This window comes from Bradyrhizobium sp. BR2003 (assembly GCF_009720285.1).
Classification (GTDB): domain Bacteria; phylum Pseudomonadota; class Alphaproteobacteria; order Rhizobiales; family Xanthobacteraceae; genus Bradyrhizobium; species Bradyrhizobium elkanii.
On record NZ_SMYJ01000029.1, the window covers coordinates 1 to 57,671 of the forward strand.

Sequence of the window (57,671 nt, forward strand, 5' to 3'; positions counted from 1 at the left end):
AAGGGAGTGTTCGAAAGAATGGAGCCTACTGGTTGGGCTCTTACTTACCCGGCTTACCGGTGTCGGAAACGACTGAGACCTCGAAAGAGGAACGGGACCAGAGCATGCCGGGAAACGTCTCGAAATCGGGCGCCGCGGCCCGGTGGAGAGCACAGAGTAAGGTGTGCATGGTGAAAGCTGTATTGCCTGAATCCCAGTTTCCAGTCGCCAAAGGGCTGGCAGTAGCGAACGCGGCTGACACGCTACGCCACGCGGGGCGGATCGCACCGGCCAGTGCGAACTGCCACCAGTCCGCGTGGGACGACCACTATCCGTGGGTCAAGGAGACGAATGGGACACCTAAACACACCGCACCTCCCCACACACGCAACTACGGGATCGCCTGCAGCAGGTTCGTTCGTGAACCTGTATGGCGACGGAGCCGTCGTAGTACCCAAATGCCCGACGTAATGGCCGGGACAGCCGCAGCGAGGCGGACGATCATGCGTATAAGGCCGGGTGACCGGACCGAAAGCGCCTCCGATCGGGGGAAGGACGATGCCGCTAACAACGGCATTTGCAGTATGCGTAGAAGAGATTCTTCGACGGAAAGGTTCTGCTGATGCAGGCCGTTACCATCCAGAGAAGAATTGAATCACTGCCGACTTTGTCGCGGTCGGGTAAGCGCGTAAATGGCCTTCACCGCCTGATGAGATCCCCGCATCTCTTCGAGTGGGCCTACGAAAAGGTCTCCCGCAACAAGGGAGCCCTGACGCCCGGTGTAGATGGCAAGACCTTCGACGGCATGTCGCTGGAGAAGCTCGCCGACATCGCCAGGCGCGTGGCAGATGGCACTTATCGCTTCCGGCCGGTCCGGCGGGTTTATATCCCGAAGGACAACGGCAAGACACGACCGCTGGGTATCCCCACGGTGGAAGACCGGCTCGTTCAGGAGGCGGTCAGGATTCTGCTCGAAGCGATCTATGAACCTGTGTTCCTCAATGAATCACATGGGTTCCGCCCGGGGCGATCCTGTCATACCGCACTCAAGCTCATCAAGAAGAGTTGGACGGGCTGCAAGTGGCTGGTCGAAGTGGATGTGCGTGGGTTCTTCGACAACATCGACCATGACATCCTGCTTGGGCTTCTAAGGAAGCGGATCGATGACGATAAGTTCATTGGTCTGATCGAAGGAATGCTCAAAGCAGGCTACATGGAAGATTGGGTCTACGGACGCACTTACAGTGGCACGCCACAGGGCGGCGTTGTCTCGCCCTTGCTCGCCAACATCTATCTGCACGAGCTGGACCAGCACATGCAGATGATGAAGGCCGACTTCGACAAAGGCCGTGAGCGACGTCCATTCCCGCGCTACGTGGCGTTGGAACGGCGCGTCCTCAGTCTCCGCCGGAAGATTGAACGGCTCCGTGCCGATGGCGCGGATCGGGCCGAGATCGATGCTGCATTTGCGGAGATCAAAGCCACCAATAAGGAGAGACGGAAAGTGCCTTCCGTCGATCCGATGGACCCCAACTTCAAAAGGCTCCGCTACTGCCGCTATGCCGACGACTTCCTCATCGGCGTGATCGGGAGCAAGCGGGAAGCGTGTGAGATCATGGCCTGCGTCGAACGATTCCTGACGGAGACCTTGAAGCTCACCGTGTCGCCCGAGAAAAGTGGGGTCTACGCCGCTTCTAAGGGAGTGACCTTCTTGAGCTATCGCGTCTCGACATACACATCCTACGGGGCTGGACGAAAATCCAGCCACAAGGGTCCGGCTGGACGGACATGGCGCGTGATGCGTCGGCCGACCACCGGCAATGTCAGCCTGCGGGTGCCGCGCAAGGAAGTCACCAAGTTCTGCAAGCAACACGGCTATGGCGATCTCGCCAAGAAGACCGGCAGTCCGCGCGAGCAGTTCCTGGTAACCAGCGACGTTGCAACCGTCCTCGCCTATAACTCAGAGTTCCGTGGGTTTGCGAACTACCATTCGTTTGCCGACGACATCAAGAGCGCCTTGGGATTGCTGGAGCTTGTCGTGTTCCGCAGTCTCGTGAAGACGCTGGCGATGCGACATCGGACGACGAGAGCAAGAACCATGGCGCGTCTGTGGAAAGGCACGGACTACGAGGTTAGCTCCGTGGTCCGTGGTAAGCTTCGCAGCATCAAGCTGTGGAGACTGAAGCATCTGAACCGAGCCTACTGGACAAGTCCGACTATCGACAACGTCACGGCAGGTGCGTGGTGGGTCAAAAGCCCAAATGATCTGATCGATCGACTTAACGCTCGCAAGTGCGAAGCGTGCAGCGATACGACGGGACCATTCGAGATGCATCATCTCCGCCGCCTAGGAGACTTGCAAAGCGGATCGCTGACGGTCTGGAAACGGTCCGGTTGGCGGCGCAAGACCATTGTCCTGTGCCCGTCATGCCGTGCAGCCGTCTCCGGTCGAGAGCATGCGCGTACGGAAAGCCGTGTGCATTGAAAGGTGCCCGCACGGTTTGGGGGGAGGCGTAGGGATATCCTCTTCGAGGTGTCCCGCGCCTACCCTACCGAGACGCTCCGCGGCTCGGTTCATATGTGGACGGCCCCCGACTTGCAAGGATCGGCTCGGGCAGCATGCTCGGATCGCTTGCGCTCATATGTCCGGCCTATTTTCGGGTCTTGCGACCACTGGCCAAGATGGGCTTCGCGGACAGTGAGTTCCAAACACGAGAGCGGCATTTGCTGCCGGTAAACCGAGCGGAGTGTCTCACATGACCGGCTCGCGCCGAACGTACCACCTCTTCCTTTCCTGCAAGTTCCGCCCTCGACATCAGATCTGCTCGTCTGACGCCAAGCTCTACTTGTCGCTCAAGTCTATGTCGGCGTAGGCATCGGTACGGCGCTCGCAGGCCGGTACCGTTCGCCGCTAACCATCAGTTTCCAAGCAATCCGCGCCAGCTTGTTTGCTAACGCTATCGCCACCAGTTTCGGCGGCTTGTGCGCGATCATGTCTTTCAGCCAGGACCAAGGGCGGCTCCCGCGTCGTCGCATATCCGCGATCACTGCCGTCGCGCCTGCCACCAAAACAGTTCGCAACATGCCGTCGCCAGCGCGGGTAATGACCCCGAGCCGATTCTTGCCGGCCGTCGAGTGATTCTTTGGCGTCAGGCCAAGCCACGCAGCAAAGTTTCTTGCCGATTTGAATCCGCGCGCATCCACGACCTTGATTGACAGCAGCGTCGCGCCGATCGGACCAATTCCTGGAATGGTCGCCAGTCTTCGGCTCATCTCGTTGCTCCTATGGAGTTGCATGAGCTTCTTGTCGAGCGTAACGATCTGATCATCGACGCGCGCAAGTTCTGCAGCCAACGCCTCTATCAGCTCCATCGCCAAGTCGGGGACTGTCGCATCGGCCCTAATATCGATTAGCAATTGCGGGAGCCGCGAAAGCCCCTTTGGCGCGGTAAAGCCGAACTCTGCGGCGTAGCCGCGGATCGAATTGGCGAGCTGGGTGCGCCTGCCGATGAACTGGTTGCGCACACGAGTCAGCATCTGTGCGCCTTGCTGCTCGGGACTCTTGATCGGCACAAGGTTCTTCCGCAGTTTCGGTCGGCTCGCCGCTTCGCAAATCGCCTCGGCGTCCGCCGCATCGGATTTTCCGCGCTGCACGTACGGTTTGACATATTGCGGTGGAATCATCGCCACCTCATGCCCCAGCGATTGCAGCTCCCGCGCCCAATAGTGCGATGCTCCGCAAGCCTCCATCGCGATGAGCGTAGGCGGCAAACGGCCGAAGAACGCCAGAACCTGGCCGCGCCTTAACTTGCGTCGCAAGACCGGTTGCTCCATCCCGTCAACGCCATGCAACTGAAATACGCTCTTTGACGTGTCCAAACCGATACGAACAATCGCTTCCACGGGCGGCTCCTTCGTTTGAGGTCATCGACGACCCCATCCTGCCACGCAGACTGGTGGAAGGGGGCCGTCCACCCCAACACGAGAGCGCGGTGGGCGACAGCCGCACGCGCAAAACGGATAAGACGTCTGAAGTATCGGAAAACGGTTTCTTCAGTTCGTTCTCGCCTAACCCACCACCTGGCCGCCTGTAAAATTCGGCCTTTGAAGGACCACGAGATCCCACGATCCGGAATCCCAGTCGTGTGTTAGGGATGGGGAACGTCTGCGGGACTAAACGATTCGTCTCAGCGTGGGAGAACCTTTCAATGCTGATGACCAAGCAGAGACGGCCGGCGATCCGCACCCTGCGCGGTTGGGCGATCAACGTGCTGAACGAAGCCGGCGCCATCCGCGAGTGCGAGGAGCACGGTTGGATGCAGGACTTCGCCGATCCGCATGCACGACAGCGGGCCTTCGATATCGCCCGTGGAGACCCGCCGGCAGGCGTCTCCCCTGATGCAGCGGTCGCCGAGGTTCGCGACGTGCTGAACTCGATCGGTGATACCTGCCCAGAATGCCCCCCCTAACGAGGACCGGCGCTAGGCCCCGACGCCGACCCGTCTTCGACTCAGCGGCCCAGCCGTTTCTCTACGCGCTTGCGCGCGTTGCCGACCTTCTTGACTGCCTTTTTCACCGCAGGTGCCGACTTTCCCGTCTTCTTTGCCTCGTACTGAACTTCGTAGTCCTGCCCGCCGGCCACCCGCGCCCGGTCCTGTTTTCGTCCGCGCGCCGTCTTGCTCTTCTTCGCTACCGCCATCGGCGTCTCCTGTTGTGACATCGAAGCAAACGCGACAAGGATTCGCAGGTTCCGGAACGATTCGAACTGTGCCAATTTGAATCGGCTGTAACGTGAATTTCTTCAGTGGCGTTTCAGCGTAAAAGGCCGGCGGCTATCGGTATCAAGGCGGTTTTCCCCAGCTTCATCGAACCGGCCCCGGCCACCTCGAGCGATAAGGTGCCGTCGATGCATTACGCAACACGCTCCGAAGGAATGGCCCTCGAATGAGCCGGACGTCGACCCTGCCCAAGCGCTTACAGCCAATGCTCGCTACGCTCACCGACGCGCCGTTCGACGACCCCGACTGGGTTTTCGAGGATAAATACGATGGCTTCCGGATGATCGCGGAAATCCGCCGGGGCAAGGTCTCGCTCTACAGCCGCAACGGCAAGATCATCAGCCGCAGCTATATCGAGCTCGCCAAAGCGCTGGAGGGCGTGAAGGGCGATGCCGTGATCGACGGCGAGCTCGTCGCGATCGGAAAGGACGGCGTCTCGCATTTCCAGCTGCTTCAGAACGCGCTGCGCCATGAAGCGAAGCTCCTGTATTGCGCCTTCGATCTCATGTTTCAGAACGCAGTTGACTTGCGCAAACAGCCTCTGCTCGAGCGCAAGGAGCGGCTGAAAGCGATCCTGCCGAGCCACCGCCTGATCGCCTTCAGTCGCCACCGTAAAGCGAACGGCACGAAATTTTTCGCCGAGGCCGAGCGGAAGGGTCTGGAAGGCGTCATGGCGAAGCGCGCCGACAGCGCGTATGCGTCCGGAAGTCGGACGGCGGATTGGCTGAAGATCAAGACGGCAAAGCGGCAGGAAGTGGTGATCGCGGGCTTCACAGCGCCCAAGCGCACGAGGCCATACTTCGGCGCCCTGGTCCTCGCCGTGCGGGAAGACGACGCATGGCGCTACATCGGACATGTCGGCACTGGCTTCAGCCACAAGGTCCTGGAAGACCTCCATGCCAAGCTCATGAAGCTGATAACCCCTAAATCACCCTTCCCTGCCAAAGTGAAGGACGAGGTCGCCACGACCTGGGTCAAGCCCTCGTTGGTTGCCGAGGTCAAATTTGCGGAATGGACGAGCAAGGGCGAACTGCGCCAGCCCGTCTACCTTGGGCTCAGGTCCGACAAGCAGGCGAAGGACGTCTTGCGCGAGCGAGAACGTCCGCGCAAGTAGGGCTTCCGTTCGGCGAAAGCCGGCAAAAAGGATTGACGCACGCGCCTCCTCCGCTGTGAATTCCCTCGGCGGTGGCACTCAGTCGCTTCCAAGGTCGTGGATCGCCGGTCGCATGCCGTTAGGCGTGAGTTCGAGCGTCGCAAACGTGATCGGCAGCTTGAAACGCCGGGGTCCCGCGCTGCCGGGATTCAGATAGAGAACGCCACCGACCGTGTCGATCTTCGGCACGTGGGAATGCCCGGAGAGGATGACGTCGATGCCGGCGCCGCGGCCGGCCTTCAGCGTTTTCAAGTCGTGCAGAACGTAGATCGACTTTCCCGCCAGGCGCACAAGATTCGTGTCGGGGTAGTCGCGAGCCCACTCGCCACTGTCCACGTTTCCCCTGATGGCCGTGACGGGCGCGATCCGGCGAAGCGAATCGACGATCTCGGGGCGCCCGATGTCGCCGGCATGGATGATATGATCGACGCCCGTCAGGCCTCGTTCCGCCTCGGGCCTCAACAAACCGTGCGTGTCCGAAATGATTCCAATCCTAAACATCATTTCCCGGCGCTCTCAACTACGATTGCCAAAAGACGATCGAGGAACTCTACCTGAGCGGATAGCATCTTGGTCCGCGCGAGCTCGATATCAAACCATCCCGCCCGGTCAACTTCAGGAAAGCTCTGCCTTCGACCGCTTCGAGGCGGCCATTCAATATCGAAGGTATTGCTGGTCAGCGCTGCCGGATCAAAATGGCCCTCGCCGGCGAAGGCCATGACGCGCTTCCCTCCTCGCTGTCGGACTTCCCCCAGCGCCTGCAGTGGACCAATCGAAGCGCTTGGGCCGAGTTCTTCGGCAAACTCGCGTCGAGCGACGTTCTCCGGAGCATCATTGGCATCGATTTCACCCTTTGGAATTGACCAGGCGCCATCATCCTTCTTACGCCAGAACGGACCGCCGGGATGAACGAGGAGTACGTCGAGCCCACGCGCGCCCTTGCGGTATGCGAGAATGCCCGCGCTCAAGGTCGATCTCCTCGAAGTCTTTTTCACCGCAGACATATCGCTCCTACTTTGCAGAGCAATGGAGAGCCGGCGAGCCGTCGTCCCGCCATACCGGACCGCGCTCGCCGAGCGTCTGCTTAGCCTCGTCCACGGTCCTATGCACCGTTACCTCGGCCTCGCGGTCGGCCGTTCCTGGCGCGCGCACCGCCCCGCTGGGCCGCCATTAGACGGCTGACGAGATGATCTCGCGTGACCTCGTCGAGATGGGATTTGGCATTCGCCAGAGCCTGCCGCGGACGACGAAGTAGTGGCCGTCCGGCGTCACCGGATGCTTCACGACACCTAAGCCGACTTCCGCTGCGGCTTGGCCGCGGGCTTCTTCGCCGCGGCCTCTTTCGCCGGCTTCTTGCCTGCGATCGGCATCAGCATTTCCTTCTGCCCGGCCGCCGCCTTGCGCGGCTTTTTGCCTGATTTCTTGGGTGCCTCTGTCGCGGCCTCCTCTCTTCCGATGCTCTTGCGCAGAGCATCCATCAGATCCACGACGTTCTCACCTCGAGGACGGGCTTTCGCGGTAATGGGCTTGCCGGCGCGCTTCTGGTTGATGAGATCGATGAGGGCGGTTTCGTACTGGTCTTCGAACTTATCCGGCTCGAAATGGCCCGCCTTCTGATTGACGATGTGCTTGGCGAGATCAAGCATGTCCTTGGTAACTTTGACGTCCTGGATGTCGTCGAAATACTCGTCCGCGGAACGCACTTCGTAGGGGTAGCGCAGCAGCGTTCCCATCAACCCCTTGTCCAGCGGCTCCAGCGCGATGATGTGCTCGCGATTGGTCAGCACCACGCGGCCGATTGCGACCTTGTTCATCTCGCGGATGGTTTCCCGAATGACGGCGAAGGCATCGTGTCCGACTTTGCCGTCGGGACGCAGGTAGTAGGGTCGAATGAGATATCGCGGATCGATCTCGCTGCGGTCGACGAATTCGTCGATCTCGATGGTTCGCGTCGATTCCAGCGCGACGTTCTCAAGCTCCTCCTTGGTCACCTCGATGAACGTATCGGTATCAACCTTGTAGCCCTTGACGATGTCCTCGTTGTCGACCTCCTCGCCGGTATCGGCGTCGACCTTGGCATACTTGATGCGGTGGCCGGTCTTCCGGTTGAGCTGGTTGAAGGAGACCTTTTCGGATTCCGAGGTGGCCGGATAGAGCGCGACTGGGCAGGTGACGAGGGAAAGACGCAGGAAGCCTTTCCAGTTAGCGCGGGGGGCCATGCCGGAGGAACTCCGATACTGATACCGGATTCAAGACGAACGACCCGGCTTGGTTCCGACATCGCGACCCCTCCCACAGCAGGATTTTTCTCAGCGGTGCCCGGTCGGACTCGACATTTGTTCTTGTTATGTTCTATTCGGGCATGACCGACCGACCCGCGAGCTGGCGCATGCCGACCCCAAAGCAGATGGAAAAACTGGCCGCTGAAGCCGACCGGAGACGAGCGCCGTCCGCTGTGAGTCCAGATGCCCCCCTTCCGGCCGAATATTGGGAATCGGTCCTCAAAGATCCTCGCGCCGGCGCGACCGCGGCCCAGGCCCGACAGCGGCGCCTTTCGGAAATTAAGGCCCACGTACTGCGCGTCTCCTGCCGCCGCTGCGCGCGGACCTTGGAAATCCAGACCACCGATGCTGTCCGATTGTATGGCGCTAACGCGGTCTGGAAGGACGTCGCGCAGCGGCTGCTCGACAACACCTGCCAGCAGCGCACCGGCAGGCATGAAGAAGATGGGTGCTGGCCAGCATTCGAGACGCCGTAGTTGCTCTGGATTTGCCGATCCGATCTCTTTGCGCCTGGATGTCCGGCTGGCCCCGAAGTATCACCCTACGCCCCTATCGGGCGGCGATCGCAAGGCTCTGGCAAAAGAGCTCGGCAAGGCACGCGCGATGGCTAACATCCTGGCTATCCAATCGGCGGAGATGCGGGCCAAGGGCGAGGCGATGATCCAGCAAGCCGATAGACTGCTTTGCGAAAGCTGGAACGAGCGGATGTGGAGTGATGGCGAGCCAATCGATCCGTCGCCGACCATCGACCAAGCCGTGAACGGAGGCTTCCCTGGCTGGAGATCAGGTGCGCGCGCTGCAAGACCCCGAGCGACGTGGACCTCGCGGCGATGAAGCACCCGCCGACGACCTTCGTGCACGATCTCGCCAGCCGGCTGCGCTGCCGCAAATGCGCCAAGGCTGGCCGGCGTCCATCCGCGACTCTGCTACGGTTGACGTGGCAGCCGCGCCACCCTCGAACCGAATCCTGACCGATGTGCAATCTCTATTCGATCACGACCAACCAAGCGGCCATCAGCGCGCTGTTCCGCGTCGTAAACCGATACGTCGGCAATCTGGCGCCGATGCCCGGAGTTTTTCCGGACTACCAGGCACCGATCGTGCGCAACGGGGCCGAGGGCCGCGAACTCGCTACGGCGCGGTGGGGAATGCCGTCGTCGTCAAAGGCGCTGATGGACGCCACGAAGAAGCGAGCCGAGAAGCTGCAGGCCAAGGGCAAGGCCGTCGATTTCAAGGAGCTGCTGCGGATGGAGCCGGACGGCGGCACTACGAACATCCGCAACGTGAAGAGCAAGCACTGGACGAGATGGCTGGGAGCCGAAAGCCGCTGCGTGGTACCGTTCAACTCCTTCAGCGAATTCAACAAGGCCGAGGGCGGTGATATTTGGTTCGCGCTCGATGAGACTCGTCCCCTCGCCTGCTTCGCCGGCATCTGGACCAACTGGACGTCCGTCCGGAAGGTCAAGGAAGGCGAGACGACCAACGACATCTACGCGTTCCTCACGACGGAGCCGAACGCCGAGGTCAGTGCCATCCACCCCAAGGCGATGCCGGTAATCCTGACGACGCCAGACGAAGTCGAGACCTGGATGACGACCCCTCTGGGCGAGGCGCTGAAGCTGCAGCGGCCGCTTGCCGACGGCACGCTCCAGATCGTCGCCCGCGGCGTCAAGGAAGATACGGCCAGGCTAGAGACGTGACCATCGAGGACGAGGACGCCCATGCGGCTTCCCCGAGTAGCCAGCGCAAGATTCATCCACATCGACATGGACGCCTTCCATGCACCCGTCGAGCATCGGGATAATCCAAATCTGCACGGCAAACCAGCCGCCGTCGGAGGCCTGCGCGACGACGCGTTGCAGCTACAACAAGCATATGTCGAGGGACACAGCTGAAAGGTATTTTATCGTGGCAACTGCTTACCGTGGGAAGTATCGCGCAAAAGCTTACGCCGTCCAACGCTGGCACAATCACTCGTCGACATCGTCGAAAATGCTTCGTGCTGTCAGCGGCTGCTCAGTCATAACGTCGACATCATCAAAGGTGCGGCCGGGTCGCTCCCTCGGATCGTCATCAAGCCGCTCAGCGATCCAATCGCGTCCCATTGCGATCTCACGATCAATTAGAACTACCACTTCGGCGTCGTCAGCAAATTTCCTTTTCAAGGCGGAGAATGAGTCTAGAAGTGGTTGGAGAAACTCGTCCGCGCGTTGATCCGAGCTACAATTCAACTCCCAAGTCCTCCGGACGTCCCCGAGATTGGGTAGAAGCTCATTTCTGACTCGACCCTCGAAATCGTCGCGTTCCTGCGCCGTGAACATGCTTTGGACCCGTTTGCTATCGATGGCATAGAGATCTTCGCCTTCGAGTGCATAGGCAATCACCTTTTCTACGAAGGCCTTGCGGTACTGTTCAGGCAACAACCCAAGTTCGTGCAATCGAATTGCGAGGCTGACTTCCGAAACGCTCTCTAGAAAGAGGCCAGGATCCGACACCCGCGCGAGAGCCTCAGGATGCCTGGCCATGTACTGGGCTAGGAATTCCCTGGAGCAACGCAGCGCAAGAAAATCGTCAACGCGGCTCCGGCTGTACCAATCAGCCAGCGCTGGAGTCTTATAGCGTCCAGCATCGGAAGTCTGATCCAATCGCTTCAGCACCAGCCCAAAGAGCGCCTTGGGAACTATAACGGCCCGCTCCAGCTCTACGTCTCCGCATGTAATCTGACCCAATAATTTCTCAAGTGAGCTGCCACGCAAAAAGACCCCAAGCAATTCTGGATTTTTGAGCAGGAGCCCTGCGTAAGCGTCACCAACCGTTGGATGTTTGAACCGCCAAAACGCACTGCCCTCTTCAATCACGTGCTGCACAAGGCTCCCTTTCAGGGATTCAAGTGCTACGACACATCCACCTCGGCTACTTCCTAACCGTTCGATTGCTTCCAGTTCCGATTGCTCCAACGCGACCGGGCTTTCGAGAGCATTGTCCCGCATGTAGATCAGGCCCAACGCTGCTTTGCTGTCCTCATCGAGACCTTGCAGCACTTCTTGCAGAAAGTGTTCCTGCTTCTCCACGAAGGAGTTAAGTGCATATCGATCTAACCGCAATCCGTACGTAAAGAGCGGATCTGCGAGTCGCCTTGCCATTTCCGGCACGAACCGCGAGTGCCCGGCAATTATCGGCAAATAAGGCTTTATCGACGTGCGAAATGACTGCTCCTGTCTTCCGAGCTTCATGTGGTTGTAGAGGATCTGCTCCTTCTCTTCCAATGTAAGATCGCGAACGTCAATGACGACCTGACTTTCACGCAGAAGCGGAAACGCTCCCTCCTTAAGATCGTTTCGCGCCCGGTTATAAATATAGTCGCGGGACGTCATCACTATCTTGGCCCCTTTTCCAAGCATCGTTCGGACCATAGGAAGCGCGTGGTTCCAACCGCGAACCAAGAATGCTTCGTATTGCATGACGCCAAAAGCGTCATCGATCCAGAAAAACTGAGACGGGTCCAACGGATTCCAATGCTCTACCACTTTTTCTGGGGTGTCGAGCTTCAGAGTCGACGCTGCCCACTGATCTAGTGCCCCCATCGAAAGCATCGAGGCTATCGTCGTCTTGCCCGCCGCCGGCTCGCCGACGAGCAACACGAAGCCGTGCCGGTTAAGAGCCTCGGCAGCCCTGCGGTACGCGCTCGTTAAGACAACCTTCGCTAAATCATCCTTGAGCGACGCGAGGAGAGCTTTTGCCTGATCGTACACCCGTTCATCGATAATTTGGCTGAGATCACCCAGGCCATATATTCGAGGAACCAGCATCCGCAGTCGTTTATGCTCCTTGATTTGCGCGCAGATCCAAGTCGAGCCGAAACATAGGAAGGTTTTGACGCCTACTTCGCTGAAGAGCGTCTCGATCTCCTCCTTGCTTGCTCCCGAAACGCCTGCATTCGTCATGAGTACATAGCTGTCGCATCGACCAGCCTGCACGAGTTTACGCGCCTTCTCGACATCTTCGGCGACGTCAGATGGCGTGAGTGTCTTATCCCTCTTGCCGCTAAACTTGCATTGGATAACGAAACGCCCGCTCAACACCTCGCCCTTGCCGGGGTGCCATCTGCCGGCAAACGCACCGTCTTTCCCGGCGTCCGAGGAATCGAGGAACGACTCAACCGTCTGGCCGAAGATCTCTCGCGTGATGGTCAAACATAATTGCTGGAAGCCGTGCCATCCCAGACTGCAAAGGTCATAGGTCATTGTATCAACCAATTGAACGCCCTTTGAAGATGATCCGCTACTCTATCGCGACAGGTACCTCGCGTGTCCGCTTGTCGCACAGTTGAAATTATTTGCCGCCGATAGACCTGGCCCGTTCACACTTTCCGCTTAAACGGCGACAACACGGCCGTCGGCATCTTCTTGCCTAACCGATTTGAAACAAACCGAAGCTGACTGTCATCCATTCCATAGACGTACTTAACTGCCTGCAGTACAACGCCGGCGTTTACTTTCTGCACTAGTTCATCCGTGTCCATAGCTTTAATTCGCTGAAGCATGCGCTCGCCCCTTACGGCGAAGAAGATGGCAGTCGGCGATATGGGCATAGCAAGATGCCCATTGGGACCGCCAAGTCCCTTGGTCATGATGACAGGGCGGTCCGATGTCAACAACGAGTGGTTGGCCTCACCTACATGATACGTGAACCACAGCATATTGTCGGTAATCGCTCTGATAGCGACCTCCGAATTGATGAGGCCCGGCAACGTAAACTGCGCAGGCACGGCGAGTTTCCGAACCCGTATCTTCGATTTCGCCTGGCTCGCCCGTCGGACCTCCTCCTCCGTCGCGGCCGCTACCGAGAAAGAACCCGTATCGAGACTGCGTTGTACGATGCCGATCTGCTCGGGATTTCTCAGACTTAACGAGTAGATGAACCTAGCCCAGTAGATAATCCGCATCCAATCTGGCTCGCCGCCGCCCGCCGGCTCGGTCGGCGTCAACATCGCGATCAACGCCTCTGCGGCTCCGCTATCCACCGTCTGCATGAACTGCTTTTCGACGAATTGGACCTGCTCGCTTGGAAGGCCCGAGATTGCGTAGAGGTTGTCTACATATGCCGTTGCGGCGGGATGCTTCCGTTTGACCTTTGTCTCTTTGTATGGACGACTGTACTCACAGAGCCGACCGTCAAGGCGCGCCCATTGCTTCAAATAGAAGACCGGGATGTAATGATGTCGCGCGGGTTCAGACAAGGCCGCCGCCTCCGGGCTGGCATTGGTGGATTCTTGGGAGACGCATGTAGCAGTCTGGGTGGTGCAAGTGAGATTGACAAGCGGACGAGCCGGCTAGTTTGCATCGTCCAAATAATTCCTGCCTTATCACAGCTGGTCGGAATTTCTCCCCACGCTACCACCGATGCACGCTTTGTACGAAAATTTTTCGGTACTCCCGTCCAGACGATTGACCCAGAAGCACTTTGTGCCGAAGTCCGCGCTTCTGACGCTGAAGTGAGCAACACCTACTCCTACCTTTGCGGACGAGGCCGGGTGAAGCGCGAGCGCAGCGCGCAGCACTTCTGTGTCTTGCGCATTAACTTTGTCTCCGACGTCATACTTATGGAGTATCGCCTTCAGAAACGCAGCCGCATCGCCCTTCTTTTCGAAGTGATGGGAGCCGATTGTAATCGGCTTTTTGGCCATAAACGCCTCCTAATTCCGCTAGCGCGTTGACGTGGCGACACCTGCGCTACTCTCGGGCAACAACTTAGTGCGAATTTCCCGAAGGATGATCGCCGGAATATCCATGCCTTCAAATTGAGTGTCGCGTTCTCTCACCCATGCGATGCAATCCTCCTTACTGAGGTCATCTCGCGCAATTTTTTCGTAGAGCGCGACTGCGCTTACACGCGACAGTCCTAGCTCGATCAGCGAGAGCAAGGTCCTCGAAGAGACGCCGAACTCAAGTTGGGTGCCAATATCGACATCACTATCGATTAGGTCTTCCCGTCCGATCGCAACGAGATGCAAGTTGAGAACGTCCACATAAGCGGACAAGTACTTCGGCGCTCGAAACCGGGCGATCTGTTCAACCAGCTCCATCGTGCTGCGGATCAGGACGGGCAGCTTGAACGACCGACCGGTCCTTCGATGGTAGTCGATATTCCGCCCGATCATCCGAGACAGAGAAAAGCCCTTTAGCCATTGCACGACGATCTGAGCGTGAAGCGGAATGATCCCTTCTGGCATGAACGCCGGAAACAGATACTGGTTGATGCGGCGCATTATCGTAACGAAGCGATCATAGCTGTCCTGGCTATCGACAGCGGCCGGCAACAGGTTTTCGACATCACCCTTATATTCGCGGAATGCGTCGAGCAAACGCTGCATGCCAAGGGCGCTAACGCCGGGATGGCGGCCCGCGATATCAGCGCCGATCACGATCTGGGAGGCTATGTTGGCAAGGCTCGCTTCCAACCGCTCAATGGTCGAAGGATTGTGACGTTTGGCAAGGTTAGATTCTGCGATTGATCCCAGCCGGAGATATGTGGCGAGCATATATGACGCCACCTGCTCGAATTGGTTGGGATCCTCGAAGTCGGCCAAATCGGTGGTGGCCCGGCGGTCTAGGTAATCGGCAAGGCCGTCTCCCTGCTCGATCACGGCGTCGGTTTCGCGCTTGATGGGAAAGCGCGCCCGTTCGGGAACGCCATCAGGCCATGCTTGTGCGTTCTGAGGATCGATACAGATGATGTTCCCCTGGAATTCATCGCCCCATCGGCCGGCACGACCAGCGAGATTCCAGAAATCGTGTGCCTCCATCGGATGACCGATGCCCTTCCTTGGGCCGCGCAGCACAATGGTTCGGCACGATAGATTTACGCCTTCGATCAGGGTTGAGGTGCAGACGAGAAAGCGTATCTTGCCGGATCGGAACAGTCGTTCAACCTCGGAGCGGATCAGCGACGGCATGTTGCCGTAGTGGAAAGCGACACCCTTCTCGACGAGCGGCGCGAGCCTGTAGCGGGGGTGAACGCCTTTGCGCGCCAGATCTGCAAGCTCGAGCAATTCCGGGTCAGATGGCGCCTGCGGGATCAATTGGCTGATGAGATCGGCGATATCTTCGGAGTCGGAGGCGCGGTTTGCGTAGACAAGCGTCCCGCCGCGCTCGCCGGCTGCAGCAGCGATGAACGCCAACTTTTTCTTGAGCGAGCCCGGGCTGCTTCCGAGCTTGACCACACCGAGCGGCAGCTTAGATGCGTGTTGACGGGCCGATAGTTTCCATAGCTTGGGCTTACGCGGCATCTGCTCAGCCACGATGACGTTCTGCAGCACAGTTGGCACGTCACTCTCAAACGACGCTGTGAGCGCTCCCTCCGGAGCATCCGTGAGAAGCTCTTGCGGATTTTGCGTGGCGGGACTGATGAATACGAGCTTGAGCTCGTGATTGGAACGACTAGCGCGCTCGATGGCATCCTGTAGAATGACGCCGCGTTGATTGTCGCCGATCTTGTGCGCTTCATCGACAACGAGCAGATCGACCTTGAAGGCGCCGCCAATGGCGTTGGCCAGCAGGTGCATGCGCTCCTGCGTCATCACTAGGATGGCACGTGGACCGCCTTCTTGCGCTTTATCGTGCTTTTCCCGGATCGGAAGTGAAGACACTTCTATGCCGCTGCCAGCTCCAAGCAATGAGACCAGATTTGCTTCGATTTCAGCAACAAGCGCCCTCGTCGGCGCTAAATAGACAGCGACCCGCATCTCGCTCGATCGAATTTGATCGGTCAGCCACTGCAAGACCAAGAACGTTTTGCCAGACGCTGTCGGAGCGGAGGCCGAAAGCCATTGGTACTCGTTGGCCTGGCTCCAGAAGCGCTGTTGGAAGCCGTTGACCTGAATCCATTGCCCACTGGACTGGACGAGGATCGACTGATCCATCTGACGGCGCTGCGACTCGATTCGCAACGCCATGCCGAGCCTTCCCTCGACATCGACGGTGAGCAACCCCCTCTCAGTCGCGAGTGAAACCGCCCGAAAGTTCGACAGCTTACCCAAGAGAACCGCGCCTGAATCCCTAATGGCTTCACTATCCGATATCGTGATTGCCGCGGTTGCGATACGAAGCGCCGCTTCTTGATAGGCTCGCTGATCCGACCGTGCGAGGATGCTGCCCGCCAACAAAAGCCGCGGCCAGTCGAACACGATTGCCTCGTCTTCGGCACGCGGTATAAGATTGTCGAGTTCAGCCACGACAGTTCGTCGGGTCAATTGATCGAGGTCCTCGCGCAAGCCTTCAGCAACAAGCCAGCCTTGCAGATCGTTAAGGCTCATGCAGTCTGTCCCATCGCCTTGAGGAACGCGGCCCGGAAACCTTCAGCCGACGGCAGAGGAAGACAGAACAGCTCAACTTCAACTTGCTCGAGTTTCTCTTTCTTCAGCCGCGCTCCGATCGTTGCAGACCACTTCCTGAGTTCGACACGGGCGGCTTCAGCGAGCTTGTCCGCAACGGCATGGACCTCATCGCCGGGGTAGAAAGCGGCATCAAAGCCAACGAGCGCGACAGCGCAATACTTAACGCGTTTGGACATTGGCGATGTCTTGTCGAAATAGCGTTTGAGCGCGTCGGTCAGCGCTGGATCGCTTAAATCAGCTTTGTCGCTCAAGAGAATTAGGTCGCGCTCCCGCCCGGCCTCTTCGTGCTCAGGTTCAATCAGGAAAGGCGCAACCGAGGTTAGACAGTCTTTGATGGCGATGGCGGCATCTTTGTAAATTTTGGATTCGCCCCAATAAAGCTTCAGCATCCCGTCGGGTGTAACGCCGGCATAGACGCCATCGGCACCGTGATAGTGCATTCGTGAGTCAGTTTTCAGATCCATCTTGCATAGGACCTGCGGCAGTTTGAGAAACCGCTCCGCGAGTAGGAACAGCAGCATCTCACCGCCTTCGCCAGTCTTCGCGACGTCCGTGAAAGAGCGACGCGCTTGTTCGACGAGCGCTGTGACGGCCTCGGTGCTATTGAATTTTGTGTCGCGTGCCTTTGCCTTGACGAGCTGGGAACGCGGGATAGCGTAATCGGCAACGGCATTGCGCATGAATTCTGCAAGACGACGCGGCTGCACCCTCCCGTTCCCGTCAACGGTGAGGCAGTGACAGTGGATCTTGACCTGGCATCCCATAATGACAACGTCGCGCTCGACGAGCGACAGATGAACATCTAGAGCCTCTGGATCCCCGGTGAGCGCAGCTGCCAAATCTGCTGCGGTGATGCTCGACAGAAGTAGCTCCCTTCCCGTTTCGTAGTTTTTCTTGCCGCTGCTTTGAAGTTCAAGCGAGGCCTAGCGGGCACTTCAGTGTGGTACCGGTAGGCTCCGCCCAATGACCCTCCATCCCGATATCGCATTGGTTGGTTTTGCCGGGAAGAGGCAATTTATACGAGTGCACAAAAAAACGACGGAATTGGAACGGCTTAGCTCGACGCTACCGCACCGGAGCCTCGACGTAATTTTCGAGCAGCCCGTCGTGCGATGCATTTCGAGTCGCGAAGTCTCGGCCGGACCAAAGCGGACCTTCCCGCCGAGTGACTCAGCATCCTATTGATAAATATCAATTTTAATTCGCGCCCTTCTGGCGACCGGGTCGGGGTAATCGTGCAAAAATACCGTTTTGAAGGCTTTTCCGTCCACAGCGCTGGTACGGAATTTCCTTTCTCGGTCTGGTTCGGGGATCAGCGTTGTTCTATCATTGTTCCCCATGGCCGCAGCCATCGCAAGCGAAGACGGAGAAGATCAAGACGCGCCCGCGCGGGTGTCGCCCTCCGAGTTCATGCGCGAACTTCGTCCTGAATATTACTCGGACACCGTTCAGCGTCCCACCCACGTTCTGAGTGCAGACCGTCTCGAATATCACCTCGACTCGTTAACGTCTCGAAACCAGACGCACGAGTTCGAGATATTTTGCCGCAAACTTTGCGAGCGAACGATCTGTCCCAACCTACGGCCTCAAACAGGTCCTGATGGTGGCGGCGACAGCAAGGCCGACACGGAAACCTATCCGGTGTCGGATGAAGTCTCCGGCCTCACTTATATCGGCGACGCGAACAGCGGTCGTGAAAGATGGGCCTTCGCCTTCAGCGCCAAAAAGGAGTGGAGCGTCAAAGTACGCGCGGACGTCAAGGGCATTGCAGAAACGGGCAGGGGCTACGACAAGATAATCTTTGTGACGAGCCGTTTTGCGAAAGCTAAGGATCGCGCTCGCATCGAAGATGAGTTGTCAAAGCAATACAGCATCCGCGTGACCATTCTTGATCGCTCTTGGATCGTGACCGAGATCATCGAAAAAGAACGCACCGACCTTGCATTCAATTACCTGAAGGTCGGAGACGACGTCAGCGCTCGGCGGCTTGGCCCAAAGGATTACTCTCGCGCCCAGCAGCTCGCTGACATTGAACGGGCGATAGAAGATCCAGCGGCTTTTCAGGGCATGGAGCGGCAGCTTGTTACGGAGGCCCTCGTCGCGGCAAAACTCTCGCGCGGTTTAGAGAGGCCGCGCACTGAAATAGATGGCCGATTTGCGCGAGCCATCCGCCTTGCGGAGGCCCATGGCTCTTATCGGCAAAAACTGGAAGCTCGGTACGAGCAAATATGGACCGCATTCTGGTGGTATAACGACTTTAATCTCCTGAACGCGTCGTACGATGATTTCGAAGCGCGTGCGCTGGAATCGACTCACGCAAAAAATCTGGAGTTCCTGGGGAATCTAAACCAGCTCCTCGTCAATTCCATCGTTCACGACCATATGACACGCGAGCAGTGCCGGTACGACGAACGCACTGCCAGATTAAAACGGGCACTGGACGTGCAGGCACGGGATGCGAGCCGACCGAACAATAGCCTGGAAGCGGAAACCGATCTCCAGAGAATAGCGGTCAATCGGGCGATACTGGCGCAGGATGAAACAGCACTTTCGTCTGTTTTCAATAGCTACTGCTCAATACTCGACAAGGCCAAGGGACTTGGAGAATTCGATGCGGATGGAGTCATCCGCTTTATAGAGGTTATTGGCGGGGTCGCGGGCAATGATCCGGCGTACAATGAACTCGTCGAAAAGCTCGCCGATTTCGTTGGTACGAGAAAGAGCGAAGCCGAAGGCGCGCTGGTTCTGCTCAAACGAGCACAAAAGCTGGACTTGTCGGCGGACAAGTTCGACATGATCCGGTGGCTGGGTAAAGCGGCAGTAGGCCTGACAAAGCGTGAGTGCACCGCGGAGTTGATCGATGCGACACAGCTGCTGACGCTGGCTTACAGAAGCGCCGGCTTGCACTGGGCCGCCCGCGCGAGCTGTTGTCTTGCTGCGGCATCCATCATCGTCGAAGGCGAGAAGGATGGAGACCTGCCTGCTAGCATTATTCCCACAATGAAGATATGGGCCTGGAACGCGTTGGAGCTTTGTCACCTGCCTGATGTTCTGTTCGCAATCCAGCTTTTGAACGGATGCTTGGCAGGCCTTCCGCTGACCGAGGAGTCGAAGGCCAAGGTCCGCGAGGATCTCATAGAATTGGACATGGCTTTGGGCTGTCTATTCCTGAACCTGAAGGAAAATGACCTGCGCAGGCTGGAAGAAACGCCGGATATTTTGGCAAGCCTCAGTTTGTTTATGTCGCGCACGGCGCTGCTGTACTCACTCGGCCACCCGGAAGTCCTTCGCGAGGATGGCAGTCTGCCGAAGGAAGAGACCGACGAGGCGGTAAACCGCCTCCTCTCCACGCTTAAGAGCCAGCCCTTGGCGGAAAGCTTGCGCGGACCGTTGCTCCTGAACCAGGAGGGGCGTCAGGTACTCGTGACCACGATCATGGGCATGAAGGTCGAGGTTGAAGTGCTAGAAAGCCGGCATATTCCCTTAGCCGAATGCGTATTGGGTTCAATTGAGGCCTTCTTTGCTACCGTAATCGAGAAACGTGTCGCGCCACATACCGAGCTATTCCGCATTAGTATAATCGCAAGCGAGCAAGCGCAGGACCCGGCCATCGAAACCAGTGAGCTGGATATGAAATCCACCGTCACCTGGCCGGCCAGTCTTCCGCTTGTGAGCATTGATCGTCAGGGCGACATAAATCAGTTTTACTGCGAAGTCGCGGCCCACATCCTGGGAGCCGCCTGTTCGGTTAAAGATGGGACCGCATTGCTGGATGAGCTTTTTGCGGACGCTGCAGTTCAGCAGCGCATCGCGATGATTTCCTCCGCTCCTAACAGTTACTCCCGGACGGCATCGCAAACTTTCTCATCCTTGGCCGATTGGAAGAAACTTGTAAGCCGCTCCTATCCGCTCCGCGAACAACGGGCAGAGGTTCCTCGGATCAAGCTGGCTCAGCCGGACGATGAGATTCCTGATTTTGGAGAAGACGACGGATCACTGGGGGTTAAAAACCACAAAGGCATTAGCATCCGCTCTGTGATTGATGTCCATGCATGGGACAGGGCGCGGTGGCAAGGTTGCGGTTACATCCAGATAGGTCATTCGCTGCCCTGCATGGCATTTCTCTTTGAGGACAAAGAGGGCGCGCGAAAGATTTTTGAACGGTGGCGCGAACGTTTCGGCGCGGAAGACGCTGGCGAACAGATCGGCGTTTCGATCATAAGGAATTTGCCCGACATGAACCCCCATCACTATTGTGTTCAGATCGCCTCCGCCGACCCATTGTCGCGCGGCGCTGTCACGAAAGCGCCCGTTATGGTGGCAACTCGCTCAATGACCATGGAGCCAAACGACAGCCGGAATCTGGATACGTTCTTAGCTGGATACCAGCATCACGGAGCATTTTATCTGTTGCCCGCTATAGGGCGGGTCAATCCCGAGCCCTTCTACGATCTGGCCATCGTGAAACGCGATCTCACCGTGAAGTCGGCTGCCGACGTTCTTGATCACGAGATCGAAGCTTTGGCACTCCGCATGCGCGGACTGAAGACCCCTGCATAATTCGATGCGACCGCAAAAATAGAGCGATCCTCTTTGTGCCGCTGCTGATTGAAACTGTTCAACCTCAACTCGTGGGCGGCGTCAATTCGCTGCTGGCTCGACTGACTGCCGAAGGGCAGGCGCGAGGGTTATCCAAGGACCAGAGTGACGGCGTGATCGCAATTCTTCCTCCCAATCTTGCCGCCTGCGGATGCTTCCTGGATCGGCTCACTAATATATGGCGCTACGAATTTGGATTGCCGCATCGAGTTGGCAATGATCTCATCTGGGGCGTCCACATGTGGCCCCGCGTGCCCTTGCTATTCGATGTGCTCGAATGCGCCCAAAGGCGGCTGTCGCCTGACAAGCTGTGCGCCTATTTAACCCTGATCGACGACATTGGGCGGCATCTCATACATCTCACCGAGATGTTCCCTATGCTGCGGGTGTCTCCTGTCGTTCCTGCGGACCATGAGGTGGGCGGTCTCGGAGCCGGCAACCGAACCGTCGATTGGGTGGTCGATCCTGCTGGCGAGCGGCGCGTTCTTGTCGATGTTAAGCGGAGATTTGCCGATTTCTTCAGTCAGATGGAGGGCGTGGCAGTCGATGGAGGGGCCGCACCTCAACATGATATTGGTCTCTTGTTTCGCAGCGTTGAGGGCAAGTTTCTGCCAAGGAATTCAGCCGATCAGCTGCAAGGCGCATGGATCGTAACTGACATCAAGCAAGAAGAAACCGAACTCCAAACAGCATTTGATGCGCTAGATCCGGCAAAGGTTCATTTTGCGATACTCGGAGATGAGCGGGCCGATGTTTGTCTATTGACACGCGGAGCTGAACACCGTCGCTTTCTGCTTGAGCTATTTGGTGTCCAGGAAAAGAACGAGCGCTTCTTATTCAGACGTGGCCAAGTGCGCACATAGGTGCGAAGGCTACGAGCTTGCCACAGCGCTTTCGGCGTCCGTCTCGCACCAAGCGTAACCGAGGGACAGTGGCATCCCATCCGCTTCGCGCGTCACGTTGGGTATCAACTGAGGCAGAGAGCTAGGTGATCGGATCACAGAATTAGTGTGGCGGAGTTCGCCACCGTACGTCGGCGCTTATTTAACGGATATTCGACGACTTTTCGATGCAAGTTCTAAGTCGTTGAAATTTCTGGCGCTCCCTAGGGGAATCGAACCCCTGTTTCAGCCTTGAGAGGGCCGCGTCCTAACCGCTAGACGAAGGGAGCGTTGAGAGGCAAGGCAATAGCCTCGAAATCCGGCGGCCGCAAGATGCCTTGTGCGTTGCGGCGGGGATTTTGTCGGCCATGCTTTACATGCCGAACGGCCGTTCCGGCGCGGCAGCGGCCCCGAGGCGCCCTCCCCGGAGCAGCCAAGCGCGTCTCACCTGCACGTCAGAGCAATGCGGCACCGCCACCGCCGATTGCATGATGGCCACCTTGAGATGTCATCTCTTCGTCGTGCGCGCGGCCCTGCTTTCGCCAAATGGCAATGCAAAACACCTGGCTGTGAAGTCACCCGGCGTCCGTCTCTGCTAACATCGCAGCTCTTCACCATGCTGCGCCCCGCACGGCGCCGGACAAGCGAGAGGAGTGCTTGGAACAAAGCGCAAGCGCTTGACGGCCTTGGCGCACGGCAAATTTGGCTCACGAATATCTTGGCACAACAAACATCAGCGCGGCCGCAGGCCATGGAAGACGTTCCGCACCTCGCGCCGCACAGGTCAATAGCTTAGGCAGAGCGAGGACAGACCATGATCAAACTAAAAATCAACGGCCAGGAACAGAATTGGGACGGCGACCCGGATCTTTCGCTGCTCTGGTATCTCCGTGACGAAGCAGGCCTTACGGGCACCAAGTTCGGCTGCGGCCAGGCGCTGTGCGGCGCCTGCACCGTGATCGTCGACAAGGAGGCGGTCCGCGCCTGCATCACCTCGGTGTCCGACGTCGTCGGCCGCGAGGTCACCACCATCGAGGGGCTGCATCCAACCGGCGACCATCCGGTGCAGAAGGCCTGGCGCCAGGTCAACGTGCCGCAGTGCGGCTACTGCCAGGCCGGCCAGATCATGCAGGCCGCGGCGCTGCTGGACCAGAACCCGAAGCCCAGCCACGACCAGATCCGCGAAGCCATGGCGGGCAATATCTGCCGCTGCGGATGCTACCAGCGGATCGAGAATGCCGTCCATCTCGCATCGACGGGGGTGTGACATGAATATACTCACGAACCCCAGCAAGCTTCGCGGCTTCGAGAAGCACGTGAAGGTCGAGAACGTTTCGCGCCGCAGCATCCTCAAGGGGCTCGGCATCGCCGGCTCTTTCGTGCTCGCCGCACCCGTGATGACGCGCCAGGCGTTCGCCTATGAGACCGGCGCCGGCAAGATGCCGCACGGCGTCGTGGTCGATCCGCGCGTGTTCGTCGCGATCGCGCCCGACGGCATCGTCACCATCCTGGCGCACCGCTCCGAGATGGGCACCGGCGTGCGCACCAGCCTGCCCTTGATCGTCGCCGAGGAAATGGAGGCCGACTGGTCGCGCGTCCATGTCCAGCAAGCGCATGGCGACGAGGTCAAGTTCGGCAACCAGGACACCGACGGCTCGCGCAGCACGCGGCACTACCTGATCCCGATGCGCCAGATCGGCGCCTCGGCGCGCTCGATGCTGGAAGCCGCCGCCGCCAAGAAATGGGGCGTGCCGGTCGCCGAAGTGAAGGCGCAGAACCACGAGGTGGTGCACAGCGCGAGCGGCCGCAAGGCTGGCTTCGGCGAACTTGCGGCCGACGCCGCGAAAGAGCCGGTGCCGAGCATCGAGGGCCTCAAGCTGAAGGACCCGAAGGACTTCCGCTATCTCGGCAAGGGCCAGGTCTCGATCGTCGACCTGCACGACATCACCACCGGCAAGGCGCAATACGGCGCCGATGTCCGGCTGCCCGGCCTGAAATACGCCGTGATCGCGCGTCCGCCGGTCACCGGCGGCAAGCTGAAATCGTTCGACGACAGCGCGGCGAAGAAGGTGCCGGGCGTCGAGAAGGTGATGGAGGTCAAGGGCTGGCCCTGGCCGTCCAAGTTCCAGCCGCTCGGCGGCGTGGCCGTGATCGCGCGCAACACCGGGGCCGCGATCAAGGGCCGCGACGCGCTGAAGATCGTCTGGGACGACGGCGCCAACGCCAAATACGACTCCGTCACCTATCGTGCCTCGCTCGAGGAAGCCGCGCGAAAGCCCGGCCTCGTGGTGCGCAAGGAAGGCGACGTAGATGCGGCGTTGAAGAGCGCCGACAAGGTCATAACCGGCGAATACTACCTGCCGCATCTCGCCCATGTCAGCATGGAGCCGCCGGTCGCGGTCGCCGACGTCAAGGGCGACAAGGCCACGATCTGGGCGCCGGTGCAGAGCCCCGGCGGCACCCGCGAGGATGTCGCCAAGACGCTCGGCATCCCCGAGGACAATGTCACCGTCAACGTGACGCTGCTCGGCGGCGGCTTCGGCCGCAAGTCGAAATGCGACTTCGCGCTCGAGGCGGCCTTGCTGTCGAAGGAGCTCGGCGCGCCGGTCAAGGTGCAATGGACGCGTGAGGACGACGTGCATCACGACTTCCTGCACACGGTCTCGGTGGAACGGATCGAGGCCGGTCTCGACAAGAGCGGCAAGGTGATTGCGTGGCGGCACCGCAGCGTGGCGCCGACTATCGCCTCGACCTTCGCGGCCGGCGCCAATCACGAGGCGCCGTTCGAGCTCGGCATGGGCCTGATCGACAACCCGTTCGAGATCGCCAACCTGCAATGCGAGAATCCGGAAGCGGCCGCGTTCACGCGGATCGGCTGGTTCCGCTCCGTCTCCAACATCCCGCGCGCCTTCGCGGTGCAATCCATGGTCGGGGAAATCGCGCATGCGACGGGCCGCGACCAGAAGGAGATGCTGCTGGAGCTGATCGGAAGCCCGCGGATCGTCAACCTGTCCTCGGTGAAGGATCCCTGGAACTACGGCGAGCCCTATGACAGCTACCCGATCGACACCGCGCGCTTACGCAAGGTGGTCGAGTTGGTCGCCGACAAGGGCGAGTGGGGCCGCAAGGTGCCGAAGGGCCACGGCCTCGGCATCGCGGTGCACCGCTCCTTCGTCAGCTACATCGCGACCATCGTCGAGGTGGCGGTCGACGACAAGGGCAAGTTCTCGGTGCCGCGGGTCGACACCGCGATCGATTGCGGCACCTTTGTCAATCCGGAACGGATCCACTCGCAGATCGAGGGCGCTGCGATCATGGGGCTGAGTCTGGCCAAATATGGCGAGATCAGCTTCAAGGACGGCAAGGTGCAGCAGGGCAATTTCGACGACTTCCCGGTGATCCGGATGGACGAGTCGCCTGTAATCACCAACGTCTACATCGTGCCGCCCGGCGCCGACACCCCGCCGAGCGGCGTCGGCGAGCCCGGCGTGCCGCCGTTCGCGCCGGCTCTGATCAACGCGATCTTTGCCGCGACCGGAAAGCGCATCCGCGCCCTGCCGATCGGCAAGCAGCTGGAGACGTGAAGCTGGAACGTCAGGCGAGATAGGTCGTTCTCATCGGTCCACTGGAGCAGATCGATGAGAACCTCACCTCAAACATTCGGGACGCTCGCGGCAGCCCTGTCTGCGGGCGTCTTTCTCTTTGCGACGCAGGCTGCGCTCGCACAGTCGGACTCGCCGCCGAAAGCGACCGCAACGCGCCCGGCCAAGGTCCTGCCCGACCAGACGTCGGTTCCGAGCAGCGGCCCGCCGTCGACCACAGGCCAGACCACCGGGGAAGCGAGCCACGATCCCACGATCAAGCAGATGAACGACGACGAGAAGCGGAAGGTCGACACCAAGGGCAAGTAACGCAAGCGCAGACCGGGAAGCGGCGGTCTCCCCATCCGCCGCTTCCCGATCGCATCGCCCCCTGTCGCTGAGTCCAACAAAGGCTTGGGAGCATGATCCGATTCAATCGGATCGCGCTCCAGATCGCGCGCTTACTTCTTGTCGAGCGCGAACACCCAGATCACGCCGCCTTGCGGGACGTTGTTCTCGAAGCCCTTGACCTTGCCGGCCAGAGCGTCCTGGATGCGCTGCGCGTCGACGCCCCAGCCCGACTGGACCGCGATGTATTGCGTTCCGTCGACCTCATAGGACATCGGCATCGCCATGATGCCGGAGTTGGTCTTCTGCTCCCACAACAGCTCGCCGGTCTTGGCGTTGAAGATGCGGAACATCCGGTCATTGGTGCCGCCGGCGAGAACCAGGTCGCCCGCGGTCGCCGTCACCGATCCGAACAGCTGCGAGGTCTTGAAGTCGTGCTGCCAGACCTTCTTGCCGGTGGCCGGATCCCACGCCTGCAACTCGCCGAAATGATCGGCGTTCGGTGCCGGCGTCAGCCCGATGTCCTCCGGCTTGGTGCCGAGCCAGAGCTGGCCGGGCACCAGCGGCTGCTTCTCGCCCGTGAAGCCGCCGCAGAAGTTCTCGTTGGCGGGAACGTAGACGAGCTTGGTGCTCTGGCTGTACGCCGCCGACGGCCAATCCTTGCCGCCCCATAGCGACGGGCAGAACTCGACCCGCTTGCCGAGCACCGGCTTGTGCTCGGGATCGACGATCGGCCGGCCGGTCTCGGCCTCGATGCCCTTCCAGACATTGGTCTTCACGAACGGCCAGCCGGACACGTAGTTGATCTTGTCGGGCTTGTTCTCGAGTATCCAGAAGATCGCGTCGCGTCCCGGGTGGATCAGGCTCTTGAACGACCGTCCGTCACGCTGCAGGTCGACCAGCATCGGCGCGTCGACCTCGTCCCAGTCCCAGGAATCGTTCTGGTGATACTGGAAGTGCTTCTTGATCTTGCCCGTCTCGGGATCGAGACCGATCACCGAGCTGGTGTAGAGGTTGTCGCCGGCGTGTGCCGAGCCCGGCCAGGGCGCAGCGTTGCCGACGCCCCAGAGGATCGTCTTGTTGTCCTTGTCGTAGGTGCCGGTCATCCAGGCCGATCCACCGCCCGACTTCCAGTCGTCGCCGCTCCAGGTCTCGTGCCCGGGCTCGCCTTCGCCGGGGATGGTGAAGGTGCGCCAGAGCTCCTTGCCGCTCTCGGCATCGTAGGCGACGACATAGCCGCGCACGCCGAACTCGCCGCCGGAGCCGCCGACGATCACCTTGCCGTCGATCACCAGCGGCATCAGCGTCAGGTACTGACCCTTCTTGTAGTCCTGGACCTTGGTGTCCCAGACCACCTTGCCGGTCTTGGCGTCGAGCGCGACGACATGGTCGTCGGTGGTGGCGAAGTAGACCTTGTCCTGCCACAGGCCGACGCCGCGGCTGGTCGGATGCAGCTGGAACAGATCGTCGGGAAGCTGCCGCTTGTAGCGCCAATATTCCTCGCCGGTCTTGGCGTTGAGCGCGATCACCTGTCCCATCGGGGTCGCGGCGAACATCACGCCGTTGTTGACGATCGGCGGCGCCTCATGGCCCTCGATGACGCCGGTCGAGAAGGTCCAGACCGGCTTGAGGTCCTTGACGTTGGAGGTGTTGATCTGGTTGAGCGGACTATACCCCTGTCCGTCATAGGTCCGGCGATACAGCATCCAGTTGCCGGGTTCGGGATTTTCGAGACGCGCCGAGGTCACCGAACTGTAGTTTTCGATCGGCCCCGCGACGGCATAGGTCGAAATGAGGCACGTGAATGCGACACAACTCGACAGTAACCACTGCTTGCTTGTCATGAGATGCTACCTCCCTGCTCTGTTTTGATTTTTTCAGTTTAGGTCATGCAGAAATCCCGATGTGGCCTCATCCTCCCTGCTGAGCACCCACCTTTCCGACGAATGGCGCTGCGACCGTGATCGCGCCGTCGGCAACCGTCAGCGGCAATGCCGCGAGGCGACGTGGCGCCGGCCCGAACACGACCTGCGCATTCTGCCGCGGATCGTATTCGGAGTTGTGACAGAGGCATTTCAGGACGTTCTTGTCGCCCTGCTCTTCCTTCAACCAGGCGGTGATCGGACATCCGGCATGCGTGCAGACGACCGAGTAGCAGACGATGCCGTCAGGGGCGCGGGCGCGCGTGGCATCGTCGAGTTCGTTTGGATCGAGCTTGACCAGCACGACCTCGTTCAGCCGCGAGCCCTTGCGGACCACCGAGGTGTTCGGGTCCTGCGGCCAGGCGCGAATCGGCGGGCCGCCCAAGGTCAGATCTTCCGACTTGATGACCTGGCCCGCCTTGTCGCCCTCGGCGCGCACGAGCCGATCGGCTTTTTGCGGCCGCTCATTGGCGCCGGGCTGTTCGTCGTCATCGGCGGCCGCGGGCTCGATCGCGGCGAGGCAGGCGCAGCTCGCGAGCGCGGTCAACACCGCGCGGCGCGTCGGGTCGGCGCACGACCCTGCCGCATCGGATTCACCGGACTGTTCGATGGAAGCGTTGGAGTTGGATCGCGACATGGCGCAAGCTGAACGTGCAACTCGGCCGAAAAGATGGCGACACACCTTCTCGATGCGCGAACGCATGCGCAAAAAATACGCTGCAGCTTTCGGTTGATCGACGGCGCGGCTTCGCGATTGCTGCGATCAGGGTTCGTTGACGAAGCTCAGCCTGCCGACAGGTTTCAGCGTCTTTGCATCAAATGTGCGAATCTCTGTTGCACCGCCCACGTCAAGCGTGAGGATCAATCGCTCGCCGGCGACGCCGGTGGCGACGATGCGGGCGCCCTTCGGCAGCGCAGCAGTGACGTCGGAAACGGAAACGGGGCTTCCCTCGCTGCGATAAAGGCGGTAGCCGATGGCAATCAAGACGACGGCCACGGCCAGTGCCGAGGTCAGGCCCGCGATCAGCATCATGCGCCGCACCCGCGCGATCAGCGCGGCCTGGTCGGGGGTCGGTTCGGTCACAGCGGTGTTGGTCATCACAAGGCTCTATCTTTGCAAGTGTCTTCGCAACAAGTCTCTTCGAATGGCGGTCGGAAGCTGGAGGTCGTCGTCGCCGGCAACGAGGGCTCGGCCCGGCTCGACCGCGTGCTCGCGCAGCGCAGTCCCGAACTGTCGCGGTCCCGGCTGAAGGCGCTGATCCTCGCCGGTTCCGTGACCGTCAAGGACGCCGTCGTCCGCGACCCCGCTTATCATGTCGCCAAGGGCGATACGATCATAATCGACGTGCCGGAGGCCGCGCCCGCCGAGCCTCAAGGCGAGGACATCGCGCTCGACATCGTGTTCGAGGACGACGACATCATCGTCATCGACAAGCCGAGGGGCCTCGTCGTGCATCCCGCCGCCGGCCACGCCAGCGGCACGCTGGTCAACGCGCTGATCGCCCACTGCGGCGCGAGCCTGTCCGGCATCGGCGGGGTCAAGCGGCCGGGCATCGTGCACCGCCTCGACAAGGACACCACGGGACTGATGGTGGTCGCCAAGAACGACCACGCCCACCAGTCGCTGACCGCGCAGTTCGCCGACCATGGCCGCACCGGCCCGATGGAGCGCGGCTACATGGCGTTCGTCTGGGGCGTGCCGAACCGGCCCCACGGCACGATCGACGCGCCGATCGACCGCCACCCGCACGCCCGCGAGAAGATGGCGGTGCGCCAGGGCGGCCGCGAGGCGATCACCCATTTCGAAGTGCTCGCGAGCTTTGCCGGCCGCGACGGCAAGCCGGTCGCTTCGCTGCTGGCGTGCCGGCTCGAGACCGGGCGGACCCATCAGATCCGGGTGCACCTCGCCCATCTCGGCCATCCGCTGCTCGGCGACAGCGTCTACGGCGCCCACTTCAAGACCAAGGCAGGACAACTCGGCGCGGAAGGTAAGGACGCACTCACCGACCTCGGCCGGCAGGCGCTGCACGCCTATCTGCTGGCATTGGAGCACCCCCGGACCGGAGAACTTTTGCACTGGGAGGCGCCTTTGCCGGAGGATTTGTTTCTTCTGCAGCGGGCGCTGGAAGCGGCGGTATGACGCACCCCTTCCAGAAAAGCCACGTTATGACAACAGGTTATACCTGCCACACGGGGACGTGACGTCAGCAATCCTTCCCTATCACGGACAGTTTGGTGTATGTTGCACCTGCGCTGAATATCCAGCGCGGAACATCGCAGCATGGCCGGCTTTAACCCAGCGGCCACCTGCCGGGCCCGCCGCTATCGGGGGTCTGAACCACTGGAGGGCGCTCAAATGGCCCGTACAGCTACGTTGCCGGTCCTCAATGGAGAATCCGGCCTCTCTCGATACCTCGCCGAGATCCGCAAGTTCCCGATGCTGGAACCCCAGCAGGAGTACATGCTCGCCAAGCGTTGGCGCGAGCATGACGATCGCGACGCGGCGCATAAGCTCGTCACCAGCCATCTCAGGCTCGTGGCCAAGATCGCCATGGGCTATCGCGGCTACGGCTTGCCGATCTCCGAGGTCGTCTCGGAAGGCAATGTCGGCCTGATGCAGGCGGTGAAGCGATTCGAACCCGAGAAGGGCTTCCGTCTCGCCACTTACGCCATGTGGTGGATCAAGGCGTCGATACAAGAGTACATTCTGCGTTCCTGGTCGCTCGTGAAGATGGGCACCACCGCGAACCAGAAGAAGCTCTTCTTCAACCTGCGCAAGGCGAAGAGCAAGATCTCCGCCCTGGAAGAGGGTGATCTCCACCCCGACCAGGTCAAGCTGATTGCCAAGCGCCTCGGCGTGACCGATCAGGACGTGATCGACATGAACCGCCGCCTCGGCGGTGACGCGTCGCTCAACGCCCCGATCCGCGACGACGGCGAAGCCGGCGAATGGCAGGACTGGCTGGTCGACAACTCGCCCAACGCCGAAGCCCTGATGGCCGAGAGCGAGGAGTTCGATCATCGCCGCCAGGCCCTGAACGGTGCGATCGGCGTGCTCAACCCGCGCGAACGCCGCATCTTCGAGGCGCGGCGTCTGGCGGATGAGCCGATGACGCTGGAGGACCTCGCCGCCGAGTTCGGCGTGTCGCGCGAGCGCGTGCGGCAGATCGAGGTCCGCGCGTTCGAGAAGGTGCAGTCGGCCGTCAAGGGCACGATTGCCCGGCAGGAAGCCGCGCTCGAAGCCGCGCACTGATCGCGCTGCGACGAACCAAGAGACACGAAAGCCGGCGGCAACGCCGGCTTTTTTATTGTTTGCAAAGTGGGGCTCGGCACGCGCCTCGATCAGTCCGCCTGCCGACAAATGTCCGCATCAGCCTCGGGAGCGGACACGCGAGGCGCACTTGGTCATGTCGGTTTCGGGGCCACAAGCTGACATCGCTAGTTCTTTGGGCACGCTTCGGAGCGCTCCATCTCACCTATTCGAATGCAAAGATAATCCGCTTCCAATCCTTCTTCGTTGAAAGCCTCATCTTGCGCTTCTCGTGGAGTTTCTGGATGCCCGGGGACAGGCGGCCGGCGCTTTCGCGCCGGCCGCCTCTGTTGTTCTCAATCGCGGCCAGATGTTGCCATTAGTCGCTGCGGCCGGCCGTCTTCATGTCCTTCACTCGCTGCATGACCTGCTCCAGGTTGTAGCTGGCCGGGTCCTGCAGCGGCGGGAATTTGATGAAGGTCTCTAGGTGCCTCAGCCACAGCTGCTGGCCGATCGGCAGCATGTTCCAATCATAGACGTAGGCAGTAGACGGAGAAGCAATAGCCCCGGCCATGCCGAACAACGTCTTCAGCTGTGTACCAACGGAGGTTTCGAAAGGATCGCGCTTGATGTTGACGACCTGGGTCCAGGAGTAGGGCTGCACACCGGCAATGAAGCCAGCTGGCGAGTCCGACACCATCGCGAAGTACATCTTCCAGTTCTTGTAGCGGACCGCCGACGGCTCCTTGCCGGAGTAATACAGGAAGTGGTCGCGGGCCGACTTGTCGGACTTGCCGCTCAGATAGTCGATCTGATTAACACCGTCGAGGGTGGTCTTGACCATATTAGGATAGCCGGCCTCGACCTGTTGCTTCAGTGCGTCGCCCTTGGGCCCGCCGGCGATCTCGACGAGGGTCGGGAGCCAGTCGAGGGCGGAAAACATTTCGTTCTTGACCGTGCCGGGCTTGATGACGCCGGGCCAGCGAATCACCATCGGAGCGCGCATGCCGCCCTCCCAGGTGCTCAGCTTGCCGCCCTTGAACGGTGTGACGCCGCCGTCCGGGAAGGTGATGGTCTCGGCGCCGTTGTCGGTGGTGAAGACGACGATCGTGTTGTCGAGTTGGCCCATGTCTTCGAGCTTCTTCAGTACCACGCCGATGTTGTCATCCATCTGCTTCATGCCGGCTTCGTTGACGCCCCAATCCTTGCCGCCAGGCTCGCCCACCATGGTCAGATACTTGTCCGGCAGCACGGTCGTGATGTGCATGCGTGCCGGGTTGTACCAGACGAAGAACGGCTTGCTGGTCTTCTTCGGGTCGTTGCGATCGAGGAAGTCGACGACCTTGGCCGAGATTTCTTCGTCCACGGTCTTGGATCGCTCGAGAGTCAGCGGACCCTCATCCTTGCAGGTCATGTTCTTTGCGGTGCCGTCCGAGGACTTGCAGGCGAGCATCGGACGCGGCGGCGTCAGGCAAACCGTGGTCCTGGGATCTACAGCGCCGGGGACCTCAGCCACGCCGGGGATCGGCGTGTTCTTGCATGGCGGCGCAAGGGTCTGCTGGGTCGCGGTTTTGTTGAGGTCGGGGAAGCTCACCCCTTGCATGGCGTCGAGGTGATAGAGATAGCCCCAGTATTCCTGGAAGCCTTGCGCAGCCGGCAGCGACTCGGTGTGGTCGCCGAGATGGTTCTTGCCGAACTCGCCGGTGGTATAGCCGAGATCGAGCAGGAACTTGGCAAGTGTCGGCGTCCCCGTCCGCAGATAGGATGGGCTACCGGGAATTTCCGGCAAGACCATGCCGACGCGAACGGGCTGCATGCCTGTTAAGAAGGCCGTACGCCCGGCCGTGCAGCTCTGCTCAGCGTAGTAGTGCGTGAACATCGCGCCTTCGTTGCCAATGCGATCGATATTCGGCGTCTCCCCGACCATCAATCCGCGGTGGTAGATACTCGGCTGCATCCAGCCGATGTCGTCACCCATGATGAAGAGAATGTTTGGTTTTTGCTGGTTTTGCGCCAACGCCGGTGTGCTGACCGGACCGGACAAGGCCATCAGCATCGTCGTGCTGAGCAACGAGGCGCAGGCCCCCTTGAGCCAGCCAGATGTCTTGCGGGGCGGCGTTCCAGTAGGGGGCGACGGCTCGTCGGGCAATACAGAACTCAACATGGCTACGCTCTCCTGTTTATGATGCGTTAGGAAGCTCCTCGACTGATGCATCGAAGGTGTGCCGGCGCCTCCTCCGAATAAATGCTTGTCCGATCCCATGCGGAACGTCCCGCCGGGTATGCAGATCATTTTTTTCGATATATCTGACGGACCATCGCAAATGGCGATATCGCGCGTGCGCTTGAGCTTCGCTCGCAAGGTGTTCACCTCCCAGCCGATCTTTCCACGCTACGTGGCAAAACCCTCGCGTGATGTCGGACCGTGGTCCAACATCCCAATCTGCGCGCTCGGCCTCTGTTCGGCCCACGAATGCCGCGGTGCCGCATGGCCCCCTTGAAGTTGATACAGGTGACACTCACTCGATTAAGGCGATCTTGATCTAGATCAAAGCGGGACGGCCTTCGGGGGCAGCATTCCGGGAAGCACTGGACGTATGCCCATCAATTTGCCTGCCGACGAATGTCCGCATCAGCCTCGGACGCGAACAAGCGAGGCAAACTTGGTTCATGTCGGCTAAGGGGCCAATTTCGGACATTCCTGACAGGCCGCAGTGTCTTCGTGCAACGCCACCTGTTCCCCGGATGCGTCGGGTGACGTAGAATGTCACGGCCCTTGAAACGGGACGCGCCGAAATCACTGTCCGGGCAAACGAGCAGCACTGGTGCTATCGGCAGGCACGCTCTCCTAGAGGCCGTTCTTTTTTCGGTTTCGCACCACCGTTCACCACGAACCTTGCGCGCTGCATTTGCGGCGGCTCGTTCGGTAACGTCGGGAGAAAAGCGATAAGGAAGGTCGATCGAAGGTCCGCACTGGGAATCGCGTTGGCAGCGGTTTCGACTGCCATGATCAAGCCCGCCGAGGCGCAAGCCACGGGCTACAACGATACGGCACCTTGGCCAGGTGTCGTGGTGCGTGAATATGAAGGCGAGACACCGTCCCTGATCCCGAGATTCAAGACGGTCTCGATGCGCGATGTCATTATGCAGCCGGAGTCGAAGACCATGGGTCCCCCGATGATGAACGCCATGATCTGCCATATCACCGAAGGGGAGCTTCGGCTTGAGCAGGGGCGAAAGACCTTTACGGGCAAGAAAGATTTTGTCTGGACCTGCAACAAGGAAACAAAAGAACAGGCGTACAACGATGGGAATGTGGTCGCCATCATGCGGATCACGGATCCTGAAGGCCTAAGGCTCTTTTCTTCGCAACAGATCGATTGCAGGAGCGGATGGCGCACGCGACGACACGCCATCCGCGTGCAGGACCGCTTCGGGTCGGAAGGCGATATCCCCGAGGTCGGATCGGGTTTCCGCTTCGTCCCCGAAAGCGGCCGTTCCGGATTTTAATGAGGACAGAGGAATTGAGTTACTGGGCGTCGGCCATCTTCGGTCGAGATAACTGCGACTGCGCGTTGACTGCCGCGGGCCGGTTCGATGGCGGCGCCGGGTCCTGCGACGAGAGGCCGGCGTCGGGCGGCGCGCCCGGGGATGGTCGATGGGCAGCTTGTGCCGGAAGCACGATCACTTTCGCTCCGACTTTCACCCGATCATAGAGGTCCACGACGTCGTCATTGGTCAGCCGGATGCAGCCGGACGAAACCCGCTTCCCGATCGTATCGGGCTTGTTGGTGCCGTGAATTCGATATTCGGTATCGCCCAGATACATCGCCCGGGCGCCGAGCGGATTGCCGGGACCGCCCGCCATGAACCGCGGCAGATAAGGCTGGCGCGAAAGCATCTCTGCAGGCGGACGCCAATCCGGCCATTCCGTCTTGCGAGCCACGACCTGTTCGCCGGACCATGTGAAACCTTCGCGGCCGACACCGATGCCGTAGCGCATCGCCTGCCCGCCGTTCAGAACGAGATAGAGGAATGTGTTTCCGGTATCGATGACGACGGTGCCCGGCGGCTGGTGACTGACGTAATCAACCACCTGCCGAACAAGTCGTCCGGGAGCGTCAGCGGCTTTTGGTGTTTCGATCCGGGGTGCGGGGACCGGGATTGGGACCGGAGCTGGCGCTGGAGCCTGAACCGGCGCGGCGACGTGAATGGGAGACGACGGCGTCGGACCAGATGGCGCCGGCACCTGGTGCGCGGCTTGCTTCCGTGTCGGTTGAACGCTTGCCGGCCGCGACAGCAAACCGTACCCCAATGCGGCAGCGGCCACGACGCCAACGACAACTCTTCCGGCGACCGGCAGGGTGAGCGTTTCGATCTTTCCACGTTTGGCCCGCTTGCCCATACCTCTCCCCTGCTCGCTGTGCCCGGAAGGGATACCCGGCAAATTTTAACAAGCCTCGAAATGATTTCGCTCAGGCTGGAAATCGCCAAGCGTCGTTAACGCCGGCTCCTGGCTGCAACACCCATCGTCCACATTCGATCGCCGGTTCCGGAAATGCCGCGCATGCCCCGCGGCAAATCGCGCCCTATCGATCAGCCTGTCGATGCGGACGAGCGCGGCTCATTCGGGCAACCCCGCTTTGCGAAAACCCTCGATCATCAGGTTCGCAGTTCTTGATAGCCGGCTCCGAGCGATCCACGACGATATTGTGAAAGTAGGGTCGAGCTCAAGCATACCGGCTGCCGCTTCACGGGCCTCGGCGTCCCGTCCGAGATGGGCGAAAGCGGATGCGAGGCAGCGGTATGCTCCTGTATAGGAAGGGTTCTGACGCAGCGATTTCTTCCCTGCAACGATGGCCTCGTCAAAGCGCCGAAGCTCAATAAAGGCAAATCCCATCCCGGTTAACGCTGTGAATTGTAGCGGGTCCACCGGGCTCATTCGCATGGCGCGTTCAAAGCTCCGGATCGCTTCCTCCGGCTGCCCCGCAATCTTATAGACCCAGCCTCTGCGGTTCCATGTGTTATATGAATTTGGGTTGAGCGCCACCGCCCGATCGGCCATCTCAATCTCAGCCTCACAATCGCCGACCAAAAGAGCCGAGATCAATGCAGCAGTTGCCAACGTGCCTGGATCTTGATCGTCGAGGCTCAATGCCAGGCGCATAAGCCGAAGGGCTGCCTTGCGTTCGAATTGTTGGTCGATCGCATAGCCCCTAAGCACGTTTTCCAAATGACAGGCACCTGCCAAAGCTGCCGCAGCAGCAAACCCAGGGTCAAGCTCCAGGGCGCGCTGGGCCAGTCGGAGCGCCTCGGCCAAACTTTCGCGCGTCGATCGGACGGCTTGCTGTATTGCCCGGAGATAAAGATCATATGCGGTGAGGTCTTCCGGGCGCCGCCGCGACGCCATTGCAATTTCGGCTTGAAACAACGTTGGCTGGATAGCCGAGACAACGGCGAGCGTGACTTCGTCCTGCAGCGCGAAAACGTCTGTCAGGTCACGCTCAAACCTGTCCGCCCAGATGTGTGCGCCGGTGGCCGCTTCAATCAGCTGGCACGTGATGCGAACTTTCCCCGAAGCCTTGCGCACGGCCCCCTCAAGGACATAGCGGACTCCAAGCCTGCGCCCGACTTCCTTGATGTCGACCGCTTTGCCCTTGAACGTGAAGCTCGAATTGCGAGCGATCACGAACAGCGATTTGAACCGCGAAAGCGCGGTCGTGATCTCCTCAACCATTCCGTCCGCGAAGTACTCCTGCTCTGGATCGCCAGACATGTTCGCGAACGGCAGCACGGCGATGGAGGGCTTGTCGGGTACCGCAGGGGCGCTCTCGGGCGTATCGCCCGGATCCGGACCTGCAACCTCTCGCACCTCCTGCACCTGTCCGACGAAACGGAAGCCCTTACGTGGTAACGTCTTGATCAGTCGCTGTTCCTCCCCGGAATCGCCGATTGCGCTTCGGGCGACATTCAGCCGGGTCGTCAGTGCTGCATCCGAAACGCTGCGCCCATTCCAAACGGCATTGATGAGGTCGTCCTTGCTGACGACGCGCTCCCTGTTGCGGATCAGATAATCGAGCAGATCGAACACCTGCGGTGCGATGCGGACGACGTCCGCCCCACGATGCAATTCGCGCCGGTCAGGGTCGAATGCGTAATCCTCGAAGAGATAGCGCAAGATGCGAATCCCCCTGGAATCCCCTTGGATGAGAGCCCCCGATAACCGGGTAACGCTTTGGGCCGGCTGGAAACCGCAAGAATAAGCTGCAGGTGAGGAAAATGTAAGCCGCCGGTCAAGCATACCCGCCGCCCTCGCGGCATCCTCGTGCCGGCTATGACGGCTCCTGACACCATGGTGGCAACAGGGGAGCGCTAAAGCCGTGGAAGAGACACCATCCCATGGAGACTGCGCGATGAGCTCGACGCATGGCACAACGTGGCTGGAACGGACATCCCTATCGACCCGGCATGTCTCCAGCTTCATCTGGAAATATTGGGATGCCCTTCGGGAGCGCCGCGAACGCCAGGAATTGCGCGCCACCTTGTCCAACCTGAGCGACGCGGAGCTGATGGACATCGGCACCACGCGCGGAGAGATCGACTACGTCGCCTCGCACCGAGACATTGACCCGCGGGGCATTCGATCCGGCGAATGGCTCCGATAACTGTCGACGGTAGACGGCCGGATTGGGCCCATCGACTTCCGACAGGGGTCAGAAGGCGATATCCCCGACGCCGGATCGGGTGTCCGCTTCGTCCCCGAAAGCGGGCGCCCTACTCGCCCCACTGCCGCGCCATGGTCGCGAGCGCGCAGCCTTCGCAGTAGCGGGCGTCCTTGAAGTCGATCCAGTTGTGCGCGTAGACGCGCTCCGCCGGAATGCCGTAACGCGCGCGCAGCAGCTTCACCAGCACCCGCCAGGTAGCGATCTGCGCGTCGGTCGGGCCGGTCGTGACGTCCGGGTAATTGCCGGCGAACTCGACGCCGATCGACGTGTCCTTGTTCACCAGGTGATAGGTCTTGCTGTTGTCGATGTATTTGTTGTCGTTGCGATCGGCGCCGTCGGTGTGGGTCGGAACGAGGTTGTCGGCGACCGCCCAGTAGACCGTGCCGTCGGTTTCGACCCAGACCATCACGCCGCGCCGGGTCGGGTTCTTGTGCTGCGCTTCGGCGCCGTATCGCGCCGAGCCCTGCGGCCCCTCGGTCTGGTGCACGATGATGTTGCGCCAGGGATGCGATTTGGCGACGTCGCCCCAGGGCGCCAGCCAGACCATCTTCAAGCCGGGAATCTCGGGCGTGCCTTGCGATCGTGCGATAGCCGCGAGATCGGGGGTTTGGGCTGATACGGCGGAGGACAGGACCAGCGCAGGGAGCGCGGCGAGCAGGCGAGGCGTCATTGCGGAAATCCCGGCGTCGTTCGGTCCCTCGTTAGCACGCTCAGGCGCGCTTGCGCAGGGTCGCCTCCAGCGGATCGGCCATCTCCGGCGCCTTCGGCTCGTAGGTCGCATAGCCGTTCTTGCCGCCCTTCTTGGCGTCGTAGAGCGCGTGGTCGGCGGCGGCGACCAGGCGATCGGGATGCAGGCCGATCTCGCGGGTCCATTGCGCGACGCCGATCGAGACCGCGATCGGGATGTCCTTGCCGGTGCACTGCTCGGCATCGGCGCGGCAGACCTCGAGCACGCGGCGCGCGATCATCGCGCCTTCGCGCAACGTCGAGGACGGCAGCACGATGCAGAACTCGTCGCCGCCGGTGCGGGCCAGCATGTCGCCCGGCCGGAGCCGCGTCTGCGCCATCAGCGTGAAATGCTGCAGGCAGGCGTCGCCGGCGGCGTGGCCGTGGGTGTCGTTGATGCCCTTGAAGCCGTCGAGGTCGATCACCAGCAGCGCAAACGCCTCGCCGTTGCGGTCGGAACGCGCGCATTCCTCGGTCAGCCGCTGCAAGAGATGGCGGCGGTTGCCGACGCCGGTGAGATCGTCGAGCAGCGCGAGGTCGGCGACCTCGTTGCGCAGCCGGTCGATCGCCATCAGCAGGAAGCCGAAATTGAGCGCCATCGACAGGAACACCATCAGCAGGATCACCAGCGACTGCCCCGCGGAGAAGCGGACGAAGGAGAACTCGCCGGGCTGCAGCAGCGCGCCGACAGCACGCAGCGCGTAGATGCCGATCAGCACGGAGGCGACGATGCCGGCGAGCCGGGCACCGGGGCTGACGCGGCCGTTCTCGGACGACAGCAACAGCTTCAGCGTCAGCGCGAACGGCGTGACCTGGGCAATGGTGTAGACCAGGATGCGCATCGGCATGCTGTCATAGGCGAAGATGAAGGTGCCGAGACCGGCGAAGGCCAGCGCCGTGGTCAGCAGGGTGGCGCGCCAGGTCGCGGGCTTGTCGTAGAACCGCTCGATGCCCATCGCGGCAAGGCCGGCGGCGAACACCATCAAGGTCCCCGCCGCAAGCAGCGGCAGCAGCGAGTCCGTCAGCATCACGCGAAGCATCGCGCAGGTGGCGCCGGCGGAGGCGACCAAGGCGGATGCGGTCCAGAACCGCGCCGCGCCGAAAGCAGGATAGCTGCGCGCGACATAGGCCCAGATCAGCCCGAGCGCGAGAAAATTGATAATGAACACCGTCCAAAGCGTCGGAACGCTCAACATCGCCCCTGTTCGAGGCCCGTATCGGCCTCGCCTCTCCTGAAATGACCGTCTGCCCCCTCCGGGCGTTTCCTCAAATGACAATCCCCGTTGTCTTGCGGACGAGCATGCGGCCGCGCCGCTTAACGGAGCGTCACCCGCAACGTGGCAATCCGTGCCGTGGTTTTGAATTGATGAAGATCTGCGCATCCGCCGTTTGCGCATCGTTAAGCATGACGGATGCGACGACGACGCGGCGCGCGACATGCGCCGCGCTTTGCGAAAAAACTGACGAAAACACGTAACAGCTGTGGATAACACGATGACGGCGCCGTGACAGCACGCGGCAGCAGCCTCCGAATCTGCTGAGTTTGATATCGAGGATGTTGCGAGGCTGGCCCTCCGCCAAGCATGCCTCGGAGTCGCGTTCAATCCATGAAACCCTGAGAGGATACTATGGCTAAGAAAGCGAAGAAGGCGAAGAAGGCGAAGGCGAAAAAGGCCACCAAGAAGAAGGCCGCCAAGAAGTAACGAATTCCAGCCCGGGTAGCGGCGCTTGCCCTGCCCGGGCACCCGGACCGGGACAACCGGTCGCAGCGACGTCAACCTCGAATTCACCGGCCCTACATCGATCGGCCCCGAACGAACGGGGCGCAAAGGCAGCAGGCGCAGCGCCTGCTTTTTTATTGCCTGCGTCAGGGCGTGGCGGCCGCGACGTCAGCGCTCCGCGAAGGCGAGCCTGGCGCCGAGCAGGGCAAAGCCCGCGGCGAAGCTCCGCCGCAGCCAGGCCATCACCTTCGGCCGGGTGATGACGCGGTCGCGCACCGAGGCGGCGAACAGCCCGTAAACCGCGAACACCGCGAAGGTCATCGCCATGAAGACACCGCTTAGCTCGACCATCCGCGCCAGCGGATGCGGCTCGTCGACCGCGATGAACTGCGGCAGGAAGGCCAGGAAGAAGATCGACAGCTTCGGGTTGAGGATGTTGATCAGGATCGCGGTCACGATCACGCGCCGGCGCGAGCGCGGCTTGATCTCGGTGTCGACGGCGAGCGCGCCGCGCTCGCGCAGCGCCTGCCAAGCCATGTAGAGCAGATAGACGACGCCGCCCCATTTCAGCGCCGCGAACGCCACGACGCTGGTGTGCAGGATGGCGGCGAGTCCGAGCATCGCCGCAATCATCTGCGGCACGATCCCGAGCGTGCAGCCGAACGCCGCCGCCACGCTCGCGCGCGCCCCCCGGGTCAGCGCCACCGCCAGCGTATAGAGCACGCCGGTGCCGGGCGAGGCCACCACGATCAGCGTCGTCAGCAGAAAGGACCAGGTCACTTCAAAGGTCACTTCAAATCCTCGGCGGGCGCGACATCGTCCGCCAATATCACGGCGACGGGGACGGCGGAAGCGGCTGCCGGGCCTCCGCCCGGCGCCCGCGCCGACGCCCCGTTACGATGACCTGCGCCATCCGCGATGCGAAAGCTCCGACGCCTTCATCTCGGCGACCCGGATCACGTCCAGCGGCGCCCACGGCTTGGCCCAGAACAAGGCGCCGTCCGGCAGGCACTGCCGCAGCGGCTTGCCCGAGGTGACGATCACGTCGAGATCGGGTCTGTACTTCTTCGCGGCATAAGCGAGCTCGACGCCGGTCATGTGTCCGGCCAATTCGACGTCGGTCATCATCAGCACGACGTTGTCGCCGTTGCCCTGCAACACCAGTTCGGCGGCCTCGGCGCTCTCGCAGGCGATGACCTCGAACTCGCTTTCCTCCAGCAGCAGCCCGATCATCTCGCGCTGCATCGGGTCGTCCTCAACCACCAGGGCCTTCGCACGATAGGGCTTTGACTGTCCCATGGGTGGCTCCCTTGGTTTGAATGGTTCGGTTCGAGCGCGTAACATAGGTTAAATGCCTAAAATCACTGGATGGTTCAGTTCCAATTTGAGAAAAGCGTGGAAATGCCGTGTTCCCCGCTTTGCAACCACTACCCCCGTTGAGATGGAGCTCACCTGACATGACCGCGATCTCTGGATCCGCCGCTGCCGTGACCGGAGCCGCCAGCGGCATCGGCCGCGCGCTCGCGCATGAACTGGCGCTGCGCGGCTGCGATCTGGCGATCGCCGACCGCGACGAGGCCGGCCTGCAGGCCGCCGCCGCGGAGATCGCGAAAGCGAGCCCGCGCAAGGTCACCGTGCACCGCCTCGACGTCAGCGAGCCGGACCAGATCACGGCGTTCGCGGAGGCCGCCGTTACGGCGCATCCCTCGCTCAACATCGTCGTCAACAATGCCGGCGTCGCGCTGCTCGGCGAGTTCGGCGAGTTCGATCAGGCGCAGATGGAGTGGCTGTTCAACATCAATTTCTGGGGCGTGGTGCACGGGACCCGCGCCTTCCTGCCGCAGCTTTCGCGGCAGCGCGAGGCGCATATCGTCAACATCTCCTCGATCTTCGGCATCATCGCCCCGCCCGGCCAGAGCGCCTATTGCGCGGCCAAGTTCGCTGTGCGCGGCTTCTCGGAAAGCCTGCGCCACGAGCTTGCGGTGGCGAACAGCCCGGTGCGTCTGTCCGTCGTGCATCCCGGCGGCGTCGCCACCAGCATCGCGCGCAACTCGCGCGCCGGCACCGGCATCACCGACAATGCGCGCCGCGCCGAATCGATCGAGCGCTTCGACGCACTGGCCAGGACCACGCCGACCGCGGCCGCGCAGCGCATCATCGCCGGCATCGAGAAGAACCAGCCGCGCATCCTGATCGGCAAGGACGCATACTTCATGGACCTGCTGCAACGCTTCCGCCCGGCGAGATACTGGAAGACGATGCAACGGATGATGGAGAAGACGGCGGCCCGGCGGATCGCGCGCGATGCCGCGAGGGCTGGTTGACTGCGCGGCGTCGCTGGCTAATCAGGTGTCATCACCCGCGAAAGCGGGTGATCCAGTATTCCAGAGGCGCCCATGCTTGAGCCGAGAGGCCGCGGCGTATTAGATCGCCCGGTCAAGCCGGGCGATGACAACCGTGATTGACGACCCAGTTCATCTTCTCGCGGCACGATCTGCCCGACCGTTGCAATTCAACCGCCCAGCTGCCTCTTCACCCCGAGCGCCAGCCGGAACAGCGGATCGCTTTTCTCCGACGGATAGAGCGCGCTCTTCGCCACCTGCGGAAAATTGTCGTTCTTCCAGAACGACGCCGGCGCGAACGAGAATTTTGCGACCAGCCGCCGGCCGAAATCCATCTCGTAGGGAAAATAGTTTTCCTTCTGCTCGGTGCCGGACATCTCCGGATACTCGCCGAGCAGATAGCCCTCCTGGATATGCGGGCGCACCGCCGACGGCGGGCAGACGCTGGAGAGCCGCACGATCTGCAGGCCGGCCTCGGCGCTCGCGGTGATTGCGCCGCTCAAATTCGGCACGCCGAGCACATAGAGGAAGGCGGTGCCGGTCTCCGCCAGCGAGGCAAAGGAGGCCGCGATGCGGATCGAATGGGTGACGTCGAGCAGCGGCGTGGTGCAGACCTCGTAATGCTGCAGGATCGACCAGCGCAGGATGCGATGCCGCTTCAACCGCTCGAGCCCGAGCAGCTTTTCTCGGGCATATTCGGCGATCAGGATCCGCTCGGCGCGTTGCAGCGCATCGAACCGCCCGACCAGCGTCGCCTGATCGGGATTGCCGCGGCCGCCGCGAAACAGGGTCGGCTTCAGCGACGAGTTGCGCTTGATGTTCCTGTAGTCGGCGCCCTGGCCGCGAAACAGCAGCACATGATCGCGGTTGAGGAATTGCAGCTCGGCGATCTTGGTGGCGAGCTCCAGATAAGAACCGACGCGATGGCCCGGCCCCTCCCGCACCGCCGCGTTCTTCGCGACCTGGCATCCGCGGCGGTCGAAGAACGACCAGATCTTTTGGCTGCCGATGGTTTCCATGGAAACACCCGAACTCTCATTCCGTCATTCCCCGATGCGCAATTGCGCATCTGAGGGCAGCCCGCAGGGCTGAACCCGGAATCTCGAGATTCCGGGTTCTCGCTTTGCGAGCCCCGGAATGACCGGGCGGGATGTTCCTCACCGCCCCACAAGCTGATCGGCAAAATACCCGATGGTCTTGCGATAGATCACCGCCCTGTTCCACTCGCGCATCGCCTCGAAATTCGCAGTGCCCTCGCCATAGGGCGCGCCCATCTTGAAGCCGCTGGTGTGCAGCAGGTTCGCGGTCGAGGCCAGTACGTCGGCGACCGAGTGGCGCAGATCGACATGGCCGTCGCCGTCGAAATCGACGCCGTACTTGATGTAGGACGACGGCAGGAACTGGGTCTGGCCGATCTCGCCGGCATAGGCGCCGATCATGTCATTCAGACGGAGGTCGCCGCGCTGCACGATCTTGAGCGCGGCGAGCAGCTCGCCCTGGAACAGCTCGGTGCGGCGGCAATCATGCGCCAGCGTCGCGAGCACGCGGAACACCGGCAGCTTGCCCATGTCGCCCTTGCCGAAATCGGTCTCGAGCCCCCAGATCGCGACCAGGATCTGGCGCGGCACGCCATACTGCTGCTCGATCTTCGAGAGCAGCGCGGCGTGCCGCTGCAGCATCGCGCGGCCGCCATTGATGCGCCCGGGCCCGACCCGGGTCGCGACATACTGCTCGAACGTCTTGTTGAAGGTGTAGCGCTGCCGCCGGTCGAAGGCGAGCACTCCGCCATCCTGCTGCACGCCGCCGAGCGCAGCCGAGATCACGTCCTGCTGGATGCCGGCCGCGGCCGCCTCCTGCGAAAACGACTGGACGAAAGCGGGAAAACTGCCGCCGCAGCGCGCGGCGTAGGAGGGGGTGGCAAGCAGCAAGGCGCCGAACACAACCGCCAAACGACACCTGAGCATGCAAAAATCCCCCTGCTTCGAATGGCCGATCATGCCATGGAGCAAACTAGGCAGTCAAAGTGCCGGCACCACACTCCATCCTTGGCGGGCAGTTACGCCTTCATCAGCCGCGCGGCCAAATCTCCCTACGTTGATCAACTGACGAAGGTGTAGCTGACGATCAATCCCTGAGCTGCCGCTCCAGTCCCACAAAATCGATCTCCGCCCAGCGCTCGGAAATCCTGCCGTCCTGAATCCGCCAGAACGTCATGCCGCGGAATTCGACGTGGCGGCCGGTTGGTTGAATGCCGCGCCATGGGCTGCGGTGCCGGCCGCGCCAGACGAAGCGGCCGGCGACGATGTCGCGTTCGGCCACCAGGCATTCCGCCACCGCCGACAGGTCGGCGAAGGTCTCGTGCATCGCGGCCGAATGCGCGATCACGTCCTCGGCACTCAGCCGCTTGCCCGCCGCGTGGTCGAAGAAGTCAGGCGCGAGTTGCGCGCGGATCGCATCGGGATCGAGGCGATTGGTCACGGCGTCGTAATGCGCGAGCACGAGCGCCTTGTTGGCGTCGATTGTGGCGTTGGACATCGGTGATCGTTCTCGAAGGAAGGGTTGTAGAAAGAGAAGGATGCGCCTCATACGCGAATCGGACGGCATGACGCAAGTGACGATGGTCAGAAAAAGCTCGGCTTTCGGCCGTCGTTCGTTTGCGCGCCGATGCGAAAGACGGCTGCCGGCAAAGTGCGCCGCCGCGCGCGGCTCCGCGGCCAGCGATTCCCTCGCCGCTGCGCGAACGGCAGGCTGGCCGGCCTCCCGGCGGTAACATCATCCGATGGCTTGTCTGTCGGTCGCCTGCAAGCGGCGGTCGGCGCTGGCGAGCAACGCACTACAGGCCAGCATTTGCGGACACTACGCATGAACGCCGAAGCCGCCGGCCGCGACCAAGAAGCACGGGCCGGGCAAGCCGCTTCCGCCACGCGGCCGGCCGCGCTGTCTTGTTCATGCAAAGCCGCGCCACTAAAGCCAGCCACGCCGGCTGCAACGCCGCCGTCAGTTGGGGACGCCATCCGGTGACGCGTTTGGGGATGAGGATGTGCTGCAGATGACGATCGCCTTGGGTCTCGCCTTGGGTTTCGCCTTGGGTTTCGCACGCGCGCGCAGGGCCGCCGCCGCATCGATCGGTGTCGTGCTCGCGCTCGGCGCTGTTTTGACCGCAACGATCGACACCGCCGCCGCGCAGAGCGGCCCCACCAGGCGTGCCCCAGCACAAGGTGGCGGCAGCACGCAAGCGATCACCGCGCAGATCAAGAACGCGATCGCGCTGACGCGCAGCGGCAAGATCGACGCCGGCACTGCGCAGCTCAACGCCGCGCTCGACGCCGCCGACGGGCTCGACGACGCGCAGTTCGTCATGGAGCAGTATTTCGACGCGGCCGCGACGCTGCGCGCGATCAAGCGCGACGACCTCGCCGAAAAACTGTTTGTGCGCGCGTTCCAGAGCAAGGCGGCGGCGCAGAGGCCGCCCGGCAATGCCGACGTGCTGCTGATGTACGCGATCCTGCTGTCCGACCAAGCCAGGATCGCCGAAGCCGTTCCGCTCTACATGAAGGCGATCGCGGCGTTCAACGTCTATTGGGGCGAAGGCTCCGAGGAATCGCTGATCGCAAACGACAAGCTCGCGGTCGCGCTGTCCGCCAACGGCTCGGCGGCGTCGGCGACGAATCTGGGCCGGCACAATTTCGAGCGCGCGGAGAAGGCGCTGGGGCCCGACCACCGCACCACCTGGAAGCTCGCCAACAATTATGCCGACATGCTGCGCGAGATCGGCGCGCCGGCGAAGGCGCTCGAACTCGACCTGTTCGCGATCGAGAAGCGCGCCAAACATTATGGCGAGAACCATCTCAACACGCTGGTGACGGTCAACAATGCCGGCCAGGATTTCCTCAATCTCGGCCGCTTCGACGACGCCCGCCGCTATTTTCGCCGCCACCGCGCGATCGCGGCCGCGATGGCGCCGAAGGATCCGAGCTTTGCCGGACAGGCCGATGCCTGGCTGTTCTACACCGACATGCTCGCCGCCGGCGACGCGGCGATCGCGCCGGCCGATCTGGCGCGGCTGGAGGCGATCGTCGCCAATGAGGCGAATTTTGCGGATTTCCTGCGCATCAAATCCGCGGTGCTGGCTGCCGGCCAACGCGAGCAGCGCGGCGAGCGGGACAAGGGGATGCGGCTGCGCGAGACCGCGCTGGCGATCTCGACCCGCGCCTTCACGGCGCAGCATCCGATCAGCTTCGAGATCAGGCTCGGCATCGCGACCGCGCTGATCGCTGATGATCCGACCCGTGCGGTGCAGGCGTTCGCCGCGCTGGACCGCGAGATGTTCGACTGGATGAAGCGCGAGGTCGGCACATCGGGCGACCGCGCCGTCGCCGAAGCGATCCGCGCCCATGCCGATCACCTGCTGTTCGCGTTCGGCCGCTTCGCGACCGGGGCCGGGTCATCGGTGGCGCAGCCGGCGTTCGCCGCCGCGGTGCTGCGCTGGAAGACGCTCGGCGGCGGCGACGCTACCGCGCTGCGCCGGCTCGAGACGCAAATGGCCGGCAAGGACGCGGAGACCGCGACGCTCGTCCGCGCGGCGCTCCGCCTCAACGGCGAGAAGCAGGAGCTGTTCTCGTCGGGCAATATCGACGACTGGGCGCGATCGGTGTGGCAGCGGCAGGACGCGGCCGAGAAGGCGCTGCAGAAGCGGCTCGATGCGATCGGTGCGAAGCTGCCGCAAGACCAGATCCGTCCCTCGCAGCTGCTCGCGTCGCAGGAAGCCGTCGTCAACTATTTCATCACGCGGCAATGGAAGGCGGATCGCCAGGCGAGTGCGCCGCTGGCGGCGACCGTGCTCTACGCCATCGTCGAGACCGCAACGAGCGAGCCGCGCGTGGTCGATCTCGGCGATCCCGGCCGGATGATCGACACCGGCGTGCGCACCGAGATCGCCCGGCTGCGCGCGACGCGGGCCACCATGCCTGATCCCGATGCGCACGCGCCCGACGTCAAGGGCCGCTTCCAGAATCTCCGGGCGCGGCTGTTCGCGCCGCTCGAGCCGCTGCTGAAGGACAAGACCACGCTCTATGTCGTGCCTGACGGCTTCCTGTTTGCGGTGCCGTTCGCGCTGCTGCCCGGCAGTGGCAGCGGCCTGCTGGAGGACAAGTTCACGATCCGGATGCTGACCAGCCCCGATGCGCTGATCGCGATCCATGCGCGCGAGACGCTCGATCAGCGGGGTTCGATGCTGCTCGCCGGCGGCATCGAATATGGCGAGCCGGGGCCGATGCCCCTGCCCGCGACCCGGACCGAGATCGAGGCGATCGCAAAGCTCGCCCGCGCGCGCGGCGCGCCGGTCGAGATGCTGACCGGGCGCGGCGTCAGCGAAGGCACGCTGCGCGCGGCGATCGGCAAGGCGCGCATCGCGCATCTGGCGACGCACGGCTTCTATCGCGACGGCACGGCATCCGGCCTCGACACGCTGTGGCAGAGCGGCATCGTGCTGTCGGGTGCCGGCGACAGCCGATTTCCGCTGCGCGACGAGAACGACGGCTATCTCTATGCCTTCGAATTGATGGACTGGGACCTGTCCGGGCTCGATCTTTTGGTGCTGTCGGCCTGCGAAACCGGCCGCGGCGACGAGAGCTTCGTCAGCGGTCTGCGCGGCCTGCCGACCGCGCTCGGCATCGCCGGCGCGCGGCGCGCGCTGCTGACGCTGTGGCCGGTCGCCGACGAGGGCACCGCGAATTTTACCGTGCGGTTCTACGAGCACCTGGCGGATGGCCTGACCTATTCCGATGCGCTGCGCCAGACCAGGCGCGATGCGCGCGACGCCAAGGTCGCAGGCGCGGGCGACGCGAGCGTGTGGGCGGCGTTCGTGCTGTTCGAGGGCTAAAGCCGTATATGTCGTTGATGTGACCGGACGGGCGCCGCGAGCGCGTGCCGGGCCGAACTGCGCCCAACGTTGCGCAAGGGCCGCACGCAACCCCATCGCGCAGGGCAGACCGGCGCGCGGGCGCGGGCGATTTGCTTTGACAGCGGCGCCCCGATCGAGGACAAGCCGCGCATGCCGAAAAAACCCGGGACCAATCCCAAAGGCGAATTCGCCTTCTTCAACGTCTTCTATGAGGACGGCTCGCAGCGCTCCAACCGCCGCGTGCCGTCGGAGCTCATTGGCGGGCTCGACGGCGACGAGCCGGTGCGCGCCTTCCTGCGCGAGCAGGACCGCGAGATCGCCGAAAAGGGCGGCCGCCCGCCGCTCGAGATCAAGTCCATCGAGCGCGTCGGCGCGAAGAAGAAGTAGCGCGCGCGAGCCTCCGCATTGAGGATCGCGATCAATAGCGAGCGCAGTGCTCACGCCTGCAACTGACAGCGGAGCAAGCGGCACCCCTCTCCCCGCCCCTCCCCCGCAAGGGGGGAGGGAGCCCTTCCGCCGGTGCGTCCCTCACCCGCCATCGACTTTCAAGTCTCTCGCAAGATGCAAAACGCATCACGCATTGTGATGCGAGCACGCTCGACAGGCTCCCTCCCCCCTTGCGGGGGAGGGTTGGGGAGAGGGGTGGCCGCGGGCGCTGGCGTGTGAATTTGCGCGATCTGTCTACAAATAAAAACGGCGGGCCTGGGCCCGCCGTTTTTGTCTCGGTGAGTACCGATAGAACTAGTTGTCGAGGAAGCTCCGCAGCTTCCGGCTCCTTGACGGGTGCTTCAGCTTGCGCAGCGCCTTGGCTTCGATCTGGCGAATACGTTCGCGGGTGACCGAGAACTGCTGGCCGACTTCTTCCAGCGTGTGGTCGGTGTTCATGCCGATGCCGAAGCGCATGCGCAGCACGCGCTCCTCGCGCGGGGTGAGCGAGGCCAGGACGCGCGTCGTGGTCTCGCGCAGGTTGGACTGGATCGCGGCGTCGATCGGCAGGATCGCGTTCTTGTCCTCGATGAAATCGCCGAGATGCGAATCCTCTTCATCGCCCACCGGCGTTTCGAGCGACAGCGGCTCCTTGGCGATCTTGAGGACCTTGCGCACCTTCTCGAGCGGCATGCCGAGCTTCTCGGCGAGCTCTTCCGGGGTCGGCTCGCGGCCGATCTCGTTCAGCATCTGGCGCGAGGTGCGGACGATCTTGTTGATCGTCTCGATCATGTGTACGGGGATGCGGATGGTGCGGGCCTGGTCGGCAATCGAACGGGTGATCGCCTGCCGGATCCACCAGGTGGCGTAGGTCGAGAACTTGTAGCCGCGACGATATTCGAACTTATCGACCGCCTTCATCAGGCCGATATTGCCTTCCTGGATCAGGTCGAGGAACTGCAGGCCGCGGTTGGTGTACTTCTTGGCGATCGAGATCACGAGACGGAGGTTGGCTTCCACCATCTCCTTCTTGGCCTGACGGGCCTCGCGCTCGCCCTTCTGCACGCCGTGCACGATCTTGCGGAATTCGCCGATCTCGAGCCCGGTGAGCGCCGCCAGCGACTGGATCTCGTGGCGCAGGTCCTTGATGCGGTCCTTCTCGTGATGGACGAAGTTCTTCCAGCCCTTGGCCGAGAGCTTCGAGACACGGTTGAGCCAGCGCGGATCGAGCTCGGAGCCCTGGTAGTTGCGCAGGAAGTCCTCGCGCGCGACGCCGTGGCTGTCGCCGAGGCGCAGCAGGCGGCCCTCGAACGAGACCAGCTTCTTGTTGATGTCGTAGAGCTGCTCGACCAGCGAATCGATGCGGGCCTGGTTGAGGCGCAGCGACTTCACCTCGACGATGATCTCGTCCTTCAGCTTCTTGTACTTGCGCTCCTGCGACGGCGACAGCGACTCGCTCTGCAGCTGGTTGGCGATGTCCTGCTCCTGCAAGCGACGCAGCTTCTTGTACTCGGACGCGATCTTGTCGAAGGTCTCGACCACCTTCGGCTTCAGTTCGGCCTCGATGGCGGCGAGCGACATCTGGTTCTCGAATTCGTCGTCGTCCATGTCGCCTTCGGCAGCGGCCTCGGCGGGATCCTTCTCCTCAGTAGCGGCTTCTCCACCGGCGGGAGCGGCGCGGAACGGGGTCGGCGACGGCGGCGCGGCCGGCGGCGCGACATGGGCCGGCGCGCTGCCCTGCGCATCGCCGCCATTGCCTTCAGCGGCGGCGCCCTCGGCGCCGTTGTTGCCGATCAGGTTCGGATTGATGCCGCCCTTCGACTCGGGGCCGGCATAGGTGGCTTCGAGATCGATGATGTCGCGGAGGAAGATCTTGCCTTCGTTGAGCTCGTCGCGCCAGATGATGATGGCCTGGAAGGTCAGCGGGCTTTCGCAGAGGCCCGCGATCATCGCCTCGCGGCCGGCCTCGATGCGTTTTGCGATGGCGATTTCGCCCTCGCGCGACAAGAGCTCGACGGTGCCCATCTCGCGCAGATACATGCGCACGGGATCGTCGGTGCGCTCGCCGGGCTCCGACTTCTTGACCTCGGTGACGGCCTTCTGGGTGACCTCGACGAGTTCGTTGTCGGTCTCGTCGTCGCCGTCGTCCTTCTCGTCCTCGCCTTCGCTATCGTCGGCCTCGGTGACGTTGATGCCCATGTCGGACAGCATCGACATGATGTCTTCGATCTGTTCGGGCGAGGTCGTGTCGGAAGGCAGCACTTCGTTGAGCTGATCGAAGGTCACGAAGCCGCGCTTCTTGGCCTGCTTGATCATCTTCTTCACCGCGGCATCCGACAGGTCGAGCAACGGCGACGGCGCGTCAGCGGCATCCTTCTCAGGAGCATCCGCTGCCTTGTCGTCTTTTTCCTTGTCCTTAACCTGCAGCGTCTTTGCCTTGGTGGCCATTCACTAAGCTCCCGAAACGCGGTCATGCAAAATGGCGCCACGCACGCGCATCCGCACGAAATCTAGATTTACTCTCTCGACGCACAAAGGGCGGCGCAAAATCTCGCCACCCCTGTGATCCGTCTCGACGGTTTCCAATCTGCAATAGCCGCGAGGCTATTAAGTTTCGCTTAACCCTGTTTTTGCAGCCAAACCATGGATTTGGCGAGTCTTTTTGCGGGTGCGGCCAGCGCCATCCGCAGCATTTTTGTTATCAGACATTACGCTGGAACCGGCCCGATAATTCGCCGAACCCTTCAATCAGGGCTTCGGTCCCGTCGGCTTCTGCCATCCGGGCCTGGATATCCTGCAACCATGCCAGATTGGCCTCGCTGGAGTCTTCAGCCAAAGCCGCTTCCGCATCTTTTCTTTCCCTAAGTAAGGCGTGGGTTTTCTGATGCAAGGCAACGAGTTGACGCCAGGTTGATAAAACATCCTCGCGCGCCGCGCCGATCTGCGCACCCCACACCGCCTGGGTTGTGATCGCCCGCTCAACCCTTTGAAGAATCTGTGATAATCCGCCCGCTTCGAGGTCGGCCCGCATCTTCTCGGCCTGCTCCTCGGCGTCGGGGGAATGGTGATGGTCGTGGGCGAAGGCGGCGATGATGGCGGCCCTGAGCTTGTGGGCCTCGGGATGGGCGAGCTCCAGCGCCGCGACCTCCTCGAGATGGTCGTGCAGCAGCCAGGGGTGGTTGATCAGGGATTGCAGGATCAGGGCCTCGCGGCGGGAAATCGCGCTGCGCTGGCCGCGCATGATCGGGCTGTTGGCCAATTGGGGGCTGGCGGCCTGGTAGGGACCCCGTGAAATCCCGGGGGTAGCGCCGGCCTTGGCACCGAACCGGCCGCCTTGCAGGCCTCCTTGTCGGCCGTTTTGGGCAGGTCCCCGGGGGGCAAACTGGCGGGGTGATTCGCCGCTGCGGCCGCCGCCGAAATTGCCCCGTCCGTAGCCGCCGCGGCCATAGCCGCCGCGGCCGCCCTCGGGCGCAAAACTGCGCTGCAGCCGCTCCTGCAGATCCTGCCGGTAATAGCGCCGCACCACCTCGTCGCGGATGCCATTGGTGAGTTCGCCGATCCGCGCCTCCAGCGCGGCACGGCGCTCGGGCGTGTCGAAATTGCCGCCCTCGATTTCGCGCGACCAGATCAAGTCGGCGAGCGGACGCGCGGCCGAGATCACGTCCTCGATCGCGCCCCGGCCGCCGGAGCGGGCGAGATCGTCGGGGTCCTGCCCTTCCGGCAGCAGCGCAATCCGCAGGCTCTTGCCGGGCTTGAGCTGCGGCAAGGCGATGTCGGCCGCGCGGTACGCCGCCTTCTGTCCGGCGCGGTCGCCGTCAAAACAAAGGATCGGCTCGTCGACCATCTTCCAGAGCAGGCCGAGCTGGTTTTCGGTCAGCGCAGTGCCGAGCGGCGCGACGGCGCCGGGAAAGCCCGACGTGACCATGGCGATGACGTCGACATAGCCCTCGACGACGATCAGCTGCGCGCCGTCATGCGCGGCCTGCCGCGCGGTGAACAGATTGTAGAGATTGTCGCCCTTGTGAAACAGCGTTGTTTCCGGCGAGTTCAGGTACTTTGCCGGAACGTCCTTCTCCAGCGCACGGCCGCCGAACGCGATGACGCGGCCGCGGGCATCCGTGATCGGAAACATGACGCGGTCGCGGAAGCGATCATACGGCACCGGGATATCTTCGCCGCCGATCAGAAGCCCCGCCTCCACCATGTCGTCGGTGGAGATGCCCTGCCCGCCGAGGTGCTCCTTCAGCGCGAAACGATCCGGCGGCGCATAGCCCATCCGGAACTGGAGCTGGGTCGCCGGCGAGATGGCGCGGTCGGCAAGATAGCCGCGCGCCTTGGCGCCGCCCCGCGAAGCCAGCGTGTCGGCGAAGAACTTGGTCGCCAGTTCCATCACGTCGTGCAGGGTGCGGCGATGCTGCTCGTGCCGCGCCGCATCGGGCGTCACGGCCGGCAGCGGAACACCTGCCATCGCGGCGAGGCGTTCCACCGCCTCGGGGAAGGTCACGCCCTCGGTCTTCATCAGGAAGTCGAAGATGTTGCCGTTCAGCCCGGACGAGAAGTCGAACCAGGCCTGCTTCTGGTCATTGACGAAGAAGGACGGCGTCTTCTCCTGCTGGAACGGCGACAGCCCCTTCCACTCCCGCCCGGCCTTCTTGAGCTTGACGCGCCTGCCCACGACTTCCGAGACCGGAAGCCGGGCGCGCAGCTCATCGAGGAATTCGGGCGTGAAACGCATGGGGACGATTTTAGCGTGCTATCCGGTGAGTCGCAGGTCAACCGGTTAGCCATATCGGGGCGCTGGCCGGTTGGACGAAGAATGTAGGATTTTTCCGGACTATTCACAGGCCACGCCGCGTCACCCTCCGCCACCGGGCTACCCCGGAATCCTCGGTGGAGAGAAGTTTCAGCCACCTTGCCCCCTCCCCGCTTCCGGGATTGGATAGGCCATGTTCACGACATTCAGAGGCGGGCAGAGCGGCGGCTGGCAGGTCACCTCCATCACGCGGGTGAAGGGCGAGACGCTGCCGAAGGTCGCGGCGCTGTCGATCGTTGCGAGCGAGTCGATCGCGCTGCCGCTGCTGCCGTCGCAGAACGCATGGCGACTTGCCGGCGTCACCAGCCATCTGCGCTACACCGAGAAGGAGGAGCGGGAGAAGCTCTTAGCCGTGCAGGCCGGGCTCGGCCGCAGCGAGGCGACCCACGCGGCGCTGATCCCGATCCGGAAATCCGCGGCGTGGTGGGAGCTCACCCAGGAGGAGCGCCGCCAGATCTTCGAGGACAAGTCGCACCACATCGCCGGCACCCTCAAATTCCTCCCCGCAATCGCCCGCCAGCTGTTTCATTCGCGCGACCTCGGCATGCCCTTCGACTTCCTGACCTGGTTCGAGTTCGCACCCGACCACGTCACCCTGTTCGACGAATTGGTCGGCATGCTGCGCGCGACCGAGGAATGGAATTTTGTCGAGCGCGAGGTCGATGTCCGCGTGGTGCGGGAAGCGTGAGGACCCGTGGCCTCGAACGCGCAACAAGGTCCGTTGAATCGGTCTGGCAGCAGCGTCTCTTCACCTCTCCCGCCTGCGGGGGAGGTCGCCGCGCAGCGCGCGGCGGGTGGGGGCTCTCTCCGCGATACGACTCGCGGAGAGAGCCCCCACCCTAACCCTCCCCCGCAAGCGGGGGAGGGGACGCAGCTCTGATGCCGCGCGATCCCACAACCCGTCAATGCTCCAGGAATTTTCCCGACGCGATCCGCGGCAGCTCGGTGACCGGCCAGTTGTAGAGATAGGTCCACGCCTCGCGCGTGCTACCGTCGGCGAGCGTGACCTCGAGCATCTCGCGGACATATTCGGTCGGCGGAGGAAAGCCTTCACCGCAGGCTTCGTACATGTCGAATTCGCGCAGCATGGCCTCGCGCTCACGCAGGCGGAACAGTTCGCCATGCACGATGTCGGCCGGATCGTCCGACACGACCAGGCCCGGATAATGTTTCACCAAATAGAGCCGGCCGCGGCACTGCGCCGGCCCGAGGAATTCGGCATTGCCCGCGAGCAGCTTCGCCATCGGATGGTCGAAGCCGCGCATCAGCGTGCCGTAGACGAAGAGAAGATCGGAGGTCATGGGGTCAGTTGTCATTCCGGGATGGTCCGAAGGACCAGACCACAGATGCGCAATTTGCGCACCGGGGAATCTCGAGATTCCGGGTCTGGTGCTAACGCACCGTCCCGGAATGACAGAAAATCCCGGGGGACGCTAGGCCGCCACCTCATCCGTCACCACGACGAACTTCGTCAGCGTCATGCGGCCGAAGCTCGTGGTGAGGGCGACGTCGGCGGCGTCGCGGCCGGTCGCCATCAGGATGCGGCCGATCCGCGGCACGTTGTGGCGGGCATCGAATGTGTACCACTGGCCCGACAGATAGACCTCGAACCAGCCGGAGAAATCCATCGGCGCGGGATCCGGCGGCACGCCGATGTCGCCGAGATAGCCGGTGCAGTAGCGCGCCGGAATGCCCATGCAGCGGCAAAAGGTGAGCGCCAGATGCGCGAAGTCGCGGCAGACGCCGGCGCGGCTCTCATAGACGTCGTGTGCCGACTTCATGTGATGGGCGTGCTGGTAGCCGAACGTCACATGGTGATGCACGAAATCGGTGATCGCCTGCACCCGTGCCCAGCCCGGCTGGGTGTTGCCGAACAGCGACCAGGCGACATCGGTCAGCTTGTCGGTCTCGCAATAACGGCTCGGCATCAGATAGAGCAGCATGTCGTCGGGCAATTGCTCGATCGGAATCTGTTGCGCCGCCGGGTTGACCACATCAGGCAATCCGGAATCCCGCACCAGCGCGCTGCCGTGGAAGGTGACGCCCCCGGCTGGCGCAACCAGGCGCCCGCAGATGTTGCCGAAGCCGTCACGATAGAGGCCGATCGGGACATCAGGCTCGGCCGAAATGCGCTCGGTGCCGACGATGTCGCCGTAGCGCGACGGATGGATCGACAGCATGATCACCATCGGGGTCGGCTGCGGCGCCGTGTAGGTGATCTCGAAGCCGACCTTGATCTGCATCGTCAGGCCGTCTCCCGCTCCGCCGCGCTCTCGCCGACCGAAACCACCTTGATGTCGACATCCATGGCGAGATAGGCGTCCGCAGCGCCGAGATAGACGCCGTGCAGCGGGATCGCCTGGCGCGGATCGCGCGCCACCGCGACGCGGATCAGATCGCGCGTGCCGACGATGCCATTGGTCGGATCGAACTCGATCCAGCCCGCGCTCGGCAGATAGACCTGCACCCAGGCATGGGTCGAGCCGCCGCCGACATAGCCGTGCGCGCTGCCGGGCGGCATGGCGAGATAGCCGGAGACGAAGCGCGCGGCGATGCCGAGCCGGCGCAGCGCCTCGATCATGAACAGCGCATAGTCGCGGCAGGTGCCGGACTGCGTGCGCAGCGTATCGAGCGGATGCTGGGTGCCCTGCTCATAGCGCTTGCGATAGCTGAACGCCTCGCGGATGCCATGCGTCATGCCGCTCAGGATCTTGAACGTCGGCGTCGGCGCCTCGACATCGAGAAAGCGCCGCGCCCAGGCCGACAGCTCGCCGTTCGGGTCGCCATATTGCGGCGTGATGAACTGCTGCAGATCGGGGAATTCCTCATCGTCGTAGAGGAACGGATAGAAATAGGCGGGATCGTCCGGCGTCAGCGCGAACGTATCGGCCGGATTGTGCTCCACCGTCGCGGTCGAGACAAAGGACAGCGTGTCGGCGCGCTCGTCGAAGGCGGCGATCGCCATGCTGTTGCCGAACACGTCGTGAATCCAGCGCAACGACATCGGCTGAGGATCGATCACAAGTGAGCTGTCGAGCACACGCAGATCATGGCCGTCACGGGGGCGCAGCATGATGCGGTGTTCGCCGAACGCCACCGGGCGCGCGTAACGATAAACGGTCTTGTGATGAATGGTCAGGAGCGGCATCTTCAAACAATCATCGTGATTTCGGACCGCATAATCTATAGAGAAAGCTGCCCGATTCCAGACCAGCATGCCGCCTGAATAGGCAAAGTTGAGGAAAAAAGCCCTTGAATTACGGAGGCGGTCCATCGTTCCTGCTCGCGAGCACCGACGCTTCACCGGTTCTTGAACACAATGCCGGCGGCCGCTCACCGTTCCTGTTCACCTGCGACCACTACGGCAGGCTGATTCCCTCTCCGCTCGGCGACCTCGGCCTGCCCGAAGATGAGCTCGTGCGGCACATCGCCTGGGACATCGGCATCGCCGGCGTCGCAACCCGGCTCTCGGAGCGGCTCGACGCGCATTTGATTGCGCAGCGCTATTCGCGGCTCGTGATCGACTGCAACCGTCCGCCGCATGTCGCAAGCTCGATCCCGCTGATCAGCGAGGCCACCACGGTGCCGGGCAATGAAGGCCTGTCGCGCGAGGCCGCCGAGATGCGCCGCGCGCAGATCTTCGATCCCTATCACAAGCGCATCGACGAGATCATCGACGCGCGTGCGCGTCAGGGCCTGCCGACGGTGCTGGTGTCGCTGCATAGCTTCACGCCGGTCTACGCCGGCATCGCACGCCCCTGGCACATCGGCACGCTCTACCACCGCGACACGATGCTGCCGCCGCTGCTGCTGAAGCGTCTGCGTGCCGAGGGCGATCTCGTGGTCGG

General features: G+C 62.0%; 48 protein-coding genes, 1 tRNA gene and 1 pseudogene (1 of these 50 running past the window's edge). 21 read left to right on the plus strand and 29 right to left on the minus strand.

Annotated features, from left to right (window positions below):
* Positions 1–601: 601 nt before the first annotated feature.
* Positions 602–2,464, plus strand: coding sequence for a reverse transcriptase domain-containing protein (locus E2I15_RS23825; RefSeq protein WP_137482159.1), 1,863 nt, complete (start codon positions 602–604; stop codon positions 2,462–2,464).
* Positions 2,465–2,838: 374 nt separating this feature from the next.
* Here the strand turns inward: E2I15_RS23825 and E2I15_RS23830 are convergent, their stop codons facing one another.
* Positions 2,839–3,882: an IS110 family RNA-guided transposase gene (locus E2I15_RS23830; protein ID WP_137482161.1), complete on the minus strand. Its 1,044-nt coding sequence runs from the start codon at positions 3,880–3,882 to the stop codon at positions 2,839–2,841.
* 305 nt (positions 3,883–4,187) lie between these two features.
* Here E2I15_RS23830 and E2I15_RS23835 point away from each other — a divergent pair, with 305 nt between their 5' ends.
* Positions 4,188–4,448 (plus strand): hypothetical protein, encoded by a 261-nt coding sequence (locus E2I15_RS23835; RefSeq protein ID WP_137482162.1) that lies wholly within the window; start codon positions 4,188–4,190, stop codon positions 4,446–4,448.
* Positions 4,449–4,489: 41 nt separating this feature from the next.
* Here E2I15_RS23835 and E2I15_RS23840 read toward each other — a convergent pair whose 3' ends face one another.
* Positions 4,490–4,678, minus strand: a complete 189-nt coding sequence (locus tag E2I15_RS23840; RefSeq protein ID WP_091881179.1) for a DUF3606 domain-containing protein — start codon at positions 4,676–4,678, stop codon at positions 4,490–4,492.
* A gap of 245 nt (positions 4,679–4,923) precedes the next feature.
* Between E2I15_RS23840 and ligD the strand changes: the two genes are divergently transcribed.
* Positions 4,924–5,871 carry a non-homologous end-joining DNA ligase gene (gene ligD, locus E2I15_RS23845; RefSeq protein ID WP_137482165.1) on the plus strand — a complete coding sequence of 316 codons (948 nt, stop codon included), beginning with the start codon at positions 4,924–4,926 and terminating at the stop codon, positions 5,869–5,871.
* Between the two features lie 78 nt (positions 5,872–5,949).
* Here ligD and E2I15_RS23850 read toward each other — a convergent pair whose 3' ends face one another.
* The 3 genes from E2I15_RS23850 to ku all read right to left on the minus strand — a co-directional run bounded on the left by E2I15_RS23850 (position 5,950) and on the right by ku (position 8,129).
* Positions 5,950–6,414: a metallophosphoesterase family protein gene (locus tag E2I15_RS23850; RefSeq protein ID WP_137482167.1), complete on the minus strand. Its 465-nt coding sequence runs from the start codon at positions 6,412–6,414 to the stop codon at positions 5,950–5,952.
* Positions 6,411–6,914, minus strand: a complete 504-nt coding sequence (locus E2I15_RS23855) for an NUDIX hydrolase (protein ID WP_137482168.1) — start codon at positions 6,912–6,914, stop codon at positions 6,411–6,413. Before E2I15_RS23855 ends, E2I15_RS23850 begins: the two co-directional genes overlap by 4 nt.
* Before the next feature lie 285 nt (positions 6,915–7,199).
* Positions 7,200–8,129, minus strand: coding sequence for a non-homologous end joining protein Ku (gene ku, locus E2I15_RS23860; RefSeq protein ID WP_137482170.1), 930 nt, complete (start codon positions 8,127–8,129; stop codon positions 7,200–7,202).
* A gap of 143 nt (positions 8,130–8,272) precedes the next feature.
* Here ku and E2I15_RS23865 point away from each other — a divergent pair, with 143 nt between their 5' ends.
* From E2I15_RS23865 to E2I15_RS23880, 4 genes and pseudogenes are all read left to right on the plus strand, one after another.
* The gene (locus E2I15_RS23865) at positions 8,273–8,668 is read left to right on the plus strand and encodes a hypothetical protein (protein WP_170991698.1); all 396 of its coding nucleotides are present in this window, start codon (positions 8,273–8,275) and stop codon (positions 8,666–8,668) included.
* Positions 8,669–8,714: 46 nt separating this feature from the next.
* Positions 8,715–9,163, plus strand: a pseudogene (locus E2I15_RS23870) (hypothetical protein).
* A gap of 3 nt (positions 9,164–9,166) precedes the next feature.
* On the plus strand, positions 9,167–9,892 hold the full coding sequence (locus tag E2I15_RS23875; protein ID WP_137482174.1) for an SOS response-associated peptidase: 726 nt from the start codon (positions 9,167–9,169) through the stop codon (positions 9,890–9,892).
* A gap of 21 nt (positions 9,893–9,913) precedes the next feature.
* Positions 9,914–10,087, plus strand: coding sequence for a Y-family DNA polymerase (locus E2I15_RS23880; RefSeq protein WP_137482176.1), 174 nt, complete (start codon positions 9,914–9,916; stop codon positions 10,085–10,087).
* Positions 10,088–10,162: 75 nt separating this feature from the next.
* On the opposite strand, the gene E2I15_RS23885 is transcribed toward E2I15_RS23880, so the two are convergent.
* The 5 genes from E2I15_RS23885 to E2I15_RS23905 form a co-directional block, all read right to left on the minus strand.
* Positions 10,163–12,436, minus strand: a complete 2,274-nt coding sequence (locus E2I15_RS23885; protein ID WP_137482178.1) for an nSTAND3 domain-containing NTPase — start codon at positions 12,434–12,436, stop codon at positions 10,163–10,165.
* A gap of 116 nt (positions 12,437–12,552) precedes the next feature.
* Positions 12,553–13,431 carry a DUF4238 domain-containing protein gene (locus tag E2I15_RS23890; protein ID WP_137482180.1) on the minus strand — a complete coding sequence of 293 codons (879 nt, stop codon included), beginning with the start codon at positions 13,429–13,431 and terminating at the stop codon, positions 12,553–12,555.
* Between the two features lie 126 nt (positions 13,432–13,557).
* A complete protein-coding gene (locus E2I15_RS23895; RefSeq protein WP_137482182.1) occupies positions 13,558–13,878 on the minus strand; it encodes a DCL family protein in 321 nt (106 codons plus the stop codon).
* An 18-nt stretch (positions 13,879–13,896) separates the two neighbouring features.
* Positions 13,897–16,506, minus strand: coding sequence for a DEAD/DEAH box helicase (locus E2I15_RS23900; protein ID WP_137482184.1), 2,610 nt, complete (start codon positions 16,504–16,506; stop codon positions 13,897–13,899).
* Entirely contained in the window at positions 16,503–17,426 is a 924-nt protein-coding gene (locus E2I15_RS23905) for a HamA C-terminal domain-containing protein (protein WP_246668266.1), read from the minus strand. The genes E2I15_RS23900 and E2I15_RS23905 overlap by 4 nt, the downstream gene beginning before the upstream one ends.
* A gap of 499 nt (positions 17,427–17,925) precedes the next feature.
* Between E2I15_RS23905 and E2I15_RS23910 the strand changes: the two genes are divergently transcribed.
* Together E2I15_RS23910 and E2I15_RS23915 are read left to right on the plus strand one after the other, a co-directional pair.
* Positions 17,926–21,147: a hypothetical protein gene (locus tag E2I15_RS23910; RefSeq protein ID WP_210241900.1), complete on the plus strand. Its 3,222-nt coding sequence runs from the start codon at positions 17,926–17,928 to the stop codon at positions 21,145–21,147.
* A 35-nt stretch (positions 21,148–21,182) separates the two neighbouring features.
* Complete coding sequence (locus tag E2I15_RS23915) at positions 21,183–22,049, plus strand: hypothetical protein (RefSeq protein ID WP_137482188.1); 867 nt, start codon at positions 21,183–21,185, stop codon at positions 22,047–22,049.
* A 233-nt stretch (positions 22,050–22,282) separates the two neighbouring features.
* Here the strand turns inward: E2I15_RS23915 and E2I15_RS23920 are convergent.
* Positions 22,283–22,357: transfer RNA gene (locus tag E2I15_RS23920), tRNA-Glu, on the minus strand.
* A 524-nt stretch (positions 22,358–22,881) separates the two neighbouring features.
* Here E2I15_RS23920 and E2I15_RS23925 point away from each other — a divergent pair.
* The 3 genes from E2I15_RS23925 to E2I15_RS23935 are packed head-to-tail and all read left to right on the plus strand — an operon-like array spanning position 22,882 to position 25,978.
* Positions 22,882–23,334, plus strand: coding sequence for a (2Fe-2S)-binding protein (locus E2I15_RS23925; RefSeq protein WP_028333166.1), 453 nt, complete (start codon positions 22,882–22,884; stop codon positions 23,332–23,334).
* A gap of 1 nt (position 23,335) precedes the next feature.
* Positions 23,336–25,651 (plus strand): xanthine dehydrogenase family protein molybdopterin-binding subunit, encoded by a 2,316-nt coding sequence (locus E2I15_RS23930; protein WP_137482190.1) that lies wholly within the window; start codon positions 23,336–23,338, stop codon positions 25,649–25,651.
* Positions 25,652–25,705: 54 nt separating this feature from the next.
* Entirely contained in the window at positions 25,706–25,978 is a 273-nt protein-coding gene (locus E2I15_RS23935; RefSeq protein ID WP_137482192.1) for a hypothetical protein, read from the plus strand.
* 131 nt (positions 25,979–26,109) lie between these two features.
* Here E2I15_RS23935 and E2I15_RS23940 read toward each other — a convergent pair whose 3' ends face one another.
* The 3 genes from E2I15_RS23940 to E2I15_RS23950 all read right to left on the minus strand — a co-directional run bounded on the left by E2I15_RS23940 (position 26,110) and on the right by E2I15_RS23950 (position 29,017).
* Entirely contained in the window at positions 26,110–27,840 is a 1,731-nt protein-coding gene (locus E2I15_RS23940) for a methanol/ethanol family PQQ-dependent dehydrogenase (protein ID WP_016844869.1), read from the minus strand.
* Between the two features lie 67 nt (positions 27,841–27,907).
* Positions 27,908–28,555: a QcrA and Rieske domain-containing protein gene (locus E2I15_RS23945; protein WP_137482194.1), complete on the minus strand. Its 648-nt coding sequence runs from the start codon at positions 28,553–28,555 to the stop codon at positions 27,908–27,910.
* A 126-nt stretch (positions 28,556–28,681) separates the two neighbouring features.
* Positions 28,682–29,017, minus strand: coding sequence for a hypothetical protein (locus E2I15_RS23950; protein WP_137482196.1), 336 nt, complete (start codon positions 29,015–29,017; stop codon positions 28,682–28,684).
* Between the two features lie 21 nt (positions 29,018–29,038).
* Here E2I15_RS23950 and E2I15_RS23955 point away from each other — a divergent pair, with 21 nt between their 5' ends.
* Both E2I15_RS23955 and rpoH read left to right on the plus strand, forming a co-directional pair.
* Entirely contained in the window at positions 29,039–30,058 is a 1,020-nt protein-coding gene (locus E2I15_RS23955) for an RluA family pseudouridine synthase (RefSeq protein WP_246668267.1), read from the plus strand.
* A 216-nt stretch (positions 30,059–30,274) separates the two neighbouring features.
* On the plus strand, positions 30,275–31,171 hold the full coding sequence (gene rpoH / locus E2I15_RS23960) for an RNA polymerase sigma factor RpoH (protein WP_024581019.1): 897 nt from the start codon (positions 30,275–30,277) through the stop codon (positions 31,169–31,171).
* 376 nt (positions 31,172–31,547) lie between these two features.
* Here the strand turns inward: rpoH and E2I15_RS23965 are convergent, their stop codons facing one another.
* A complete protein-coding gene (locus tag E2I15_RS23965) occupies positions 31,548–33,224 on the minus strand; it encodes an arylsulfatase (protein ID WP_370143918.1) in 1,677 nt (558 codons plus the stop codon).
* 950 nt (positions 33,225–34,174) lie between these two features.
* Here E2I15_RS23965 and E2I15_RS23970 point away from each other — a divergent pair.
* Positions 34,175–34,678: a hypothetical protein gene (locus tag E2I15_RS23970; RefSeq protein WP_246668268.1), complete on the plus strand. Its 504-nt coding sequence runs from the start codon at positions 34,175–34,177 to the stop codon at positions 34,676–34,678.
* Positions 34,679–34,697: 19 nt separating this feature from the next.
* Here E2I15_RS23970 and E2I15_RS23975 read toward each other — a convergent pair whose 3' ends face one another.
* Both E2I15_RS23975 and E2I15_RS23980 read right to left on the minus strand, forming a co-directional pair.
* Positions 34,698–35,573, minus strand: a complete 876-nt coding sequence (locus E2I15_RS23975) for a L,D-transpeptidase (protein ID WP_137482198.1) — start codon at positions 35,571–35,573, stop codon at positions 34,698–34,700.
* A gap of 219 nt (positions 35,574–35,792) precedes the next feature.
* On the minus strand, positions 35,793–37,346 hold the full coding sequence (locus E2I15_RS23980; protein ID WP_246668269.1) for a winged helix-turn-helix domain-containing tetratricopeptide repeat protein: 1,554 nt from the start codon (positions 37,344–37,346) through the stop codon (positions 35,793–35,795).
* Positions 37,347–37,581: 235 nt separating this feature from the next.
* Here E2I15_RS23980 and E2I15_RS23985 point away from each other — a divergent pair, with 235 nt between their 5' ends.
* On the plus strand, positions 37,582–37,833 hold the full coding sequence (locus E2I15_RS23985; protein WP_137482201.1) for a YjiS-like domain-containing protein: 252 nt from the start codon (positions 37,582–37,584) through the stop codon (positions 37,831–37,833).
* A 109-nt stretch (positions 37,834–37,942) separates the two neighbouring features.
* On the opposite strand, the gene E2I15_RS23990 is transcribed toward E2I15_RS23985, so the two are convergent.
* From E2I15_RS23990 to E2I15_RS24005, 4 genes are all read right to left on the minus strand, one after another.
* Positions 37,943–38,563 carry a peptidoglycan recognition protein family protein gene (locus E2I15_RS23990; RefSeq protein WP_137482202.1) on the minus strand — a complete coding sequence of 207 codons (621 nt, stop codon included), beginning with the start codon at positions 38,561–38,563 and terminating at the stop codon, positions 37,943–37,945.
* Between the two features lie 40 nt (positions 38,564–38,603).
* On the minus strand, positions 38,604–39,815 hold the full coding sequence (locus E2I15_RS23995) for a GGDEF domain-containing protein (protein WP_137482203.1): 1,212 nt from the start codon (positions 39,813–39,815) through the stop codon (positions 38,604–38,606).
* Positions 39,816–40,508: 693 nt separating this feature from the next.
* Positions 40,509–41,120, minus strand: coding sequence for a LysE family translocator (locus E2I15_RS24000; RefSeq protein ID WP_137482248.1), 612 nt, complete (start codon positions 41,118–41,120; stop codon positions 40,509–40,511).
* A 114-nt stretch (positions 41,121–41,234) separates the two neighbouring features.
* On the minus strand, positions 41,235–41,639 hold the full coding sequence (locus tag E2I15_RS24005; protein ID WP_137482204.1) for a response regulator: 405 nt from the start codon (positions 41,637–41,639) through the stop codon (positions 41,235–41,237).
* A 158-nt stretch (positions 41,640–41,797) separates the two neighbouring features.
* Between E2I15_RS24005 and E2I15_RS24010 the strand changes: the two genes are divergently transcribed.
* Positions 41,798–42,664, plus strand: a complete 867-nt coding sequence (locus E2I15_RS24010; RefSeq protein WP_137482205.1) for an SDR family NAD(P)-dependent oxidoreductase — start codon at positions 41,798–41,800, stop codon at positions 42,662–42,664.
* Between the two features lie 188 nt (positions 42,665–42,852).
* Here the strand turns inward: E2I15_RS24010 and E2I15_RS24015 are convergent, their stop codons facing one another.
* The 3 genes from E2I15_RS24015 to E2I15_RS24025 all read right to left on the minus strand — a co-directional run bounded on the left by E2I15_RS24015 (position 42,853) and on the right by E2I15_RS24025 (position 45,217).
* Positions 42,853–43,701: an FRG domain-containing protein gene (locus E2I15_RS24015; protein WP_137482206.1), complete on the minus strand. Its 849-nt coding sequence runs from the start codon at positions 43,699–43,701 to the stop codon at positions 42,853–42,855.
* Positions 43,702–43,839: 138 nt separating this feature from the next.
* On the minus strand, positions 43,840–44,646 hold the full coding sequence (locus E2I15_RS24020) for a lytic murein transglycosylase (protein ID WP_137482207.1): 807 nt from the start codon (positions 44,644–44,646) through the stop codon (positions 43,840–43,842).
* A gap of 160 nt (positions 44,647–44,806) precedes the next feature.
* Positions 44,807–45,217 (minus strand): ester cyclase, encoded by a 411-nt coding sequence (locus tag E2I15_RS24025; RefSeq protein WP_170991694.1) that lies wholly within the window; start codon positions 45,215–45,217, stop codon positions 44,807–44,809.
* Positions 45,218–45,731: 514 nt separating this feature from the next.
* On the opposite strand from E2I15_RS24025, the gene E2I15_RS24030 reads away from it, so the two are divergent.
* Entirely contained in the window at positions 45,732–48,563 is a 2,832-nt protein-coding gene (locus E2I15_RS24030; protein ID WP_137482209.1) for a CHAT domain-containing protein, read from the plus strand.
* 171 nt (positions 48,564–48,734) lie between these two features.
* Positions 48,735–48,971 carry a hypothetical protein gene (locus tag E2I15_RS24035; protein WP_026192271.1) on the plus strand — a complete coding sequence of 79 codons (237 nt, stop codon included), beginning with the start codon at positions 48,735–48,737 and terminating at the stop codon, positions 48,969–48,971.
* Positions 48,972–49,325: 354 nt separating this feature from the next.
* Here the strand turns inward: E2I15_RS24035 and rpoD are convergent, their stop codons facing one another.
* Positions 49,326–51,458: an RNA polymerase sigma factor RpoD gene (gene rpoD / locus E2I15_RS24040; RefSeq protein WP_018269832.1), complete on the minus strand. Its 2,133-nt coding sequence runs from the start codon at positions 51,456–51,458 to the stop codon at positions 49,326–49,328.
* A gap of 253 nt (positions 51,459–51,711) precedes the next feature.
* On the minus strand, positions 51,712–53,745 hold the full coding sequence (gene dnaG, locus E2I15_RS24045) for a DNA primase (RefSeq protein ID WP_137482210.1): 2,034 nt from the start codon (positions 53,743–53,745) through the stop codon (positions 51,712–51,714).
* A 211-nt stretch (positions 53,746–53,956) separates the two neighbouring features.
* On the opposite strand from dnaG, the gene E2I15_RS24050 reads away from it, so the two are divergent.
* On the plus strand, positions 53,957–54,511 hold the full coding sequence (locus E2I15_RS24050) for a chlorite dismutase family protein (protein WP_137482211.1): 555 nt from the start codon (positions 53,957–53,959) through the stop codon (positions 54,509–54,511).
* A gap of 214 nt (positions 54,512–54,725) precedes the next feature.
* Here E2I15_RS24050 and E2I15_RS24055 read toward each other — a convergent pair whose 3' ends face one another.
* The 3 genes from E2I15_RS24055 to E2I15_RS24065 all read right to left on the minus strand — a co-directional run bounded on the left by E2I15_RS24055 (position 54,726) and on the right by E2I15_RS24065 (position 56,971).
* Positions 54,726–55,124 (minus strand): gamma-glutamylcyclotransferase family protein, encoded by a 399-nt coding sequence (locus E2I15_RS24055; protein WP_137482249.1) that lies wholly within the window; start codon positions 55,122–55,124, stop codon positions 54,726–54,728.
* 132 nt (positions 55,125–55,256) lie between these two features.
* Complete coding sequence (locus E2I15_RS24060) at positions 55,257–56,066, minus strand: transglutaminase-like domain-containing protein (RefSeq protein WP_137482212.1); 810 nt, start codon at positions 56,064–56,066, stop codon at positions 55,257–55,259.
* A gap of 2 nt (positions 56,067–56,068) precedes the next feature.
* Complete coding sequence (locus E2I15_RS24065; protein WP_137482250.1) at positions 56,069–56,971, minus strand: transglutaminase family protein; 903 nt, start codon at positions 56,969–56,971, stop codon at positions 56,069–56,071.
* 104 nt (positions 56,972–57,075) lie between these two features.
* Here E2I15_RS24065 and E2I15_RS24070 point away from each other — a divergent pair, with 104 nt between their 5' ends.
* Positions 57,076–57,671, plus strand: partial view of an N-formylglutamate amidohydrolase gene (locus E2I15_RS24070; RefSeq protein ID WP_137482213.1) — the 5' portion only. 202 nt of this gene lie beyond the right edge of the window; 596 of the gene's 798 nt are visible here — the first part of the coding sequence; it begins with the start codon at positions 57,076–57,078; its stop codon lies off the right edge, out of view.

Coding starts and splice junctions, on each gene's coding strand:
- E2I15_RS24060 (WP_137482212.1), bottom strand. CDS start 56,066: ATGCAGATCAAGGTCGGCTTCGAGATCACCTACACGGCGCCGCAGCCG.
- E2I15_RS23925 (WP_028333166.1), top strand. CDS start 22,882: ATGATCAAACTAAAAATCAACGGCCAGGAACAGAATTGGGACGGCGAC.
- E2I15_RS23875 (WP_137482174.1), top strand. CDS start 9,167: ATGTGCAATCTCTATTCGATCACGACCAACCAAGCGGCCATCAGCGCG.
- E2I15_RS23885 (WP_137482178.1), bottom strand. CDS start 12,436: ATGACCTATGACCTTTGCAGTCTGGGATGGCACGGCTTCCAGCAATTA.
- E2I15_RS23935 (WP_137482192.1), top strand. CDS start 25,706: ATGAGAACCTCACCTCAAACATTCGGGACGCTCGCGGCAGCCCTGTCT.
- E2I15_RS23855 (WP_137482168.1), bottom strand. CDS start 6,914: ATGTCTGCGGTGAAAAAGACTTCGAGGAGATCGACCTTGAGCGCGGGC.
- E2I15_RS23940 (WP_016844869.1), bottom strand. CDS start 27,840: ATGACAAGCAAGCAGTGGTTACTGTCGAGTTGTGTCGCATTCACGTGC.
- dnaG (WP_137482210.1), bottom strand. CDS start 53,745: ATGCGTTTCACGCCCGAATTCCTCGATGAGCTGCGCGCCCGGCTTCCG.
- E2I15_RS24030 (WP_137482209.1), top strand. CDS start 45,732: ATGACGATCGCCTTGGGTCTCGCCTTGGGTTTCGCCTTGGGTTTCGCA.
- rpoD (WP_018269832.1), bottom strand. CDS start 51,458: ATGGCCACCAAGGCAAAGACGCTGCAGGTTAAGGACAAGGAAAAAGAC.
- E2I15_RS23825 (WP_137482159.1), top strand. CDS start 602: ATGCAGGCCGTTACCATCCAGAGAAGAATTGAATCACTGCCGACTTTG.
- E2I15_RS24025 (WP_170991694.1), bottom strand. CDS start 45,217: ATGTCCAACGCCACAATCGACGCCAACAAGGCGCTCGTGCTCGCGCAT.
- E2I15_RS23850 (WP_137482167.1), bottom strand. CDS start 6,414: ATGATGTTTAGGATTGGAATCATTTCGGACACGCACGGTTTGTTGAGG.
- E2I15_RS24005 (WP_137482204.1), bottom strand. CDS start 41,639: ATGGGACAGTCAAAGCCCTATCGTGCGAAGGCCCTGGTGGTTGAGGAC.
- E2I15_RS23995 (WP_137482203.1), bottom strand. CDS start 39,815: ATGTTGAGCGTTCCGACGCTTTGGACGGTGTTCATTATCAATTTTCTC.
- E2I15_RS23900 (WP_137482184.1), bottom strand. CDS start 16,506: ATGAGCCTTAACGATCTGCAAGGCTGGCTTGTTGCTGAAGGCTTGCGC.
- E2I15_RS23965 (WP_370143918.1), bottom strand. CDS start 33,224: ATGCTGATGGCCTTGTCCGGTCCGGTCAGCACACCGGCGTTGGCGCAA.
- E2I15_RS23930 (WP_137482190.1), top strand. CDS start 23,336: ATGAATATACTCACGAACCCCAGCAAGCTTCGCGGCTTCGAGAAGCAC.
- E2I15_RS23945 (WP_137482194.1), bottom strand. CDS start 28,555: ATGTCGCGATCCAACTCCAACGCTTCCATCGAACAGTCCGGTGAATCC.
- E2I15_RS24055 (WP_137482249.1), bottom strand. CDS start 55,124: ATGACCTCCGATCTTCTCTTCGTCTACGGCACGCTGATGCGCGGCTTC.
- E2I15_RS23835 (WP_137482162.1), top strand. CDS start 4,188: ATGCTGATGACCAAGCAGAGACGGCCGGCGATCCGCACCCTGCGCGGT.
- E2I15_RS24010 (WP_137482205.1), top strand. CDS start 41,798: ATGACCGCGATCTCTGGATCCGCCGCTGCCGTGACCGGAGCCGCCAGC.
- E2I15_RS24050 (WP_137482211.1), top strand. CDS start 53,957: ATGTTCACGACATTCAGAGGCGGGCAGAGCGGCGGCTGGCAGGTCACC.
- E2I15_RS23950 (WP_137482196.1), bottom strand. CDS start 29,017: ATGACCAACACCGCTGTGACCGAACCGACCCCCGACCAGGCCGCGCTG.
- E2I15_RS24020 (WP_137482207.1), bottom strand. CDS start 44,646: ATGCTCAGGTGTCGTTTGGCGGTTGTGTTCGGCGCCTTGCTGCTTGCC.
- E2I15_RS23990 (WP_137482202.1), bottom strand. CDS start 38,563: ATGACGCCTCGCCTGCTCGCCGCGCTCCCTGCGCTGGTCCTGTCCTCC.
- E2I15_RS23910 (WP_210241900.1), top strand. CDS start 17,926: ATGGCCGCAGCCATCGCAAGCGAAGACGGAGAAGATCAAGACGCGCCC.
- E2I15_RS23865 (WP_170991698.1), top strand. CDS start 8,273: ATGACCGACCGACCCGCGAGCTGGCGCATGCCGACCCCAAAGCAGATG.
- E2I15_RS23985 (WP_137482201.1), top strand. CDS start 37,582: ATGAGCTCGACGCATGGCACAACGTGGCTGGAACGGACATCCCTATCG.
- E2I15_RS23895 (WP_137482182.1), bottom strand. CDS start 13,878: ATGGCCAAAAAGCCGATTACAATCGGCTCCCATCACTTCGAAAAGAAG.
- ligD (WP_137482165.1), top strand. CDS start 4,924: ATGAGCCGGACGTCGACCCTGCCCAAGCGCTTACAGCCAATGCTCGCT.
- E2I15_RS23975 (WP_137482198.1), bottom strand. CDS start 35,573: ATGGGCAAGCGGGCCAAACGTGGAAAGATCGAAACGCTCACCCTGCCG.
- ku (WP_137482170.1), bottom strand. CDS start 8,129: ATGGCCCCCCGCGCTAACTGGAAAGGCTTCCTGCGTCTTTCCCTCGTC.
- E2I15_RS23970 (WP_246668268.1), top strand. CDS start 34,175: ATGATCAAGCCCGCCGAGGCGCAAGCCACGGGCTACAACGATACGGCA.
- rpoH (WP_024581019.1), top strand. CDS start 30,275: ATGGCCCGTACAGCTACGTTGCCGGTCCTCAATGGAGAATCCGGCCTC.
- E2I15_RS23840 (WP_091881179.1), bottom strand. CDS start 4,678: ATGGCGGTAGCGAAGAAGAGCAAGACGGCGCGCGGACGAAAACAGGAC.
- E2I15_RS23880 (WP_137482176.1), top strand. CDS start 9,914: ATGCGGCTTCCCCGAGTAGCCAGCGCAAGATTCATCCACATCGACATG.
- E2I15_RS24065 (WP_137482250.1), bottom strand. CDS start 56,971: ATGCCGCTCCTGACCATTCATCACAAGACCGTTTATCGTTACGCGCGC.
- E2I15_RS24015 (WP_137482206.1), bottom strand. CDS start 43,701: ATGGAAACCATCGGCAGCCAAAAGATCTGGTCGTTCTTCGACCGCCGC.
- E2I15_RS24035 (WP_026192271.1), top strand. CDS start 48,735: ATGCCGAAAAAACCCGGGACCAATCCCAAAGGCGAATTCGCCTTCTTC.